At 33.6% G+C, this 57671-nt stretch carries 53 protein-coding genes, 12 tRNA genes and 1 riboswitch (1 of these 66 running past the window's edge); of the genes, 10 read left to right on the top strand and 55 right to left on the bottom strand.

Annotated features, from left to right (window positions below):
* Positions 1-97 precede the first annotated feature (97 nt).
* The 3 genes from ACFWM3_RS20880 to ACFWM3_RS20890 form a co-directional block, all read right to left on the bottom strand.
* Positions 98-171 (bottom strand) — tRNA-Gly (locus ACFWM3_RS20880).
* Positions 172-175: 4 nt separating this feature from the next.
* Positions 176-252 (bottom strand) — tRNA-Pro (locus ACFWM3_RS20885).
* A gap of 5 nt (positions 253-257) precedes the next feature.
* Positions 258-334, bottom strand: a tRNA-Arg gene (locus tag ACFWM3_RS20890).
* Positions 335-915: 581 nt separating this feature from the next.
* On the opposite strand from ACFWM3_RS20890, the gene cls reads away from it, so the two are divergent.
* Positions 916-2358, top strand: a complete 1443-nt coding sequence (gene cls / locus ACFWM3_RS20895) for a cardiolipin synthase (RefSeq protein WP_390312804.1) — start codon at positions 916-918, stop codon at positions 2356-2358.
* A 131-nt stretch (positions 2359-2489) separates the two neighbouring features.
* On the top strand, positions 2490-3308 hold the full coding sequence (locus ACFWM3_RS20900; protein ID WP_390312805.1) for a M15 family metallopeptidase: 819 nt from the start codon (positions 2490-2492) through the stop codon (positions 3306-3308).
* A 49-nt stretch (positions 3309-3357) separates the two neighbouring features.
* Here ACFWM3_RS20900 and ACFWM3_RS20905 read toward each other — a convergent pair whose 3' ends face one another.
* The 15 genes from ACFWM3_RS20905 to ACFWM3_RS20975 form a co-directional block, all read right to left on the bottom strand.
* Positions 3358-4086 (bottom strand): GntR family transcriptional regulator, encoded by a 729-nt coding sequence (locus ACFWM3_RS20905; RefSeq protein ID WP_056476024.1) that lies wholly within the window; start codon positions 4084-4086, stop codon positions 3358-3360.
* A gap of 60 nt (positions 4087-4146) precedes the next feature.
* Positions 4147-4929 (bottom strand): fructoselysine 6-kinase, encoded by a 783-nt coding sequence (frlD, locus tag ACFWM3_RS20910; protein WP_390312806.1) that lies wholly within the window; start codon positions 4927-4929, stop codon positions 4147-4149.
* A 64-nt stretch (positions 4930-4993) separates the two neighbouring features.
* Positions 4994-6007, bottom strand: a complete 1014-nt coding sequence (locus ACFWM3_RS20915; protein ID WP_390312807.1) for an SIS domain-containing protein — start codon at positions 6005-6007, stop codon at positions 4994-4996.
* 104 nt (positions 6008-6111) lie between these two features.
* Complete coding sequence (locus ACFWM3_RS20920) at positions 6112-7482, bottom strand: amino acid permease (protein WP_390312808.1); 1371 nt, start codon at positions 7480-7482, stop codon at positions 6112-6114.
* A 24-nt stretch (positions 7483-7506) separates the two neighbouring features.
* A complete protein-coding gene (locus ACFWM3_RS20925; RefSeq protein WP_390312809.1) occupies positions 7507-8265 on the bottom strand; it encodes a TIM barrel protein in 759 nt (252 codons plus the stop codon).
* Between the two features lie 343 nt (positions 8266-8608).
* Positions 8609-8691 (bottom strand) — tRNA-Leu (locus ACFWM3_RS20930).
* 13 nt (positions 8692-8704) lie between these two features.
* Positions 8705-8777: transfer RNA gene (locus tag ACFWM3_RS20935), tRNA-Lys, on the bottom strand.
* Positions 8778-9047: 270 nt separating this feature from the next.
* Positions 9048-9122, bottom strand: a tRNA-Gln gene (locus tag ACFWM3_RS20940).
* 247 nt (positions 9123-9369) lie between these two features.
* Positions 9370-9444, bottom strand: a tRNA-Gln gene (locus ACFWM3_RS20945).
* A gap of 262 nt (positions 9445-9706) precedes the next feature.
* Positions 9707-9782: transfer RNA gene (locus tag ACFWM3_RS20950), tRNA-Asp, on the bottom strand.
* A 12-nt stretch (positions 9783-9794) separates the two neighbouring features.
* Positions 9795-9870 (bottom strand) — tRNA-Val (locus ACFWM3_RS20955).
* A 10-nt stretch (positions 9871-9880) separates the two neighbouring features.
* Positions 9881-9955: transfer RNA gene (locus tag ACFWM3_RS20960), tRNA-Glu, on the bottom strand.
* 10 nt (positions 9956-9965) lie between these two features.
* Positions 9966-10056, bottom strand: a tRNA-Ser gene (locus tag ACFWM3_RS20965).
* Positions 10057-10063: 7 nt separating this feature from the next.
* Positions 10064-10138, bottom strand: a tRNA-Asn gene (locus ACFWM3_RS20970).
* Between the two features lie 83 nt (positions 10139-10221).
* A complete protein-coding gene (locus ACFWM3_RS20975; protein WP_390312810.1) occupies positions 10222-10674 on the bottom strand; it encodes a SprT family protein in 453 nt (150 codons plus the stop codon).
* A gap of 302 nt (positions 10675-10976) precedes the next feature.
* Here ACFWM3_RS20975 and cmpA point away from each other — a divergent pair, with 302 nt between their 5' ends.
* Positions 10977-11087, top strand: a complete 111-nt coding sequence (cmpA, locus tag ACFWM3_RS20980; protein ID WP_088044329.1) for a cortex morphogenetic protein CmpA — start codon at positions 10977-10979, stop codon at positions 11085-11087.
* Here the strand turns inward: cmpA and ACFWM3_RS20985 are convergent.
* From ACFWM3_RS20985 to msrA, 13 genes are all read right to left on the bottom strand, one after another.
* Entirely contained in the window at positions 11077-13275 is a 2199-nt protein-coding gene (locus ACFWM3_RS20985; protein ID WP_390312811.1) for a Tex family protein, read from the bottom strand. The two genes, cmpA and ACFWM3_RS20985, sit on opposite strands and share 11 nt — an antisense overlap.
* Before the next feature lie 116 nt (positions 13276-13391).
* Positions 13392-13742, bottom strand: coding sequence for a type II toxin-antitoxin system endoribonuclease NdoA (gene ndoA, locus ACFWM3_RS20990; protein WP_056476047.1), 351 nt, complete (start codon positions 13740-13742; stop codon positions 13392-13394).
* A 4-nt stretch (positions 13743-13746) separates the two neighbouring features.
* A complete protein-coding gene (locus ACFWM3_RS20995; protein WP_056476050.1) occupies positions 13747-14028 on the bottom strand; it encodes a CopG family ribbon-helix-helix protein in 282 nt (93 codons plus the stop codon).
* Between the two features lie 144 nt (positions 14029-14172).
* The gene (gene alr / locus ACFWM3_RS21000; protein ID WP_390312813.1) at positions 14173-15339 is read right to left on the bottom strand and encodes an alanine racemase; all 1167 of its coding nucleotides are present in this window, start codon (positions 15337-15339) and stop codon (positions 14173-14175) included.
* 169 nt (positions 15340-15508) lie between these two features.
* The gene (locus ACFWM3_RS21005; protein ID WP_390312814.1) at positions 15509-16528 is read right to left on the bottom strand and encodes a LolA family protein; all 1020 of its coding nucleotides are present in this window, start codon (positions 16526-16528) and stop codon (positions 15509-15511) included.
* A 527-nt stretch (positions 16529-17055) separates the two neighbouring features.
* The gene (gene acpS, locus ACFWM3_RS21010) at positions 17056-17409 is read right to left on the bottom strand and encodes a holo-ACP synthase (protein WP_056476057.1); all 354 of its coding nucleotides are present in this window, start codon (positions 17407-17409) and stop codon (positions 17056-17058) included.
* Between the two features lie 25 nt (positions 17410-17434).
* Positions 17435-18400, bottom strand: a complete 966-nt coding sequence (gene uvsE, locus ACFWM3_RS21015; RefSeq protein ID WP_390312836.1) for a UV DNA damage repair endonuclease UvsE — start codon at positions 18398-18400, stop codon at positions 17435-17437.
* Positions 18401-18525: 125 nt separating this feature from the next.
* Positions 18526-20076: a degradosome RNA helicase CshA gene (gene cshA / locus ACFWM3_RS21020; RefSeq protein ID WP_335407850.1), complete on the bottom strand. Its 1551-nt coding sequence runs from the start codon at positions 20074-20076 to the stop codon at positions 18526-18528.
* Between the two features lie 419 nt (positions 20077-20495).
* On the bottom strand, positions 20496-21878 hold the full coding sequence (locus tag ACFWM3_RS21025) for a UDP-N-acetylmuramoyl-tripeptide--D-alanyl-D-alanine ligase (RefSeq protein ID WP_390312815.1): 1383 nt from the start codon (positions 21876-21878) through the stop codon (positions 20496-20498).
* An 80-nt stretch (positions 21879-21958) separates the two neighbouring features.
* Positions 21959-23059, bottom strand: coding sequence for a D-alanine--D-alanine ligase (locus tag ACFWM3_RS21030; RefSeq protein ID WP_390312837.1), 1101 nt, complete (start codon positions 23057-23059; stop codon positions 21959-21961).
* 232 nt (positions 23060-23291) lie between these two features.
* A complete protein-coding gene (locus ACFWM3_RS21035) occupies positions 23292-24563 on the bottom strand; it encodes an MDR family MFS transporter (RefSeq protein WP_390312816.1) in 1272 nt (423 codons plus the stop codon).
* Positions 24564-24733: 170 nt separating this feature from the next.
* Positions 24734-24961, bottom strand: coding sequence for a hypothetical protein (locus ACFWM3_RS21040; protein ID WP_056476072.1), 228 nt, complete (start codon positions 24959-24961; stop codon positions 24734-24736).
* Between the two features lie 266 nt (positions 24962-25227).
* Positions 25228-26175, bottom strand: coding sequence for a peptide-methionine (S)-S-oxide reductase MsrA (msrA, locus tag ACFWM3_RS21045; RefSeq protein WP_286131775.1), 948 nt, complete (start codon positions 26173-26175; stop codon positions 25228-25230).
* Between the two features lie 150 nt (positions 26176-26325).
* Here msrA and mscL point away from each other — a divergent pair, with 150 nt between their 5' ends.
* Complete coding sequence (gene mscL, locus ACFWM3_RS21050; protein ID WP_390312817.1) at positions 26326-26715, top strand: large-conductance mechanosensitive channel protein MscL; 390 nt, start codon at positions 26326-26328, stop codon at positions 26713-26715.
* An 83-nt stretch (positions 26716-26798) separates the two neighbouring features.
* On the opposite strand, the gene ACFWM3_RS21055 is transcribed toward mscL, so the two are convergent.
* Positions 26799-28007: a C40 family peptidase gene (locus ACFWM3_RS21055; RefSeq protein ID WP_390312818.1), complete on the bottom strand. Its 1209-nt coding sequence runs from the start codon at positions 28005-28007 to the stop codon at positions 26799-26801.
* A 212-nt stretch (positions 28008-28219) separates the two neighbouring features.
* Positions 28220-29539 carry a diaminopimelate decarboxylase gene (lysA, locus tag ACFWM3_RS21060; RefSeq protein ID WP_390312819.1) on the bottom strand — a complete coding sequence of 440 codons (1320 nt, stop codon included), beginning with the start codon at positions 29537-29539 and terminating at the stop codon, positions 28220-28222.
* 133 nt (positions 29540-29672) lie between these two features.
* Positions 29673-29846: riboswitch (Lysine riboswitch) on the bottom strand.
* A 307-nt stretch (positions 29847-30153) separates the two neighbouring features.
* Here lysA and ACFWM3_RS21065 point away from each other — a divergent pair.
* Positions 30154-31092, top strand: a complete 939-nt coding sequence (locus ACFWM3_RS21065; protein ID WP_390312820.1) for a cation diffusion facilitator family transporter — start codon at positions 30154-30156, stop codon at positions 31090-31092.
* Positions 31093-31166: 74 nt separating this feature from the next.
* Here the strand turns inward: ACFWM3_RS21065 and ACFWM3_RS21070 are convergent, their stop codons facing one another.
* The 3 genes from ACFWM3_RS21070 to ACFWM3_RS21080 form a co-directional block, all read right to left on the bottom strand.
* Entirely contained in the window at positions 31167-31823 is a 657-nt protein-coding gene (locus tag ACFWM3_RS21070; RefSeq protein ID WP_056476087.1) for a VC0807 family protein, read from the bottom strand.
* A 226-nt stretch (positions 31824-32049) separates the two neighbouring features.
* On the bottom strand, positions 32050-32517 hold the full coding sequence (locus ACFWM3_RS21075; RefSeq protein WP_390312821.1) for a DinB family protein: 468 nt from the start codon (positions 32515-32517) through the stop codon (positions 32050-32052).
* A 174-nt stretch (positions 32518-32691) separates the two neighbouring features.
* Complete coding sequence (locus ACFWM3_RS21080; RefSeq protein ID WP_056476092.1) at positions 32692-33078, bottom strand: DoxX family protein; 387 nt, start codon at positions 33076-33078, stop codon at positions 32692-32694.
* Positions 33079-33253: 175 nt separating this feature from the next.
* On the opposite strand from ACFWM3_RS21080, the gene ACFWM3_RS21085 reads away from it, so the two are divergent.
* Together ACFWM3_RS21085 and ACFWM3_RS21090 are read left to right on the top strand one after the other, a co-directional pair.
* A complete protein-coding gene (locus ACFWM3_RS21085; protein WP_056476095.1) occupies positions 33254-33898 on the top strand; it encodes a TVP38/TMEM64 family protein in 645 nt (214 codons plus the stop codon).
* 112 nt (positions 33899-34010) lie between these two features.
* Complete coding sequence (locus ACFWM3_RS21090; RefSeq protein WP_056476098.1) at positions 34011-34319, top strand: magnetosome magnetite crystal formation protein family; 309 nt, start codon at positions 34011-34013, stop codon at positions 34317-34319.
* Positions 34320-34437: 118 nt separating this feature from the next.
* On the opposite strand, the gene ACFWM3_RS21095 is transcribed toward ACFWM3_RS21090, so the two are convergent.
* The 3 genes from ACFWM3_RS21095 to ACFWM3_RS21105 all read right to left on the bottom strand — a co-directional run bounded on the left by ACFWM3_RS21095 (position 34438) and on the right by ACFWM3_RS21105 (position 37685).
* The gene (locus ACFWM3_RS21095; protein ID WP_390312822.1) at positions 34438-35322 is read right to left on the bottom strand and encodes a TVP38/TMEM64 family protein; all 885 of its coding nucleotides are present in this window, start codon (positions 35320-35322) and stop codon (positions 34438-34440) included.
* Between the two features lie 288 nt (positions 35323-35610).
* The gene (locus ACFWM3_RS21100; protein WP_390312824.1) at positions 35611-36441 is read right to left on the bottom strand and encodes an aldo/keto reductase; all 831 of its coding nucleotides are present in this window, start codon (positions 36439-36441) and stop codon (positions 35611-35613) included.
* A gap of 41 nt (positions 36442-36482) precedes the next feature.
* Positions 36483-37685, bottom strand: coding sequence for an MFS transporter (locus ACFWM3_RS21105; RefSeq protein ID WP_390312825.1), 1203 nt, complete (start codon positions 37683-37685; stop codon positions 36483-36485).
* Positions 37686-38079: 394 nt separating this feature from the next.
* Here ACFWM3_RS21105 and ACFWM3_RS21110 point away from each other — a divergent pair, with 394 nt between their 5' ends.
* Entirely contained in the window at positions 38080-38445 is a 366-nt protein-coding gene (locus tag ACFWM3_RS21110; RefSeq protein WP_056476111.1) for a winged helix-turn-helix transcriptional regulator, read from the top strand.
* Between the two features lie 43 nt (positions 38446-38488).
* On the opposite strand, the gene ACFWM3_RS21115 is transcribed toward ACFWM3_RS21110, so the two are convergent.
* Together ACFWM3_RS21115 and ACFWM3_RS21120 are read right to left on the bottom strand one after the other, a co-directional pair.
* Positions 38489-39163 (bottom strand): META domain-containing protein, encoded by a 675-nt coding sequence (locus ACFWM3_RS21115; RefSeq protein ID WP_056476114.1) that lies wholly within the window; start codon positions 39161-39163, stop codon positions 38489-38491.
* A 65-nt stretch (positions 39164-39228) separates the two neighbouring features.
* A complete protein-coding gene (locus ACFWM3_RS21120) occupies positions 39229-40593 on the bottom strand; it encodes an alkaline phosphatase (protein ID WP_390312826.1) in 1365 nt (454 codons plus the stop codon).
* Between the two features lie 296 nt (positions 40594-40889).
* Here ACFWM3_RS21120 and ACFWM3_RS21125 point away from each other — a divergent pair, with 296 nt between their 5' ends.
* A complete protein-coding gene (locus ACFWM3_RS21125) occupies positions 40890-41414 on the top strand; it encodes a copper resistance CopC family protein (protein ID WP_390312827.1) in 525 nt (174 codons plus the stop codon).
* The gene (locus ACFWM3_RS21130) at positions 41411-42493 is read left to right on the top strand and encodes a copper resistance D family protein (RefSeq protein WP_390312828.1); all 1083 of its coding nucleotides are present in this window, start codon (positions 41411-41413) and stop codon (positions 42491-42493) included. Before ACFWM3_RS21125 ends, ACFWM3_RS21130 begins: the two co-directional genes overlap by 4 nt.
* Positions 42494-42547: 54 nt before the next feature.
* Here the strand turns inward: ACFWM3_RS21130 and ACFWM3_RS21135 are convergent, their stop codons facing one another.
* The 14 genes from ACFWM3_RS21135 to rocF all read right to left on the bottom strand — a co-directional run.
* Complete coding sequence (locus tag ACFWM3_RS21135; protein ID WP_156339746.1) at positions 42548-42712, bottom strand: hypothetical protein; 165 nt, start codon at positions 42710-42712, stop codon at positions 42548-42550.
* 88 nt (positions 42713-42800) lie between these two features.
* Positions 42801-43217 carry a methylglyoxal synthase gene (mgsA, locus tag ACFWM3_RS21140; protein WP_056476125.1) on the bottom strand — a complete coding sequence of 139 codons (417 nt, stop codon included), beginning with the start codon at positions 43215-43217 and terminating at the stop codon, positions 42801-42803.
* Positions 43218-43360: 143 nt separating this feature from the next.
* Positions 43361-44788 carry a sensor histidine kinase gene (locus tag ACFWM3_RS21145; RefSeq protein ID WP_390312829.1) on the bottom strand — a complete coding sequence of 476 codons (1428 nt, stop codon included), beginning with the start codon at positions 44786-44788 and terminating at the stop codon, positions 43361-43363.
* Complete coding sequence (locus ACFWM3_RS21150; RefSeq protein ID WP_390312830.1) at positions 44778-45452, bottom strand: response regulator transcription factor; 675 nt, start codon at positions 45450-45452, stop codon at positions 44778-44780. The genes ACFWM3_RS21145 and ACFWM3_RS21150 overlap by 11 nt, the downstream gene beginning before the upstream one ends.
* A 143-nt stretch (positions 45453-45595) precedes the next feature.
* Positions 45596-46264, bottom strand: coding sequence for a PspA/IM30 family protein (locus tag ACFWM3_RS21155; protein ID WP_390312831.1), 669 nt, complete (start codon positions 46262-46264; stop codon positions 45596-45598).
* A gap of 1 nt (position 46265) precedes the next feature.
* Positions 46266-46679 (bottom strand): hypothetical protein, encoded by a 414-nt coding sequence (locus ACFWM3_RS21160; protein WP_056476138.1) that lies wholly within the window; start codon positions 46677-46679, stop codon positions 46266-46268.
* A 158-nt stretch (positions 46680-46837) separates the two neighbouring features.
* Positions 46838-47908 (bottom strand): Ger(x)C family spore germination protein, encoded by a 1071-nt coding sequence (locus ACFWM3_RS21165; RefSeq protein ID WP_390312832.1) that lies wholly within the window; start codon positions 47906-47908, stop codon positions 46838-46840.
* A 14-nt stretch (positions 47909-47922) separates the two neighbouring features.
* Positions 47923-49008 carry a GerAB/ArcD/ProY family transporter gene (locus ACFWM3_RS21170; RefSeq protein WP_390312833.1) on the bottom strand — a complete coding sequence of 362 codons (1086 nt, stop codon included), beginning with the start codon at positions 49006-49008 and terminating at the stop codon, positions 47923-47925.
* Between the two features lie 17 nt (positions 49009-49025).
* On the bottom strand, positions 49026-50315 hold the full coding sequence (locus tag ACFWM3_RS21175) for a spore germination protein (protein ID WP_390312834.1): 1290 nt from the start codon (positions 50313-50315) through the stop codon (positions 49026-49028).
* 705 nt (positions 50316-51020) lie between these two features.
* Positions 51021-52823: a glutamine--fructose-6-phosphate transaminase (isomerizing) gene (glmS, locus tag ACFWM3_RS21180; RefSeq protein ID WP_056476150.1), complete on the bottom strand. Its 1803-nt coding sequence runs from the start codon at positions 52821-52823 to the stop codon at positions 51021-51023.
* Positions 52824-53358: 535 nt separating this feature from the next.
* Positions 53359-54702, bottom strand: coding sequence for a phosphoglucosamine mutase (gene glmM, locus ACFWM3_RS21185; RefSeq protein ID WP_390312835.1), 1344 nt, complete (start codon positions 54700-54702; stop codon positions 53359-53361).
* Positions 54703-54715: 13 nt separating this feature from the next.
* Positions 54716-56008, bottom strand: a complete 1293-nt coding sequence (locus ACFWM3_RS21190; protein WP_056476156.1) for a CdaR family protein — start codon at positions 56006-56008, stop codon at positions 54716-54718.
* A complete protein-coding gene (gene cdaA / locus ACFWM3_RS21195; protein ID WP_097978505.1) occupies positions 56001-56819 on the bottom strand; it encodes a diadenylate cyclase CdaA in 819 nt (272 codons plus the stop codon). The genes ACFWM3_RS21190 and cdaA overlap by 8 nt, the downstream gene beginning before the upstream one ends.
* Positions 56820-57593: 774 nt before the next feature.
* Positions 57594-57671, bottom strand: partial view of an arginase gene (gene rocF, locus ACFWM3_RS21200; RefSeq protein ID WP_088014518.1) — the final stretch only. Its footprint extends 822 nt past the window's final position; the window shows 78 of its 900 coding nt (coding positions 823-900); the start codon falls outside the window, past its right edge; it ends in the stop codon at positions 57594-57596.

Below are 57671 nucleotides of genomic sequence, written 5' to 3' on the forward strand. Positions count from 1 at the left end.
CAAACTCTCCATAAAAGTTAAGTTTAAATCTTGTATTGCTCAAAAAACTAATAATTGACGTTTACTTCATGTTTTGTTTAGTTTTCAAAGTTCATAATGGAGCGGGTGATGGGAATCGAACCCACGACCGAAGCTTGGAAGGCTTCTATTTTACCATTAAACTACACCCGCGAAATGGTCGGGAAGACAGGATTTGAACCTGCGACCCCCTGGTCCCAAACCAGGTGCTCTACCAAGCTGAGCCACTTCCCGTAATATGGCGCGCCCGAAAGGACTCGAACCCATAACCTTTTGATCCGTAGTCAAACGCTCTATCCAATTGAGCTACGGGCGCATATTGTAAAGTGTGTCGTCTTCGTTAGCGACTTTTACAGTTTATAACATCCAACTGTTTATGTCAACAACTTTTTTAAAAGTTTTTTTAAACTTTAAAAGCTTACTACGATAAGCTTTCGTTGACTTCGTTAACTTGTCTGACGTGACTTAAACTATATTAAAGCATAGGACAATCAATGTCAACACTTTTCAAATAAAAAAATGACTAGTTTATTTACTTAGTTGATTTAACTGTACTTATAGAGCTTTTATAAGTTAATAATTTAGCTTTAATCAATACATATTTATCATTTCTGACATAGTACTACGCAATAAGAACTGAATTCCTATAGTACAATTTAAGTACAGGCTCAGATAAAAGTAGAGTTTCTCCCTTTTCTATACAACAAACAATTCTTTATTTCAGTTTTCCATTATTTTAACGAGATGGATTTGGTATAAATAATATGTCTTTATTTTTGAGTAACTATGAAGAGCTTTTGAATACTTTGTTCTTTATAAATAAAAAATATTATAAATGAGCATTAAAAAAGATATTAAACTAAAATAAGGTAATCTAACTAATAGGAAGTGTGAAAAATGGATATTAATTTTCTTACAATCCTCCTTATCATCAATATACTTCTAGCGGGGGTTGTTGTATTTATTGAAAAAAGAGATGTTGTCGCCACATGGGCGTGGCTAATGATTTTATTTTTTATACCAATAGTAGGATTTTTACTATATTTATTTTTAGGTAGGCAACTAAAACAAAAGAATTTCTACCACCTATCGACTAAAGAAAAAACTTATCTTCAATTGGCGGTTACGGAACAAGCTAATAAAATTCATACAGATCAAAGTTTCCATCAAGATAAGCTACTATCAAAGCATTCACACTTAATTATGATGAATTTAAAGTCAGCTAACGCATTATTAACGACAAATAATGAGATCCAAACGTTTCGAGATGGACACGAGAAATTTAATTCACTATTCAAAGACATACAACTTGCCAAAAAGGAGATTAATATTCAGTACTACATCATTCAGCGTGATTCATTAGGAAAAAAACTTAGAGATGAACTTACAAAAAAAGCAGAAGAAGGTGTAAAAGTACGAGTCCTGTATGATGACATTGGTTCCAAAAGAATTACACCCTCTTTTTTCAAAGAACTTGTTAAACATGGTGGAGAGGTAAAAGCTTTCTTCCCTTCATTCTTAAGACTCATCAATTTTCGATTAAATAATAGGAATCACAGAAAACTATGTATTATTGATGGAAGAATTGCTTATATCGGAGGATTCAATATTGGAAATGAATATCTTGGTATTGATCAGAAATTTGGCTATTGGAGAGACACTCATTTTCGTATAAAGGGAGAATCAGTAAACCAAATTCAAGGTAGATTTATTTTAGACTGGCAACAAGCCACTAATCAGCCTGTACATAATATAGAAGAATTCTCATTTAATAATGAAAAGAATATCGGAAGCACCCCTATCCAAATAGTTGCAAGTGGCCCAAATTCAGAAACAGAGCACTTAAAAAACATGTACGTTAAGTTAATTATGTCTGCTAAAAAAAGTGTTTATATCCAAACACCGTATTTTATTCCAGATGCAAGTATTATGGACGCATGCAAAATCGCTATTTTATCCGGTATCGATGTAAGGATAATGATTCCAAGTAAACCTGATCACCCATTCGTGTATTGGGCATCTCTATCGTACGCTGGAGAACTTTTATCCTATGGCGCAAAAATATTACTTTATGAAAATGGTTTTTTACATGCTAAAACAATCGTTGTTGATCACGAAGTAGCTTCGGTAGGAACTACAAATATTGATACGCGTAGTTTTAAATTAAATTTTGAAATAAACGCGATTACCTATTCTGAAGAAAAAGCTTCTGAGCTACAAAATCTTTTTTTACTTGATAGTAATCATAGTAGTGAGCTTACAATTGAAAAATATCAAGAGCGATCAGTCATAATCAAGTTAAAAGAAGCGATCTCGCGCCTCTTATCTCCAATATTGTAAATAAAAAACATTACTTAACGGTAATGTTTTTTATTTTATCTTTATAGTTTCAAAATGAAAGGTAATGTGAACTTTTCTGTAGAATAATGGTTATAGTTAACAGATTATTAAAAAATCAAAGAAGGTGAAATATGAGTATTATTAAAAAGATATTTGTAGTTTTTTTAACTCTTTCATTACTATCGATAAGTTTCTTTACAAATCCAACTTCTACCTATGCAGCAGATAAAGTTTATACTGTATCTGCAAGTAAATTAAATGTCCGTAGTGGGCCTAGTACATCCTATAAGTTGATCGGTGCTGTTAAAAAAGGCCAATTTTTAACGATTATTAAAAAACAATCCAATGGATGGTATAAAATTAAATTTAAAAAAACAACTGGATTTATAAATGGAAAATATGTAACGGCGGAGTTCACTAACGTTAAATCATTAGATAAAAGTATTATTGTTGACTTGAAATATAACACTACCAATAACTTTACTGGCAAACGAATTTATAATTTTAGTCAAGCAATACTTAGGGCAAGTACAGCAAAAAAATTAGCAAAAGCAAACGCAATACTTAAAGAACAAGGATATACAATTAAAGTATGGGATGCTTATCGTCCTTTTTCTGCACAACAATCACTTTGGAACGCATATCCTAATTCGAATTATGTAGCTAAACCTGATTCAAAAAATATCCGTGGACACCAACTTGGCGCAACGGTGGATATTACACTATGTACTTTAGATGGAAAAGAAGTACAAATGCAATCTAAATTCGATGATTTTTCTTCACGTGCATCTCGAAGCTATAAACGAAGCAGTGAACAGGAAAATAGTTATCAAGTTATGGATAAGGCAATGAGAGAAGTTGGTTTTGTAGGCTACTCTAAAGAATGGTGGCATTACTCAGATAAAAATCAAAATTTTAAAGCTATACAGGTAAATCCTGCAAATTATTAATGCTAAAACTCACTTTTGAATAATAAAAGTGAGTTTTTTGTAATTATCTCTATTTTGTTCGATGTACGGTTAAGGTTACTTTACTTGTTTCACACATAAACGTTGAAAGGTGGACAGGTTCCTCATTTGAATCATAGGCGATTTTTAGTATTTTAAATAGATTTGCTCCTATATCGCATTCAAGGTAATTGGCATATATTTTTGTCGCACCGATTACGTCGATGATTTTATCGTTGCTTAAGATTTCTGTATGATATTCCTTTGAGAGAACTTTATATGTAGATTCATCTGTTGCAATTTTCTTTTCCAAATCTGGAAAACGAATTAGTGAGTAATGCGCAATATCATAAAAAAGCGGACGGTCGTTTACATACATAAGTCGCTCCAGCTCTAGTACGCGACTTCCTTCCTCAACTTTAAGATGTTCTGCAACATCCTTTGATGCCGGGATAACTTCACTTCTAAGGATTCGGGAATTTGGAATCATCCCTAGTTGGTGGCTAAACTCCGAGAATCCGCTTACAGATAACAGTTCATTATTAAACTTATTCGAAGCCACAAACGTCCCTCTGCGTGGTATGCGTGTCAATGCACCATCCTTCACTAATTCCTCAATGGCCTTTCGAATAGTGATTCGGCTGACATTATACGTTTCACAAAGCTCAGCTTCTGTGGGAATCTGTTGATCTGGTTTATATTTCCCTTGTTGAATATCATTCTGTAGCATTTGCCTTATCTGCATATAGAGTGGCTGTGGGGTTGAAGAATTTAGGTTCATAATTTTCATCCTATCCGTCAATGTTTTTCAACATTATTATACACTGCCGACTAGTCATCGTCACCATGCACCGAAATAGCCAATTGTTTTTGCAGCCGTTTTAGTCCCCAATTCCAAACACTGTTGGATCGAAAGACCCTGTAAAGTACCATAAAGAAAACCAGCTATGAAAGAATCTCCTGCTCCCATCGTATCTACAACATTATCTTCCAATACCCCAAATTGATAAAAATGTTTGCCGTCGAAAGCTAATGATCCATTTTCTCCAAGCGTAGCAACAGTCACCTTGGAACCTTGTGTTTTTACATCCTTTAAAAATCCTCTGATAAATTCATCATCCTTTTTATAAGAAAAAAAGGAATAGTCTACATAACCAGTTAATGTCTTTACTAAATCGTGCTCTAACTGGTCTGAAAAATCAAATGCAGTAAGCAACCCATTTTGTTTAAAAAGAGGATAATATCCCTCAACATGTCCCCATATCCCAGCGTGGACAAGTTGATGTGTTTGAATAAACTCCTGTTCTTCATTAGTTAAAGTAAACTGAGCCATTACTCCTTCATCGTAATCTCTAAAATGACGGTCATTATTAACTAATTCAACATGGGTAACTGCTGTTTTTCCTATCTTTTTAGAAATAAACGATGTATCAACACCCTTACTTTGAATCGACTTAATCATTTGATCACCGAAGGAATCACTTCCAACCCAGCCGATATACGAAGAGTCTGCTCCTAATTGCTTTAAGTAGACAGCAACATTTACCGGATTTCCTCCAGGATACACTTTCTCGTTTGCAAGATAGACATCCATACAGTTATCGCCGACTGTAACAATTCTCATCTAATCCCAACCTTCTTTTTAATCTAAGAAACGAGCACTACCATGTAGTGCTCACTAAATTTTTTTAATATTCTACTTTGCGGTAGTATCTTCTTAGGTCTAATGAGTGGTTTCTTTCCCTTTCAAGATAAACACTGATTCGACTTAAAACTGCCCAATTAATACTAACGGAGAAGTGTTTTCTAAATTCCTCACTAACGCCTAGTAATTCAAAGTCCTTTGTATCAATAACAGTTAATTGATTCGTAATTTTTTCAGCAAACCTTTCAACACGATCCATCAATGGTCTTGTTTCATCTTCACCTTTAAGTAAAATAACACTAGTATCTTCAACTACTAGCTCAAGCGTACCATGGAAAAACTCCGCTGCATGGATGGATTTTGCATGAATCCATTGCATTTCCTCCAAAATACACATTGCATATGAATAAGTGTTACCCCATAAGTTACCTGAGCCCACCATCATATGGTAATCTGTATCCTTATGTTTAATAGCAAATTCCTCAGCTTTTTTATCAAAGTCTTTTACGGCAGCTAATATCGCTTGTGGCAACAAGGAAACTTCTTTTGTGAAATGTTCATATTGCGGAAATTCATCATTATTATACATGAAGCGAAATACTACCATGTACAACAGCATAAAGAACGTATCAAAGGAATGTTTTTCCGAGCCGGTTGTAATACAGTAATTTACTACCTGCGTTAATGGAGTATTCGGCTCCGCTACTAAAGCAATTGTAGTAGCCCCTCTTTCTTTACAAAACTCTGCCGCTGCAACAGTTTCTTGTGTTGTCCCTGAAACTGAGGTGAAAATACATACGGAATCCTTTGAAAATTGCTTATTGTTCATGACCATAAACTCGGCAGCGATTTCAGCATGTACATTAATCGTTGAGTTTGATTCTAAAATATATTTATAAGGATACATCATTGCAATTGTTCCACCAGCACCAATCAGGAAAAGATTGCTGAAACCTTTTTGACAGATTGAATCGACGATATCCTCAATTTTACTTCTAAATGCAAGTCCTTCTTTTTCTACAAGTTTTAAAAATAACGCTTCATCAAATTTTAACATGGTTAGATCCCCCTAAACTATATTTGTTATGTCTTGTATTATAATTAAATATAACAATTAAAGCAATTGCTTTTTCAAAAAATTAAGAAGCTAGTAAAAGTTCACTAGCTTCCTGATATAATTGAATTCTTCTTTGTTACTAGTTTACCGTCATTTTTCTTATTCGGTCCGTATCGTTTTTCCCAGTAATAGTAAACAGGTAGTCCGGTAGCAATAACAATAAATGCAGCTACCATCCCTTGCCATGGAGCCCAAGTAAACGTACCCCAAGCAAGCCAAGAAGCTCCCATAATTGCTAAAACCGTCGTTAGTCTCCACATTGGCATCCTGTAAATGGGGTTATAGTCCTCCCTTTTACGGCATTTATAAACCGCTACAAAATCTAAAATATTAATCACTAATTGAATTAATGTAAAATAACCTAATAAAGTCGTTAAATTAGTTGCAAAAACTAGAATACATGCATAGGTAACTTGAACAATAATTGAAAAACTTGGTGTTTCATACTTTGGATGAACACGCCCAAAACGTTGAAAAAATAGCCCGTCCTTCGCCATCGCGTATTCTAACCTAGGCTGAAACATGATACAAGAACTTAATGATCCTAAAATAACGATAATTGCAGTAATCGCAACAAACGAAGAAGCAATATGAGATAGTCCTGGTATATACTTAACCGCATCAGACACAGCTGCACTAGAATTCATCAATTTGCTAAAAGGCATTAATCCAATTACGCAGACTGCTAGCAAAGTATATAAGATTAATACAATAAAGACAGAGCTAATTAGAGCACGAGGTAACGTTTTTCCGGGATTTTTAAATTCACCTGCCATAAAACAAATGGCGGCCATACCGGTATAAGCCCAGGTTGTGGCAGAGACACCACCGATTAGACTTGTTTTTACAACTTCCCCATGTGGCGTATAAGAGAAGTTCCCTGGGTGCATATACATTAAACCTAAAACAATAACAATAATGAACGGAATGATTTTCACGGCAGTAATAATCACTTGAAAAAGCCCGCCCTCTTTTACACTTCGATAATGAATTGAAGTTATGATTAAAATTATCGCAACCCCTAACAACTTGCCTGCAACTCCAGAGAAAAACGGGAAAAAGCTTGCCAAGTATGAAACTACTGCTAAAGCCATAATAGAAATAGATGGTGGATCAAGCGCCCAAAATGTTGCCCATCCATATAAAAAGGCTAATGGCCTCCAGCCTGCTTTATTCAAATATACGTAACCGCTTCCATTTTCAGGATAAGCAGTTGATAGCTCAGCAAGAACCATTACTTGCGGAATAGCGATAACCCCACCAATAATCCAAGCTAAAATAGAAATAGAAGGTGTTCCCGCTGCTTTCGCTACATCACCAGACGAGACAAAGATACCTGATCCTACGGTCGTACCAACAGCAATTGCTAATGCCGACCAAAATCCGAGCTTTCGTGTAAGCGTAGTATTACTCATAAAGGGCTCCTCCAAATTTTTAGATTATACAATTCCTAATTCATTTAGTTTATCTAAGGATTTTTTAACAGCATCTAATCGATTTTGATAGTAAGTTGACCCCATAATTTCAAGGGTACATGACCCATCGTACTGGTGCTTTTGCACACTCTTCACGTAATCTCTCCATTGTAAATTACCATCATCTAAAGCAAGATGAGAATCTGTTTTGCTATCACCATCTATTAAATGGAAATGACATAACTCAGGAAGCAATAAGAAAAAATCATCTGGTGTTTCACCCGCTAAATTCATTGCAACAGTATCAATCATCCCTTTTAAGGAAGGGGATTTTATTTCTTCAATCATTCTTTTTAATCCCCGTGTATTAATAATTAAGTTAGATTCGAATCTTGTTAAAGGTTCTAGTGCAAGTGTGATCCCCTCGTGCTCCGCCACCTTTGTAATTTGATATATTGATTCACTTGCATATTTCCACGATTCTTCTTTTGTTAGGGAGAAATCACCAATCCCTGAAGTAATTAGCATCTTATCCGTTTCCAATTCCACAGCGGAGTGAATATTTTCAATAAAATAATCAATACTCGTTTTTCGCCAATTCGAATCTGAAGCAGCAAGATTGTAAGGATAGATGCATTGTTCAGGAGTATAGCAGACTATTTCAATACTTCTAGCTTTAATTTCTTTCTTTATCTCTCTCAAATTGCAAAGCAAGTTTCTATAAACATAGAGGTGCGGTTCACCAGCCCATAACTCAATGCTACTGATGCCCAATTGATCCATACAATCCAAAAAATATTGGATAGGTTAATGCTTGAATGTGATATTCATTCCTGCTACTTTCATTAACTACCTCCTTTCTCTTAAAGTTATCTTATTTGTTATGCTTTGTATTATAATCAAGAATAACATAAAATACAATGAATTTTAAGAATTTTTAATATTCATTTTTAAATACTACAAAGTCCAGGTTCCCAATCAAACAATGATACAGAGAAACAGTTTTCCAATACTTCTAAAATTAAATACTGTGACCAACTAGCCTATAAAAGTCATACAAATTTTAAACACAAAAAAGGCCTCTACATTACGTAGAAGCCTTATTACTTATATATATATAAATTGATGCGGCCGAGAGGACTTGAACCTCCACAGAGAAACCTCCACTAGGCCCTCAACCTAGCGCGTCTGCCATTCCGCCACGACCGCGAATAAACAAAAGTGAGCCATGAAGGATTCGAACCTTCGACCCTCTGATTAAAAGTCAGATGCTCTACCTACTGAGCTAATGGCTCGTAATAATACAGTTTATAAAATATTGCCTGCTCTATAAGACGTCCTTGTCTCAGATAGAAATTCAAGGAGCGGTTCGACAAGTACGCTGAAGTAATCGCTTCGTAGCTTACTCGTTCGTGCTCTACCTACTGAGCTAATGGCTCATAATATAAAGATATTACAAGTATAACTAAATACCAAATATTTTTAAACCAACTTACTGTCTACACGATCGCGTCTAAGATAAAAGCAAATCCCCTTACCTTAAACATACTTATAAAAAACTAAAATGGCTGGGCTACCTGGATTCGAACCAGGGCATGACGGAATCAAAATCCGTTGCCTTACCGCTTGGCTATAGCCCATTGATGTAACATCATGAATCAACTTCTCCGAATAATCTTCATGAGCCCGCTCCGCAGGATTTTTTTTATGTTGTATTGCATTTACCTCTCAAGATAAAAAACAATCCGACACTTCAATATACTTCTTTACCTAAAGTTCGAGTAACCTTCAAGAACCCACACTATAGGATTTTTTGTGTTTTAATGTTTATCCTCCAGAAACTACTCCAAAGTAAAACAGTCTAACACCACAATCTTCTAAAACAAATGGCTGGGCTACCTGGATTCGAACCAGGGCATGACGGAATCAAAATCCGTTGCCTTACCGCTTGGCTATAGCCCATTGATGTAACATCATGGATCAACTTCTCCGAGTAATCTTCATGAACCCGCTCCGCAGGATTTTTTTTATGTTGTTTTGCTTCCACTTCTAGAATTAACTCCTCAAGATAAAAAACAATCCGACAATTTCGAAATTCATCTTTATCTAAAGTACGAGTAACCTACACGAGCCTACACCGCATAGAAACAATCTAACTCCAAAAACCCACTCTTACTATTTTTCTCCAAATAAAGAAAAAAATACTACAATTTGTAGTAATGAATGGCGGTCCCGACCGGGATCGAACCGGCGATCTCCTGCGTGACAGGCAGGCATGTTAACCGCTACACCACGGGACCATATGAAGTTAATGGTGGAGGATGACGGGCTCGAACCGCCGACCCCCTGCTTGTAAGGCAGGTGCTCTCCCAGCTGAGCTAATCCTCCAGGATAAAAATGGTGACCCGTACGGGACTCGAACCCGTGTTACCGCCGTGAAAGGGCGGTGTCTTAACCGCTTGACCAACGGGCCAAAAAAAATATGGCAGAGAAGAAGGGATTCGAACCCTCGCACCGCGTAAACGATCTACACCCTTAGCAGGGGCGCCCCTTGAGCCACTTGGGTACTTCTCTATAATAATGGCTCCGCAGGTAGGGTTCGAACCTACGACCACTCGGTTAACAGCCGAGTGCTCTACCACTGAGCTACTGCGGAAAAATACTAATCTTTTCATCAAGTTTTGTAACATGATGACAAGTATTAATATAAACTAAATGCATATTAGATGTCAACACTATTTATAATAGTTTTAATGGACTTTTGCACATTCCACATACATAGCGGCTAGTGTCCACTTTTCTTTTTCTTAAAAAAGCTTGCCCACACCCTGAACATCTATATTTATACTTATAGGAATGTGTTCGTTTTTTTATTGAATTTAGTGGTTTGCAATACCTAGGTGCACCTACCTTTTTTAATAGTTCTTTAAAGTCTCTATCCTCATGCTTATATCCTTTTTTCATAATATGAAGATGATAATGGCACAGCTCGTGTAATATGATCCCCTTTAGCTCTTCAATTCCGTGTTCTTCTAAATAAAATTTATTTAATTCGATATTACTTGTTTTTAATAAATACCTACCACCAGTTGTCCTTAATCTAGTATTGAAAGAAGCTTGGTGGAGAAATGGTCGCTCAAAATAAGTGATTGATAGTTCTTCAACCAGTTTTTGTATCTCCTCGTTATCCAATTATGAATCGCCATCCTTTTTTCTACTTTATTATAACTGAACAACTCACAAATTCTTGGGTATGCGCATACATTAAACTTACAAATGAGAATTTTAAAAGATCTTATTAGTACGATTTATGCTAAATGGGCTGCTCTTAGTAAACCTCTCTACAACGGCGTAATTTTTACTATCCAAAATGAACAATACAGTTATCCTTTTTATACAACGTATCGGAAGGTTACCCCTCACTCATTTATTTCATCGCCCATCCTCAAAAAAGATGGGCGAAGATTTTTAAGTTGGAGGTTTTCATCATGGTAATGCCTAGTTGGCTTAAAACTCAAATTCAAAAAGCATTTTATGAAAAAAACCGTTATCAAATTAAATTATTAAATCAATGTTGGTTTTATTATCAAAAAATTAAGCTTTGACGATTTCTTTCGATTCAATTGGTAGCATAGATAAACCTACTCTTTGTTTCTTTTGATCTACTTCAGCAATCCATACCTTAACTACTTGACCAACCGATACAACATCAAGCGGATGCTTAATAAATTTACTACTCATTCTAGAAATATGAACAAGGCCATCGTTCTTTAGCCCAATATCAACAAACGCACCAAAATCGACTACATTTCTTACTGTTCCTTCAAGTTCCATTCCTATGTTTAGGTCTTCAATTTGAAGAACATCTTGGCGAAGGATTGGTGCTGCTAATTCATCTCGTAGATCTCTTTCAGGTTGCATTAATGATGCTAAAATATCCTTTAGCGTAATTTCACCAATATCTAGTTGCTCTGATACTTCTTTTAAATTAATCGTCTTTAACTTTTCTTTCAATTCACTTGAACCAATTTGACTCGTTGAGAATTTTAATTGCTTTAATAATTTTTTTACTTGTACGTAGCTTTCCGGGTGGATACTTGTACGGTCTAAAGGCTCATCTCCTTCTAGAACACGTAAAAATCCAATACATTGCTCATATGTTTTAGCGCCTAATCTAGGTATTGTTTTAAGCTCTTTTCGGTTTGTAATTTTCCCTTTTTCGTCACGGTAATTAACAATATTTTTCGCTACTGTTTTGGACAAGCCCGATACGTATTGAAGTAGTGAAACTGAAGCTGTATTTACATTTACGCCAACTTGGTTAACAGATGTTTCAACGACGAATGATAATGATTCATTTAAGCTCTTTTGAGATACATCATGTTGATATAATCCTACCCCAACAGATTTAGGATCTATTTTCACAAGTTCTGCTAACGGATCTTGTAGGCGTCTTGCAATTGATACTGCGCTTCGTTCCTCAACTTGGAAATCAGGGAACTCTTCTCTTGCTAACTCAGATGCTGAGTAAACACTTGCACCAGCTTCATTTACGATTACATAATAAGTATTATTTTTCATTTCTTTTAAAATTCCAGAAATAAACAGCTCTGTTTCTCTCGAAGCTGTACCGTTTCCAATTGCGATCATTTCTATTTTATATTCGATAAGAATATCTTTAATTTTTGCAACTGCTTGTTCTCTTTTATTTCTTTGAACCTCTTCCCTTTCACCTTTGAAAGGATGAGGGTAAATCACACCTATTTTAAGAACTTTCCCCGTCTCATCTACTACTGCTAATTTACAACCTGTACGGAATGCAGGATCTACTCCTAGCACGATTTTCCCTTTTAATGGTGGTTGCAGTAATAATGAACGCAAGTTTTCTGAGAAAATATTAATCGCGTGTGAATCAGCTTTTTCGGATAATTCTTTACGAATCTCTCTTTCAATTGAAGGCTGAATTAATCTTTTATATGCATCTTCAACGACTTCCAATAGGATTGATCGTACAAAAGTGTCCTTTGTAATAACCCTTTTTTCTAAATATAAAATAATCTCTTCAAAAGGAGATTGAATTGCAACCTTTAATATATCTTCTTTTTCAGCACGATTCATTGCTAGTATTCTATGTGGAACAATCTTTGAAATTGGTTCAGAGTATTCGTAATACATTTCGTATACTTTTTTCTCGTCTTTTTCAGAGTCTTTTACAGTACTGTCAATCGTTCCCTTTTTGAAGGTAACTTCACGAATCCACTTTCGATACGTAGCATCGTCCGCAATCCATTCCGCAATAATATCTTTTCCACCTTGAATAACTTCATCAACTGTATTAACTTCCAGTTCAACATTTATGTATTTTAACGCTTCATCCGCAAGTGAACCTTCATTTGGCATTGAAAATAACCATTCTGCAAAAGGTTCTAACCCTTTATCTTTAGCAACTGTAGCGCGAGTTCTTCTTTTTTCTTTATATGGTCGGTATAAATCTTCAACTTCTTGTAGCTTTGTAGCTAATGTAATACTTTTACGTAATTCATCAGTCAGTTTCCCTTTTTCCTCAATTAAACGGATTACTTCATCTTTTCTCGTTTGAAGATTTACAGCATACTCATATTTTTCTAAAATGGAATGAATTTGCACCTCATCAAGAGATCCTGTTTTTTCTTTTCGATACCTAGCAATAAAGGGAATCGTATTTCCTTCTTCCTTCAATTCAATTACGGTAGCTACTTGTTTCGAAGTAATTGTTAAATCAGATGCAATTTTATTAATCAATTGTTGTGACAAAAATAACGCCTCCAATTTTTGGGAATTATATAAGACCTAAAATAACCCTTTCAAGACGAAAGGGTTACAAAACATTTATTATAATCTATGTAGGTAAAGCTGCTATAAAAGCAACTTTAAAAATCAACAAGTCCTAAACTGATTTGCAACGCTTCATCAACCTGATCCATCATCTCATCATCAAGATGTGTTATCTTATCGGTTAATCGTTGTTTGTCAATCGTTCGAATTTGTTCTAGTAGTATAACCGAATCACGTTCAAATCCATATTTTTTAGCATCGATTTCAACATGTGTTGGAAGCTTTGCTTTTTGGATTTGTGCTGTAATCGCAGCGACTATAACGGTAGGACTAAAACGATTACCGATATCATTTTGTATTATGAGAACCGGACGAACTCCACCTTGTTCTGAGCCAACTACAGGGGAAAGGTCTGCAAAATATACGTCGCCACGTTTTACTATCAAGTGATTACCCCCCGCTAACTAAGCGCTCCACTTTAGAATCCGCTTCAGACTCAGCATAGAATGACTCAGAAGATATTAATAAGTTGATTTTAGCCATTTCCATGTATCCACGTCGCATGTGTTCGCGACTTTGGCGTCTTTTACGATCTTTTAAAAACATCTTAGTCGCTTGATAAATATACTCATTTCGATTACCGTTTTCTTGCTTTACTAATCCATCTAGTTCGCTTACTACGTGTTTTGGTAAACGTACTGTTATTTCAGTTGTCGCATTTAGTTCGGACAAGTTTCAGCACCTCCAGAATCAACTATTACCCATATATCTCCCTATACTACATCATACCATTATTTTCAGTGATTGGAAAGACACATATCTTCGCTTATCTTAACCAAAATACAGTGTTTCATACTTTAATACATCAAATTACAATTAATCTGATACTAGATAATTACTTATGGACTTAATATTTCCATTCTTTTTATATACTCTTGGTACCCTATGATTTATAAGGCAAGTTACTTCATAATTGATTGTATTCATATGTGCAGCGACTTCCTCAGCCGTTACTGCTCCATCCTTACTTTCTCCTATTAAAGTCACTTTTGTACCAACAGGATAATGTTTAGAAAGCTTGATCATACACTGATCCATACAAACTCTACCAACTATTTCTGCCTTTTCACCTTCAACCAACACCGAAAATCCTTGCATATCTCTAAGCCAGCCATCCGCATAGCCAATTGGTAACGTCGCAATCCACTCTGAATCAGAAGTAAAATACGTTGCACCATAACTTACACCACTATTTGCTGGTAATTGCTTAATATGTGAGATTTTCGTATAAAGCGATAGTGCTGGCTTTAATGTAAATGGTAGCATTGGTTTTATTTCTAAAGATGGAGTTAAACCATACATGATAATACCAACACGTACAGTATTAAATAGGTTAGTTTCTAATGCAGCCGCTGCACTGTTTGCACAATGAATTAGCTCAGGAGCGAATCCACTGCCTTTAACCCATTCTATACATTCATAAAATTTGTCTACTTGCTCATTAAAATAAGATCTATTTAGCTCATCAGCAGTAGCGAAATGTGTAAACAAACCTTCCAGTATAATTGATGGATTTTTTCGTAAGATCGATGCAGCTTGCTCCCATTCAGATCTTGTTTTCAGGCCTAATCTACCCATCCCAGTATCAAATTTAATATGAATCATTGTACGATCTGTGCTTTTTAGATTTTTAGAAATACCTTCTAACCAATCAACATTATATGCCGTTAAAGTTAATTTATACTTGATTGCAACGTTAATATCCTCAGGTCTAGTTGCCCCCAACACTAAAATCGGCGCCTCTATTCCCGCGTTACGCAGAAAAATCCCTTCATCAATAAAAGCAACTAATAATCTTGTTGCTCCAGACTTTAATGCTTGTTTCGCTACTTCTACATAACCATGTCCATATGCATTCGCTTTTAAAGCTACATATATTTCTTGATGATTAGGGTAAAGCGATACAATATTTTTGATGTTTTCTTCAATAGCATCTAAATCTACTTCTACCCATGTGTCGCGATAAAATGATGTTTCTGTCATGAACTACACTTCCTTATCGATTTACCCATTACTCTTTATTTATATGTGTAAAATTATTTGCTTATTTTACTATAAATGTCAACCAATATACTACTCATTTTTAGTTTATTTAAAATTTAAAAGGGCGTGATAAAGCATCATCACGCCCTTTTAAGTTTGAAAAAAAATATTATTTTGTGCCTGTATCTCCGACTGATTGGGCAACTTGAATTAACTCACCTTGGGTTAAGTTTTTAGAAACAATCGTAAAGTCTGTTCCACCGTATGACCATGTAATCATCTTATCTGATAATGCTCCTACTGTTTTACCTAAATCGACTGGTTCACCAGTGATCTCCATCGTTGTTCCAGACTCTGAAATCCGTGCTTTTTGCTCTATTAAAGTAAACGATTTTTTATCGCCTTTATATGAAAGGATAACCTGAACACCATTTTCTGTTTTTACTTCTTGTTGATCATCTAACACTACACCCTTCATTAAATAATTAGGGTAAAGTGTAACTAATAAATCTGGATCATTTTCTGGATTTGTAGAAGTAGGTACACTTAAACGAGCGCTTGTCATATTTTTCTTCACATCAAAAGCATCATTATCAAATTTCGCATTGTATTGTACTTTATCGAATTTAACGTCCAACACAACATTTTTATCTGTATCTAATAGTTTTACTGATTCAGGTGTCAGACCTTTTTTATTAAAAGTAATTTCTTGTGTTGGGAGCAATTGTCTATTTGTGTAATTTGTTTTTGTTTCAAACACATATCCTTGCTTTGTTGTTTTAAACGTTGCATTCTTATCTTGTACTAGGTCATTAACCAATGATTCCGGTAAATATGGCTGACTGCTGTTTGATGGCCAATCACTTTGGAAGCGATAGCTTTTATTTAATGCTGGTGTTAAAACAAACACACCCTCTTTGTTTCTTAAAATAATTTGGTTTTGATCACTCTTAGCATTTTTTAGTTGTACACGGTAGTAAGAAGGCTTTTTATGCCAAATGACTACTTCATACTTTTGAGGATCATTCCCGTTATTAATTGTTAATGTTGCATCGGCCTTATAGCCATTCATTTTTTCCATCTGATTGCTAAGAGAACCTACAACATCATCTTTCGATTTCGTGCCACATGCAGCCAATGATAGTACTAACATGATTGTCAAAAGCATCGCTACAAGCTTTTTCTTCATCTCCCCAGCTCCTTTATTCCTCTTAAATTGTAAAAAAGAGAATTTTATGCAAAGGCTTATGAATAAATGTGCGCGAGTAGCTTAGAAGTAAAATCTAGATTTATTCATGCACGTTGCAACCTTGCTTCTTATATCCTCATGAAACTATATGAGGTCAAGCTCTAAAATATGCAGACTAGCATGACAAGCTAATTTAAAAAATTTAAAGAAAACTCTCTAATTGTTGAGCCTGTTAGTGAAGACAATGGTGTATTTACACATATTAATTAATCCTTAAAATTTAGCAACTACGTCGAATACAAAAAAAGAAAAGTCACTCAAATGAGTGACTTCAGCGTGTAGACAAAGTACAGATAACTTGAGTTTCAGACTGATTGCAAGCGCTTGTCTTTCGAGGCGCGAAGCCTGGTGAGGAGCGGAGTTACCTTAGACGGTAATGAGCACCGCAGACAGGTGAAGCAACGAAGAAAGCGAGCGTTTGGCAGGCAGTCTGAAGTCACTCAAATGAGTGACTGTTTAAAAGGGTATTATATTTGCTGTAAGACCACTTGAGCAGCAGCATAATGTTCAGTATGCGTAATTGATAAAAACGGTATAAACGGCAAATCAACGCTTAATACAGGCTTACCTTTTCCGTCATTTAAGATTTCAATATCATGAAATCCTAATTCTTTCCCAATTCCAGTGCCAAAAGCTTTTGAACATGCTTCTTTTGCGGCGAATCTTCCTGATAAAAATTCAAGTTTTCTTCGTTCTGATAAGTTTTCGTATATTTCATATTCTGCTTCAGTTAAAATCCTTTTCGCAAACCGGGGCTGCGAGCTAGTAATTTCTTTCATTCGTTCAATTTCTACTAAATCTAATCCAATACCTACGATCATATTTCCTCACCCTAACTTTCGAGTACTACGGTTTAAAATAAAAACTTGAATCATTAATCATTTCAATAGACGGATGATCTTTCAAATCACTCATTAATTGAAATAATGCATTATCTTTTTGTTTTGCTTCAATCATACAATCAATTTGTCTAACCGAGCCATAAATTTCATTTAAAAATGTAATAAACATGTTCGGGTCCACAAAATCAGCATGAGCACGTATGTCTTTCTCATCTCTAGGACTTGATATATGCATTTTCATTGGCAAGCTCGAAGCTTTCCATGTATCAACTGCATAACTCCAATTTTTAACCCAATCTTCATTTGTGTTGTTAACTAGATGATGATGATAGTCAAATACAAGCGGTACTCCTAATTTTTCACAGGCAAATAATGTTTCATCAAACGTAAAGGTAGTATCATCATTTTCAAACATTAGCATTTTTTGAATTTGCGCAGGAACAAGGCTGAAATTCTCTATTAATTGCTCCAATGATTTTTCCTTATCATCATACCCTCCACCAATATGTAGTACACATCGTTGTTCTGTATTAATCTTCATCGCTTTTAAAAGCTGATAATGCATTTTTAAGGTTTTTACTGATGTTTTTAATAACTCTTCATCAGTTGAGTTCAAGATAACAAAATGATCCGGATGAAAATCAATCCTCATTTCATTCTTAATCGCAAATTTACCTAACTCAAGCAAACTTTCCTTTAATGGCTTTATGTAATTCCAATCTGCTACTTCTTCATGATTTGCTAAAGGGACTAATTTACTACTCAGGCGAAAAAAAGATATATCATGTGCTTTGTTGTGCTTTAGTAGTCTTAGACAGTTATTTATATTAGTATTAGCAATTTGCTCTAGCTTACGAATAGCCGCATCTTTATCCTTTTGTTTTAAAAACTGAGCAACCGTCATTGTCTTTGATGGCGAGGCGTTTTGTAAATTCATACTCATTGCGACATATCCAAGTCTTACCAACATTATCATTCCAACTCTCATATGTTTTTAGTTAGTGTATGGAATCTGTCCAAATTCACGCATTACAAGAAAATAAAATTATAAACAAAAAAGGTACATGGATTTTACCATGTACCTTAACTAGTTACTTATTTACTGCTGTCTTGTGGTTTGCGTTGTCCACCACGGTTGTTATCACGAGAACCTTCGTTACGTTTGCCACGGAAGTTTCCTCCGCCGCGGTTATCACGGTCTCCACGACGACCATCTCCACGACGATTATCGCTACGACGTCCATCTCCACCGCCACGTCTATTTTCGCCACGACGGTATCCGCCGCCACCGCCACCGTTTCCTCCGCGTCCGCCACGGTCACGTTTGACCATTGGTGGCTCATCAGTTAAACGAATTGGTGTTTCATTTGGCTCTTTTGTTAGCATTTTTAAAGCTGCAGCTACAACACTTACAGAATCATGCTCTTCAAGTAATTCTTCTGCAATACGTTTGTAGAATGCTAAATTATCACTTTCCATAGTCGAAGTTAATTTTTCAGCAATGATACGTTGTTGACTTTCAATTGCTTCGTCTAATGTAGGTGCAGTCATACGTTCCATACGACGTTTAGTTGTACGTTCGATATTTTTTAATTGATTAAACTCACGAGGAGTAATAAATAACATCGCTATACCTGATTTTCCAGCACGTCCTGTACGTCCAATACGATGAACATAGCTTTCAGGATCTTGTGGAATATCAAAGTTGTATACGTGTGTAACTCCAGAAATATCTAATCCACGAGCTGCTACATCAGTTGCAACTAGAACATCAATTGAACCAGCTTTAAATTTACGAAGTACTTGCTCACGTTTCGCTTGTGATAAATCACCATGAATACCTTCTGCAGCATATCCACGTAAGTTTAATGCTTCTGATAATTCATCAACACGACGTTTTGTACGACCGAAAATAATCGCTAATTCTGGTGTTTGAATATCTAATAAACGTGTAAGAACGTCAAATTTTTTCTTTTCTTGAACTTCAATAAAATGTTGTTCAATGTTAGGCATTGTAACTTCTTTTGCTTTTACTTTTACGATTTGTGGATTTGTCATGAAAGTTTCTGCAATGCGACGAATTGGGTCAGGCATAGTTGCAGAGAAAAGAAGTGTTTGTTTGTTTTCTGGAACTTCTTTTAAGATCGCTTCAATATCTTCAATGAATCCCATGTTTAACATTTCATCCGCTTCATCTAATACAACTGTATTTACATTGTTTAGGCGAATTGTACGACGGTTAATATGGTCTTGAATACGACCAGGAGTTCCTACAATAATATGTGGGAATTTTTTTAAAGAACGCATTTGACGATTAATATCTTGTCCACCGTATATTGGAAGGATTTTTACACCTTTATTCATACCGATTTTGTGTAATTCTTCGCCAACCTGAATAGCTAGTTCTCGTGTAGGAGCGATAACAAGTCCTTGGACATTGTTACTATCTACATCAATTTTTTCTAGTAATGGAATACCAAAAGCGGCTGTTTTACCAGTACCAGTTTGCGCTTGACCAATTACATCATGGCCTTGTTTTGCTAATGGAATAGTCTGCGCTTGAATTGGTGTAGCTTCCTCGAAGCCTAATTTTTCAATCGCAAACAGGATTTTACTACTTAATCCTAATTCTTGAAATGTTGTCAATTTGGTTAATCTCCTTTGTATCTCAATTGATCTATAAAAATTTAAAAAATTATATGTTTCGTGCCTGTTTCATATGGAAGGTTCGTTTTTAGTGGAAAACAATAGTCCGAAGTTTCATGAAAAGGAAACAATATCTACCCATTATACGGACATTCTATCTAAAAAGCAAATGAAGTTATATTCTAACAATTTGGTTTCCAAACTATATTTTACCCTTAAATTATCGTTAAATTCGCCATAAAATCATGTTTATAGCCTTCTTCATCCCTTATATTACGAACAGTTTTCATTTGTTAAATTACGCGTATAAAATTTTCACTTCATATATTTTTACACGCTTTAAGCGAAGAGAAAAACTAAGCGAAAAAGGAATAATTCTATCCCTATTTCTCCCGCCTTCCCCTCTCTTGATTATATGCTTACCCCTGATTTACTAGTGCATTTACAACTTCTTCTAATTTCATTCCCCTAGAAGCTTTAACTAATACTAGGTCATTTGGTCCTACCTGTTGTAATAAATCTTCAATTAACTTATTTTTATCTTCAAAGCTTTTTACTTTTGAAGAGTTCATTTGTTCAAAAGCTGACTTTGCTGCAAATTTACTTAATGATCCAAAAGTATAAAGAAAATCGAAATGAAGATTTACGACTTCTTCTCCAATTTCTTCATGAAAAGCAATTTCTTGATCACCTAATTCTAGCATGTCGCCAAATACAACAAATTTTCGATTATAACCCTTTAGTTCTGAAGCAAATAAAAGAGCCGCTTTCATAGAGGTAACACTTGCATTATAGGCATCATTAATAATTGTTATTCCATTTTCATTCTTTACTAGTTCCATACGCATTTTTGTCATTTCTAAATTCTGCATACCAGAACTAATTTCATCCCATGTTAATGAAAACTTTCTCGCAACTGCAATAGCTGCTAATGTATTACTAATATTATGTTTGCCTAGTACACCCAATTTAAACCGGACATCGTTAGCTTTATTTATTTCAAATTCACTGCCAGATTCATTCATATCAATAAATGTTGGATATACATCATTACTTTCGCTAAAACCAAAAGTTTCGATTGTATAGATTAGGTTTTTGTCTTTTGTTCCTTCGATTAATAACGGTTCATCGCCATTAATCACAAGTAATCCATTTTTTGATAGTCCGCTAGCAATTTCAAGCTTCGCCTTTGCGATACCAGCTCTTGAGCCTAGTTCTTGCATATGAGATTCGCCAATGTTTGTAATTATTGCCGCGTCAGGCTCAGCTAAATTAGATAAAAATTCAATTTCTCCAAAATTGCTCATACCCATTTCTAAAACAGCAACCTCTGTATCTTCTGCCATCGCTAATACTGTTAATGGAAGTCCAATATGATTATTAAAGTTCCCTTGAGTTTTATGTACTTTATATTTTGCTGAAAGAATGCTAGTTAAAATATCTTTTGTCGATGTTTTCCCATTACTTCCTGTTATACCAACTATTTTACCATTCCACTCACTTAAATATGATTTAGACAGCTTTTGTAAAGCCTCTAATGTATCATCAACCAAGATGACAGATGCGTTTGTTGGTACAATTGAAAATTCTCTAGAACAAAGTACTGCGCTAGCACCGTTTTCAATTGCTTGAGGTAAAAATTGATGCGCATCGAATTTTTCACCGATCAGCGGTATAAATAATTTTCCATTTAAATCTACACGAGAGTCTGTTGAAACTCCGTTGATAGTTAAATCTTCACCTTTTAATTGGCTACCAGGGATCATATTAACGATTTGAGATAAAGTACGTACGATTGACATTGTCACCCACTCCTCTTCTATAGCATTTTTCTTCTATTCACATGAAAACACTATTCAACCATGAATAGTGTTTTCAATTGTTAAATATTATATTTAATTTGTTGTTTTTGTTCGTAACGTTCGATCGCTAGGTCTATTAATTTTTCAATTAATTTTGGATATGTTAATCCAGTAGCCTGCCATAATTGAGGATACATACTGAACGGAGTAAATCCAGGCATTGTATTAACTTCATTCATTAATACGCCACCATCTTCAGTTACGAAGAAATCAGCACGTGTTAAGCCAGAGCCATCGATTGCTTTGAACGCAACTTCTGCATAATGTTTAATTTTTTCATATGTTTCAGTTTCAACAGGAGCTGGGATAATTAGACCAGTATCGCCACTCTCATATTTTGCAGTATAATCATAAAATTCTACTGATGGTTTGATTTCCCCAACAACAGAACATTCAACTTGATCATTACCTAATACAGCAATTTCTATTTCACGTCCAACAATGTTTTCTTCAATAATTATTTTACGGTCAAATTGGAATGCTTCTTCAAATGAAGCCATTAATGCTTCACGATTTTTAGCTTTCGTAATACCAACACTTGAACCTAAGTTTGCAGGTTTAACAAATACAGGATAGCCTAATTCTTTCTCGACTGCTTCATAGCAAGTCTCTGCATTTGATTTCCACTCAGTTTTTAAGAAATGTACATATTTAGCTTGAGGGATTCCAGCTTGAGCAAACAAGTTTTTCATAATCACTTTATCCATACCAGCTGCTGATGCTAATACACCATTTCCTACATAAGGAATATTTAATAGTTCAAGTAAACCTTGAACTGTTCCATCTTCACCATTTGGTCCATGTAATAATGGGAAAATAACGTCAACTGGGCCAGTTGAATCTTGATTTGAAGCTGCAGGAATAATTGATGAAGTTAACGCGACAGGAGCGATTTCATTTACATGTTGATCCTCATTTGAGAATTTTAAAGCTGCAACACTTTCTACTTTCCCCTCAATTTGTTTCCCTTGTAACCATTCGCCTTGTTCTGTTATATAAATTGGATACACATCAAATTTTGTGTGATCTAAAGCAGAAATAACGGCAAAAGCTGTTTGTAATGATACTTTGTGTTCAGCAGATTTACCGCCATATAATAATCCTAACTTAATCTTCATGATGTTCCCCCTACTATTTTTTGCTCTCCCTATTGTACCACTTTATACAAATGTGTATAAGCTTTTATGGGTAGAAACCTATTTTTCTTTACAACATATGCAATGATAGCTGTTTTGTGATTTCTTTACAACTAAAAAAAGCATAGCTCTACATGAACTATACTTAGTGTGTGGACGAGAATAATAAGAATCACATTTGTTGACGAAGTAACAAAGAAAACAAGTGTCGCGAGAACTATTGCGCTATACCCTGTTGACTATCTCTAATCGCTACTTTTTCATCAAGTGAGCGATACATTATTCCTGATAATACAACTCCAGATCCAAGAATAACAAAAAGCCATATTCCTAATTTTAAATCAAATAAAAAGCCCCCAAGTAAAGGTCCAAGAAATCCACCAATCGTCCATTTCATACTACCAACCGCCATATAAGTCGCTCTTAAATCTTCAGGTGCAATATTCGCCACAAATGTCATTTGAACTGGCGACATCACCATTTCTCCAAAGGTATAGTATATAAAGATAATTGCCAATAAAAATAGAATCATCCACTTACCTAACCCAACTGAGAGGAAAAATGGTGGTGCAAGGCCGATCGATAAAATACCTAGGCCAAATAAGATGGTTCCATAAAACATCGTCTTTCCGATTGAACGCTTCGATAAATAACTTGAAATTGGAAATTGCAAAAGAACAACTAACAATCCATTAAGCGACATTAAAAATGGGTAAGGATTCCACATACCAAATTGCGATTGAAAGGTTTGTTTAAAATAAAGTGGTAGCATTCCTTCAATTTGTGAGAAACCCATTGAAATAATCACACCTGTTGCTACATAAAAAAGTAATAATTTATCAGATCCAATGATTTTCATAACCTTTTTAAATGGTATTTTCGTTACATCATTCTTTCCTTCATTATTCATATCTGCAGGAAGTGTTTCTTTTAATAGAATTAATTGTGCAATACTATAAAGTCCTAAAGCGATTGCTGCAATATAAAATAAACTGTCTTTAGAAAAGTAAACAACTGAACTTCCTAATAATGGACCGATCACAGTACCGACATTACTTCCAACCCTTAATAAACCATATGCTTCAGTTCTTTCTTCTGGTTCAGTTACATCAGCTACCATTGCAGAAGCTGCCGGGCTAAAAAACGAGTTACTAATACCTAGTAAAATCGATAAAATTAAAAATGCTGTATAACCTTCTGCTAAAGCAAAGGATACTAAAATAAGAGATGTTCCAAGCGTCGAAAAAACCATCATACGTTTTCGACCATATAAATCGGCGAGTCTACCACCTGCCATCGAACCAAATAAAGATGCTATAGGTGAAATAGACATAATAAATCCTACCTTTAGCATTGAATCAACTTTTCCTTCTAGGTATAGAGCAAAAAATGGCATAAGCATCATCATCGCACTACTTGTAATCGTTTCTCCAATTACTCGAACCCACACATTACGATCCATACCTTTTAACTTTTTAAAAAAATTCATCCTTAAGCTACACCTCCTAGTGCATCATAACTCCCATATTTAAATCGTATCGGAAGAATTTTAAGTTACAAATTACTTTATACACGTATCCGATAAAATATGTTATACAAAACAAAAGGGCGTTCAGATTGACTTTTTGTCATCTGAACACCCACTCTTTTTTTAAACTTTTAAACTTGTTCTTTTGAAGAAACTGAGAACATCAATCCCAAAAAAGTTCCTAATAGAAATAAGGTTGAACAAGAGCCCATCAATACTATGCTCACCGTTAGGCTTATGCCCGTATGTAAGAAACCGCTTCCAGTGAAATATAGTAAAAAAAGAATAAGACCGATAAAAAAGGCAATACCAGAATATTGAGTATATGTTTCAACGATTTCATTATCAGTGCGCTTCATAATGATTAACCTCCCGTTTCGTCTTTTTTGTGAATTGCAATACCTAATTTGTGACAACTTTGTGACACTTTTATATTAACACACTTATTTCGCAATTGTAAATATTTTCAGAAAACTTTTTTCGTAAATATTTAGGACAATCTTTTAAAACTAATAAGTAACATAAACAACCTCCCCTACTAAATTAACAAATATAAAAAACCGAGACGAATAGCCATCTCGGTTCAAATTTAATTTTTTTTAATTTAGTTAAATATCCTTAAAGTCTATTTAAGGAAGATACTCTTATAATTACCATAGCCCTCTTCATCCATTTTTTCATATGGAACAAATCTTAATGCAGCAGAGTTTATACAATAGCGCAGGCCCTCAGGCCCAGGTCCATCATCAAAAACATGCCCTAGATGCGAGTCAGCTTCAGAACTCCTGACTTCAATACGCAACATCCCATGGCTATAATCCTTCTTCTCTTCAATTTCACCTTTTAAAATTGGCTTTGTAAAACTTGGCCATCCACAGCCTGAATCAAATTTATCTAATGAACTAAATAAAGGAAGTCCTGAAACGATATCAACATATATTCCTTTTTCTTTATGATTCCAGAACTCATTTCTAAATGGTGGTTCAGTTGCATCTTCTTGAGTAACAGCATACTGAATTGGTGTTAGTTTTTTCTTTAACTCCTCTTGGCCCGTTTTCCAGTTTTCCTTTAAAAATTTTTGACGACCAGATCCTTTAAAGTAAAGCTGGTAACGAATCGGGTGCTTTTTATAATAATGCTGATGATATTCTTCTGCTTCATAAAATGGTTTTGCAGATAAAATTTCTGTCACAATTGGTTTCTTGAAAACGCCACTTTTCTCTAGTTTATCTTTAGATACATGAGCTTGCTCTTTTTGATTTTCATTATGATAAAAAATTGCAGTTTTGTATGAACTACCACGATCATTAAATTGCCCCCCTACATCTGTTGGGTCAATTTGTTGCCAAAATAAATCCAATAATTTTTCATACGGATAGACTTCTGGATCAAATGTAATTTGAACAGCTTCATAATGACCTGTTAAATGCGTGCATACCTCTTCATATGTTGGGTTTTCTTTCTCCCCACCTGTATAGCCTGACACAACTTTTATTATTCCGTCCTGTTGATCAAACGGTTTTACCATACACCAAAAACATCCACCAGCAAATGTAGCCAATTCTGTGCCCATAACTTTACTCCTCCTAAAAATTGTCATTAATTATATTTACCATATCTAAAAGACGATATAAATATTTTTGCTTAAAAAGACCAATTGCTAACTTGAAAGAATTAAGATTTGTATGTAAACTTATACGATAATTACACAGGAGGAAATTAGATGTTACAAGAATTTAAGAAGTTTGCTTTAAAAGGAAATGTACTAGATTTAGCAGTCGGGGTAATTATTGGTGGTGCATTTGGTAAAATCGTATCTTCTTTAGTTGGAGATATAATGATGCCAATTTTTGCACTGATCATAGGAAAACAAGACTTTACTGCTTGGCATTATCATCAGATTAAATACGGCTCATTCATCCAAACAGTAGTCGACTTCCTTATCATCTCAATCTCGGTATTTTTCTTTATTCGATTAATTAATAGACTTTCATTTAGAAAGAAAGAAGCAGAAGAAGCAAAACCAGTTGTACCTACTAAAGAAGAAGCTCTACTTATTGAAATACGTGATTTATTAAAAGAACAGGTTTCAAATCAAAAAGGTATAAGCTAAAAGCTTATACCTTTTTAATATTTCCGTAAGATAATATAAAAAACCTCGTACTATACTAATTATAATACGAGGTTAATAAACTATTAGAATTTTCCATAGCCTAAGAAGTGAGAACGAACCCAGCTATTACTTAAGCTGATTACGCTGATCCCTTTACTTCCAGCATGAACCATTTTATTTCCACCAATGTAAATACCCATATGTGAAGGACCATTAATATAAGTATTTTGTAAGAATACTAGGTCACCAGGTTGTGGAGAACTGATTTTTGTAGCATTGCTCCAATATGTTTTTACATTTCCACGAGAGATGCCATATCCATTATGTGAATATACATACCAGATGAAACCACTGCAATCGAAACCGCTTGGAGACGTTCCGCCAAATACATAAGGTACACCTTGGAATTGTAAAGCATAATCTACAAGTGAGCCAGTTGCTACTGGACCATCATCATTTGAATCTGATTTAGGTTTTGAATCTGAATTTGAATCTGAATTTGAACTAGAATTTGAACTTGATTTCGAATCTGAATTTGAACTAGATTTAGTAGCTGGAGTGCTAACGCTGTCATCTTCTTCATCATCGCTAGATAAAGCAGCTAGTTCAAGAGATTGTTGCTCAAGACGTTGAACTCTTTCATCTTCTTTTGCATTCTCTAGTTCTTTAACTGCTAACTTTAAGTTAGCTTCAGCTGTATTTAATGATTTTTGCTTTTCAGCTTGTGATTTAGAAAGATCACTTTGTTGCGCAACTAAATCTTCTTTTGCTGTTACTAAAGATTCTTTCTTCTGATCAACAAGTTGTTTTTCTTTTACTACTTCTGCTTGTTCAGACTTTTGTTCTTTAATGATATTTTCATCAGCTTGAAAAAGTGTTGAAATTGAGTTTACTCGATTAAAGAAATCTACGATTGAATCAGAATTAAATAAAACGTCTGTTACTAGATTAACTTTTGGTTGCTTTTGCATTGCAACTAAACGATCCTCTAATAAATCGTTACGTTTTTGAATTCTGTCTTCTAAATATGTAATTCTTGCTTTTTTATCTTTAATGATTTCTTCTGTTTCAGAAATTTCTGCTTTTTTTGCTTCTATGTTTTGCTTAGTTGTTTTAATTTGTTGATCTATTTTCTCTATCTCGTTGCTTAATTCTTTAAATTGTGATTGGAACTTATCTACTTCAGCTTGCTTTTTTTCAACTTTGCTATCAGCTAATACTGAAGCATTTGGCGCTAATGATAATACTATTGTACTTGCCATCGCCAGCACTGCTAGTTTTTTTCTTAACATTTCAGCGTTTCTCCTCTCGCTAATCTACGTAAATATTTATACCATAGATTCCCGAAGAGAGTCGCAATTGTTACAATATTGTAATATAAATGATAAATATGTCTTTATATGTCGATAAATTATCATCTTTTATTAAAGGAAACGAAATAAAACACTTCTATATTATATAGAAGTGTCAGTATTGATACAAATAACACAAAAACGTTAATTATCTATCTACGAGAGTTTTCGATGTAAACTCTGTCATTTCTAACTAAATCTTCATATGTTTCGCGACGAACTACTTCTCTTGAAACACCATCTTTCACAAACACTACTGCTGGACGACGGATACGGTTATAATTATTAGCCATTGAATACCCATAAGCACCCGTGCAAGATACAGCTAATAGATCATTGTTTTGTACAACTGGTAAGTTACAATCCCAAATTAGCATATCGCCACTTTCACAGCATTTACCAGCAATCGATACAACTTCTTTATTCTCATCATTTGCTCGATTTGCAAGCATCGCTTCGTATTTTGATCCGTATAGTGCAGGACGAATATTATCAGTCATTCCCCCATCAACAGATACATATTTACGAATTGAAGGAAGAGTTTTTGTTGAACCAATCGTATAAAGTGTTGTTCCAGCTTCACCTACAATACTACGTCCAGGTTCTAACCATAATTCTGGTAATTTGTAGTCTAGCTTTTCACATTGTTGTTTAATAATAGTAGTAATTTTTTCTATATGAATAGCAACAGCTAAAGGCTCATCTTCTGAAGTATAGCGAATACCAAAGCCTCCACCTACGTTTAATATTTCAGCTGTAAAACCTAAATCGTTTTTAAGTCCATTTAAAAAGTTCATTAATACATTGATTGCATGAACAAATCCGTCTGGTTCGAAAATTTGAGATCCTATATGTGAATGTACTCCTAATAATTTAAGGTTATTTGAATTTAATGAAACTCCCACTGCTTCATTAGCTTGACCAGACATAATATCGAATCCGAATTTAGAGTCTTCTTGGCCTGTCATTACATATTCATGTGTGTGTGCTTCAACACCTGGTGTAACACGTAATAATATTGATACTTCTTCATTACGTTGTTCAGCTAAGGCCTGTAATACTTCTAGTTCAAAGAAATTATCGACTACAAAACAACCGATTTTTGCATTTAAAGCTTCTTCAATTTCCTCAATTGTTTTGTTGTTTCCGTGAAAGTGAATTTTCTCAGCTGGATAACCTGCTTGCAAAGCTGTATATAACTCTCCACCAGAAACAACGTCTAGACAAAGACCTTCTTTTTCTATTAAGCGGGCTTGTTCAACACATAGGAACGCTTTACTCGCGTAAGCAACCTGATATTTCATTCCCGTTTCTCTTAAAGCTTCATGGAATTCCCTACATTTTGATTCAATTAATGCTTCGTCATAAATGTATAGAGGTGTACCGTAATTTTTTACTAAATCTACAGTATCACAACCTCCGATTTCTAAATGTCCTTCATTATTAATTCGACTATTACCATGTAAATACATTCGTATTCTCCCTTCAAATCAAATGTAAGATCATTCTAAGAAGCTAGCTTCAATGTATTAGTGTATTAAAAAAGACACATGAAGGATATGTTCATGTGCCTATCGCTTTTAAAAAGGACTTAGCCAATCACATCTCTTCAATAGCTCTTCACAAACACATGTGACAGTACTACATTTATTAAATGTAGTCCCAGAAATAAAATGTGTGGCAATTTATTTCTTCGGCATAGGATCCTTTCTCATTTCGTCATAGAACCCACAGTTCTCTAAAATGATACTCATATACAATGCAACCTCTACGAATAGACTGTTATTTTTTATATTAGTCTATGTATAACACAGTCTAAAAATAGATGTCAAACCATTTCTGAATAATATTGTCGATTTATATTCACTTCATACACACAGCTTTTCCTTTTCAAAATAATATCTATAATATAGAATATGTTTTATGCGAGAGAAAAGGTGATTCAAAAATGAAAAATCATTTAAATAAATATAAATTAAATCTAAAAAAAACAAACCACTAACAAACTGTTAGTGGTTTTTCTTTTTTGTTGCCTTATTACAACACTCTTAACTGAAGTAGAAAAAATTGGACAGGGGTGAATAGATTGCGTTCAAGCAAAATAGCAGTACTTTCAATATGTAGTAACACATTCATCGTTTTATTAAAATTAATAGTCGGGATTTTTACAGGTTCCGTAGCAATTATCTCGGAAGCAATTCATTCTTTATTGGACTTAGTTGCTTCAGTCATTGCCTTTTTCTCTGTAAGGATTTCAAACAGACCGCCCGATAAGGAGCATCCTTATGGTCATGGTAAGTTTGAAAATATTTCAGGTACAGTCGAAACAATCTTAATATTTGTAGCTGGTATTTGGATTATCATTGAATCTGTTGAAAAGTTACTTCATCCTACCCCAATAAAAATGCCAATTATCGGTGTAGTCGTCATGTTAATGGGAGCGTTAATCAATTGGAGAGTAGGAAAAATCGTTCAAAAAGTAGGAAATGAAACTCATTCTGTTGCAATGCAATCAAACGCTTTGCATTTATTAACAGACGTTTATTCATCACTCGGAGTTGCAGTAAGTTTAATTTTAGTAAGTCTTACTGGTTGGGAATTTCTCGATGCATTGATCGGAATTGGAATCGCAATTTATATAATGAAGGAATCAATCGAACTTGGACGTAAATCGTTTACTCCCCTACTTGATACTGGGCTTTCTACAGATGAGTTAAAACAAATCGAAAATGTATTAAATTCTTTTAAATCCCAATTTATCGAATACCATGACTTACGCACGAGACGTTCGGGTGCTGAGGAACATATAGATTTTCATTTAGTATTACCATCACACATGAGTATTGAAGAAGCCCATTTACTATGTGACAAAATAGAAGATGAAATAAAAAAGGTTTTAGTAGATCCTAAAATATTAATTCATGTCGAACCAGAAAATGAAAGAATACAAAAAATTGATTTCCTAAATACTTCTTCTAGAGAAGATCAGGAATTACAAGGAGTAGGAAATTCATTAAAAGGATAATTTGAAATCAGAAATTAAAAAACCCCACAAGGATTTTATACTTTGTGGGGTTCTTTCTATTGAAAGGACTTTTACTAAATAATAATTTCATCTGAAGGTTGCTCTGAGTCGTCTCCTTTTAGTTTTTGAGCTCTCATCGTAACCATTGCATAGCCGATTGCCATAATTATGCCAAAAACATATCCACCAACTGTAAAGATAATTGTACGTGAGTAATATGCTTTTAATCCATACGTATCAACCATCCACCATTGTGCAATAGCAAATAGTATATCTTTAATAATCCATGCGACAAACAAATACTGAAACACTTTAAATAGTGAAGGATGTTTATATAATTTTTTACTTTCTTCACGATCTTGCCCCTGTATTGCAGCAATATCAATCATAAAATAATATGGTAACGGCTTTCTCATAGCCATTAAAATTAAAAATACCACTACAACCCCAAAGTGATAATACACATTGTACAAAATTAAGTTTTTTGCAGAACCTAATGCCATTAAATCAACAGCAGTACTAACAGTTAATGTTGAGATAATAAAAATACCAGTAACATTAAACTGTTTAGTATACCAAAAACGAAATAAAGTATATAAAATCCCAGGAACCGTCGGTAAAAGCATCGCCCAATAGTCACTAAAATAGTGTTGTAATACTTTATATAAAACAAGCGGAAATACTAAATACAAAATTAGATCGTAAATAATTAAATTACTTTCTTTCTTCATTTATATAACCTCTTTTTTTAGGCTGTTTTCGTCATAATCGTTGCTATTTAATTGTATGATCAATGTTACTAAAAACAAAAATCAATTAGAAAGAGCCATATTTTATTTTGAATTACCACAATTTTCAAACTATCAAATTAACAAATTGTTAAACATGATTATAACAAAAAAATCTAAGAGCATAAACTCCTAGATTTAGTGTGTGGACAAAAGCGAAAAATTAACTCTATTGGCCAAGTGACTTTTTTAAACCATTAATTAATCCGGCATGTAGCCCTTCATGGAAAATGTTAAAGCTAATCATGTCTCGAACAGTCTTAATTTCAAAACTACCTAGCTTAATCTCTTTTAGAATACTTTCATCTAAACGTCCTTCATATGTAGAAATAACTTGTTCAACTTGTTGTTCTAATAATGTAACAATTTCCTCATATGATGGTGGCTCCTCTTGCCAGTCACTTGGTTTAGTCCCACCTTTGAAAAAGTCAATGAATTCCTTTGAAAGATGACCAGCATCACCAGTGTTAGCATAAAGTAATTGCTCATATGCCCCTAGTACATGACCAGCATTCCAAAGAATATTATTATTGAATCCTGCTGGTACTACATCTACAACTTCTTTTGAAACAGAACTAAGAACTTTCAAAGTATAAACCCTTGTAAACCTAAGTTGTTCAAAAATAGCATCTGCCATCTTGATCCCTCCAATTAATGTCATTATTAATAATATCGTACCATGAATGAGAGAGATTTTTCATGAAAAAGATTTTATCTCTCTATATACAGATAAGCGTTTTAGAGAAACAAGAAAGAAGCCTCAATAGATGAGACTTCCTCCATTCCTATTATATGCAAATCTATCAATCTCTTAAAATAAAACCATTGATCCTGGACCAGTGAGCAATAACCCTACTGCAGCTGCAATAATTAATAGATTAAACTCAAATCCGTTTGAAGTATTCCAGAATCCGTTCTTTATATGCACCTTTATTACCGCTACTGCCATTACTACAATTATTAACCATGCACCTATTTCTGTATATACACCAGCCGCTACAAAGAATCCACCTACAATTTCTGCCGCCCCCGTTATAAAAGCAAAAAATGCACCAGGTTTGATTCCAATCGACTCTAGCCATTGTCCAGTTCCTTTAATACCGTAACCACCAAACCAACCAAATACTTTCTGCACCCCGTGACCTAATAAAATAATACCTAAAACTAGTCTAATAACTAATAGGCCTTCATCAAGCATATCTCCACCTCAATTCTCTTTAATTTGAGATATTTAGTGCATAATTATTTTTATTCATTTTTTGACATGTTTATGACCTTTATTATTAATTTTTAAAAATGAATCAGTTTTCTTGTATTTGAGGAATAGAATACTATAACAGAAGATTTTCTAACTTAAAAGGAGAGCATAAATCATGAAAAAAGTCGTACCACTAACTATAATCGGCTTTTGGATTTTAATGCTACTACTCGCTATTCGATATCATTTATTTCATTTATCATTGCAAGATATAAAACATTTTATTGCTAATTCTTCTATCAATCCGATGCTATTATTTGTCGCTATTTTCTGTGCAAGAATCTTTCTATTCATTCCTAGCTCTGTATTAATTGTAGTAGGTAGCTTGTTTTTTCACCCGTTTGAAACCATTCTCTTATCATTAATCGGAATGGCCATCACAGAAACAATTATTTACCTATTAAGTAAAAGTATTTTAAGTGACTCGATCCAGCAATTCATGGAGAATAAATATCCATCTCTATTTGAAGAGATAATTTTGAACAGAAAGAGATACTTATTCTTAACAGTTGCAACTCCCCTAGCGCCGACAGATGGCGCATGCTTTATCGCAGCCTCAACTAATATGAAATACTTGTCCTATATAGCAATTGTTTTTGCTGGTAATATCCCGATTGCAGTTCTTTATACTTTATACGGAAATTTCTTGCTTGGCTCGCCATGGATTACAATCTGTATAACCGCTACTATCTTAGTTGGATTTTTCATTTACATTTCTTTAAAAAAGAGACAAAAAAAGGATACACATTACTCAGCCTAAACTTTTTCAATTTAAATATTTTCAAAAATTATTAATAAATAAATCGATTTTTATATATAAATTAAACTATACTAAGATTAATTAAAATTCTTTAAGAAATCGAGGTAAAAAGATGGAAACAAATAAGATTTTGTCCTCATTATGTTATTTCAGTGTATTCTTCGCACCTTTCTTATTCCCTATAATTGTTTATTTTGTCGCAAAGGATCACCATCTAAAATCGCATTCTAAACGAGCTCTTTTTTCACATATACTCCCATTTCTAACAATTATTATTTTGGCGGTTATTTCTCTTTTCACTTTTAATACTTTTGGTGATGGTGCAGGCTTTGCTCTTATTGGTGGATTTGTTTTAGCATTCATTGTTAATTTAATTGTCTTTATATGGAATATTGTTCAAGGTATTAAAGTTTTAATGTAATTCGTCTTTTTTTCTACATTATTTCTCAGGAAATTTTTAATTTCGACAAAAGCAATTTAATACTTACTTAATGAGTAAAAAGGCAATGTAAGGTTTAACCATTACATTGCCTTTTTTATTATTCAGTTTGAGCTACGTAAACTTCTTTTGAATTTGTTCGTTTAATTGATTTCTTAATCATAAATGATAAAGATAAGATGCAGGCAATTAAAATGGAGCTAGTTAAAGCTATTTGCGATGTTGTTAAAGAGAAAAATTTAGCCAAATAGACAGAGTATGATAGGAGAGATGATGTAATTAATTTTGACATCGAAGCAATTAATAGAAACTTTTTGAAAGATACTTTGCTAATCCCTGCCCCTACACAAATAATTTCATCTGGTAAAATCGGAATGATAAACATTAAAGTTAAAATAATTGTTTCATTTTTTTGGACATATTCTTGATATTTTTTTAACTGTCTTTCTTTTACAAACTTAGAAACTAATTTAAGTCCACCTATTCTTGCTAAGAAATACATAATGACAATACCTAAAGTTGAACCTAAAAATCCGATTAACGCTCCTGAAAACGTTCCGATTACAGCACTGCCTGCAGGAATAGTAAGTGCTTCTGGTAAAGGTAAAAAAATTGGTTGAAATAAACAGATTAAGAAAAATAATAACTTTGCAGTTGTAATATGATTGGTTAATATTCGCTCAACTCCGTACTTATCTACGAATACTAGAAATTGACTGGCATAAAATAGAATTCCCACTACCGATATACAAAGTAGTAAACTAATTAGCGCTATTTTTGTAACCTTTAAAAACTTTTTATGATTCGATACAATCAAATAGAAATCTAGCAACAGAATTCCCATGATTGCCAAAATAAATGATATTTTATAGATCGTCACGACAGTAGGTAAACTAATGACTAATATTAAGATCGATATTGTAGCTAATATGATGTGTATCGTAAGTTCTTTCATCGTATTAAACTGTTTTTTCTCTTTCTTCAAAGTAAACAACTCCTCTACTACAGCTTGACCGTTCTCCAATATTTTTTTCGCTACTATGTTTATAGTAATGAAACGGTAAATAATTTGAAACGAACTTAAGTATTAAACTTAGTAAGTCTTAAGTCTTACGGTGAGGAAGTTTTTTGTAAATGAAAATTGTTATATTCGAATATTCGACTCTTAATACAAAATGCCTCTATGAATTAGATAGAATTTATTATTTTTTTGTATGATTAGAAATAAAAACGACTGTCAAAGATTTGACAGTCGTTTACTTTTTTTATTTAATTAAAAATCAAAGTTGTCAGGGTCTGGACCAACTCGGTGGTTTTGGTTTAGGGAGTTGATTTGGCTCATATCTTCTTCTGTTAGTTCAAAGTCGAAAATATTTGCGTTTTCTTGAATGCGATGTTCTTTGATTGATTTTGGTATGATTACAATACCATTTTGTAAATGCCAACGTAATACAACTTGAGCAATTGATTTATTATGTTTGTTTGCTATTTGTGATAGTGTTTCGTTTTCAAATAATTGTCCTTGCATTAATGGAGCCCATGCTTCTACTTGAATTGAATTTTCTTTTAAAAATTCTCTTAATTCAACTTGGCTTAGCATTGGGTGTAATTCAACTTGATTGATCATAGGCATTATTTCAGCATTCGCCATTACTTCTTTCAGGTGATGAATTTGGAAGTTACTCATTCCGATTGCTTTTACTTTACCGTCTTTGTATAGTGTTTCAAGTGCTTTCCATGATTCAACATATTTACCTTCTACTGGCCAGTGGATTAAATATAGGTCTAAATAATCAAGACCTAGTTTTTTCAAACTTAATTCGAAAGCATCAATAGTTGATTGGTAGCCTAAATCAGCATTCCATACTTTTGATGTAATAAATAAGTCTTCACGTTTAAGTCCATTTTCTTCAAGAGCTTCTCTAATTCCTTGTCCTACGCCTTCTTCGTTTTGGTAGATTGCTGCAGTGTCGATACTACGGTAACCATTTCGTATTGCCGCTTTTACAGAATCAATTACGACTTGTCCATCTTCTACTTGGAAAACTCCTAACCCAATTACTGGCATTTCTAAACCATTATTTAATTTAACTAATTTATTCATTTTTTATTTCTCCTTTTATTTATATAATATTTTTTTAAAATTTACTTTTTCTTTTCTAAAGTAGCGCTCCAGATACTTAGCAGAACCGCTCCAAAGACCATGATTCCACCAATCCACGGTGTATGAATCAAGCCGATTGTATCTACAACTAAACCACCAATAAATGCTCCTATTGCAATACCTACGTTGAATGCTGCTATATTTAGCGCTGATGCAATATCTACAGCTGATGGGACATGCTTCTCTGCTAATTTCACAACATAAATTTGAAGACCAGGTACATTCATAAAAGCAAGTAAGCCTAGGAAGAAAATCGTTACAATTCCTACTAGTTTAAATGGTGCTGTAAACGATAGAATGATGAGCACAATTGCTTGAATAGCAAACATCCATGTTAATGCTTTTAAAGGATTTTTATTAGCAGCCTTCCCACCGATCGTATTACCAAGTGCTACTGCAACTCCATAAACAAGTAAGATAATACTTACAGAGTTTGGAGCAAAGCCTGTAATTTTTTCAAGGATTGGTGACAAGTAAGTGAATGCTACAAACGTACCTCCATATCCTAATGCTGTAATGGCAAAAGCCAAAAGTAATGGTCCATTTTTTAGAACTTTCAGGTTATCACTTAATTTTGATGCTGGCGGTTGTTTAATTGATTTCGGAACTAATATTGCAATAGCAATGATTGCAATTACACCTAATAATGCCACAGCTCCAAAAGTAGATCTCCAACCAAAATGCTGACCAATAAATGTACCTAATGGAACACCAGTTACAGTTGCAACGGTTAAGCCAGTAAACATAAATGCAATCGCACTTGCACGTTTGTTTTCAGGAACTACATCTGCTGCAATTGTTGAACCGATTGAAAAGAACACTCCATGTGAAAATGAAGTAATGATTCGAGCAACTAACAACAGTCCAAAACTAGTCGAAAAAGCAGCAACGCTATTACCTACTATAAAAATAATCATTAAAAGCATTAATAACGATTTTCGACCAATCTTATTTGTTAGTGCCGTTAAAATTGGTGCTCCAAAAGCAACACCCATAGCATATCCAGAAATTAATAATCCTGCTAATGTAATTGAAATTTTTAAATCACCAGCTAGAGTTGATAATAAACCAACGGGAACAAATTCAGTTGTTCCGATACCAAATGCACTAATGGCAAGAGCCATTAAAGCAGGTGTGCCACTTTTTTTCTCTTGTATTTTAATCGAAGTAGCAGTCGAACTCATATAACTCCTCCTTGTGTTATCGTTATTTTTATTATTAGTTTGAATACAAAGAGATATGGCGCCTGAATAAAGTCTCTTCGTCATTCAAAACATAAATGAAATGAAATAGTAAAAGATTAACATCTTCATCTGTACGTTTACTTTTTATAAATGTTTGTTAATCAATTAACTATTGTCATTATGCGCGATAGGATTGATTAAAAGAAGTATGTACTTTGAAGTGATATAGTTACTTTTTAGTAACATTTAAGTGAATAAAGGATTAAAACAGAGAAAATTTATAAAAAAATTTTTAACCAGACTTGAAACTACACAGTTTACGAAGAGAATGTTATGATATTTTAATCATTAAAAATATGTTGCGTAAGTAAATATGAAAGAAGGAGAGGCGAAAATGAAAAAATACAATATCCCAGTTGAGGCTTCCTTAGATGTAATCGGTGGCAAATGGAAGGTTGTGATTCTTTGTCATTTAACAAAAGGTACAAAAAGGACTTCTCAATTAAAAAAATTAATGCCGAACATTACTCAAAAAATGTTAACTCAGCAGCTAAAGGAATTACAGGAAGATAATATTGTTCACCGAAAAGTATTTAATCAGGTTCCGCCAAAAGTGGAATATTCCTTAACTGATTACGGATGGTCTTTAAAAGAAGTATTAGACTTACTGTGCTCTTGGGGAGAAAATCATATTGAATGTATGTACCCTGACAAAAATGACGTACTTCTTCCACCAGTTGAGGATGAGATAACCCTATAAAATAAAAAAACTCCTTTTTCAGAAAGGAGTTTTTTTCTGCAATCTATTTAAAATCTACTTTTACTTTTTGTGCTTTCGCAATTACTTTATGTTGATCATCTAATACATCACTAGTTGTTAACTCGATCCATTTTAGACTAGGATCAGTATGTTCTACTATAAATCCCATTGCACCTTGCTTTGAACCATTAGGATTGATTTCCCCACCTAAATATTCAATATAGAAGTCATCTTTAAATTCTTTTACTTCATTATTACTTGTCATCAAATGGGCAACTGGACCAAAGTGTAATTGTTTATCGGAGTGGTTAATGATTTCTACCTCTACCTTAATGAATCGAAAGCTTTCATAGCTTTCAGTATAATAATGAAAATAATCCATTAAAGAATACGTCGGTAAGTTTTTGATCAGTTTAATCTGTTTAATTTTCATTTCAATCGGCCCAATTGAGTAAGACTTATTTAATGAAGCAATACCCTCTAAAGTTACTTCACCCTTCTCATCTTTGAGTGTTTGACCTTTAAGGCGTAAGCTTGTATCATCTGAAACCTGTGGGTTTGGCACATATATATCGTTTAAAGACTTTGCTTTGCTTTTGGTTATTGTAGAGACCTTTTTTATGTTTTCTGCTGAAGCAGTAGTTGTTTTCTCCTTCTGAACTAAGCTACATCCTGAAAGCATTAAAGATAGTAAAATAAATGGAATCAATTTTTTCATTTAAATCCCCTTTCATCCTTAAATCCCGTTAAATAAAGGTCATTTAACGGGATCTGATTTTTTACTTATTTACCATTCTTTAAAATTCTAAAGATGTTTTTAGCTTGGTCAGTATTATCAATTTTTCCTGCAAATAATTGGCTACCAGGACCATACGCATAAACATTTACGTCTTCACCCGTGTGACCACCTGTAGTCCAACCAGTTACTGAACGGTTATCAAAGATTGCTTCGATTGCATTATCAATCTCTAACATATTTTTTGAATCTGCCGCTTTTTTAACAGATTGAATTTCTTCAGGCTTCAATTCTAAGTTAATATTCGCTTTTAATGTTTTTTCTACATCTGCACCTTTACTAATTTGTTCAGCCATGAAATCAGGAGTACGTTTAGCAGCAGCAATCGGTGCTCCGTACCAATTGTAATCACCTCTTGCCCCAATTGAATAGCCACCTGTTGAGTGGTCTGCTGTTGCAACGACTAATGTATGCTTGTCCTTTTTAGCAAATGCGATTGCAGCTTTAAATGCTTTTTCAAAATCCTCCATTTCACTCATTGCCGCAACGATATCGTTATCATGTCCAGCCCAATCAATTTGACTACCTTCTACCATTAAAAAGAATCCATCTTTATCTCTGTTTAATTTTTCAATTGCTGTATTTGTCATATCGCTTAATGATGGCATCGAATCATCACGGTCGATCATCTTCGGCATTCCACCAGAAGCAAATAAACCTAATACTTTATTGTTTTTATCCTTTAACATTTGGTTTTTATTCGTTACATAAGAGTAGCCATCTTTTTTAAATAACTTTGTTAAATCACGATCTTCTCGTACAAAGTTACTTAATCCACCTCCAAGCATGACATCAATTTTATGTCCACCTTTAATTAGTTCATCGTAATAATCATCCGCAATTGCATTCATATTTTTACGACTTACATCATGAGCACCATAAGATGCTGGTGTAGCATGTGTAATTTCTGAAGTTGCAACAAGTCCTGTAGCTTTACCTTTTTCTTTTGCTGCCTCTAGCACTGTTTTTACTCTTGAGCCATCATTATCTACGCCAATTGCTGCATTATATGTTTTAACTCCCGCTGACATGGCTGTTGCCGCTGCCGCAGAGTCAGTAATATTTTGCATTGGATCCTCAGGATATGTCATTTGTTGCCCTACTAAGTAATGATCGAATTCTGTTTGTTCAACTTCTTTTGTTTTTGGATCATCTTTTAAATAACGATAAGCAGTCGTGTATGAAACACCCATTCCATCACCAATTAAAAAGATCACATTTCTAATTTCATTCTTGTTTGGTTCCTTAGCTTGTACTGTATGATTAGCAAATGAACCAATCAACGAACCAAATGCTATCGTTGAAAGTACAGCCACTGGAATTAACTTTTTCTTAAAATTGTTTCTAAACATAAAAAAACCTCCCATAAATTAAAATTTCATTAGATTTCATCTCTTAATTTTAATGAAATTTTATTAATTTACTTTGGAGGTTATGTAAATAAAGTATAAAGAATTGTTTTAAAAAAACTAATTTTCTTAATTAAACTGAGTAGTTACGACAACTTCACAAATATCTCACAATTTTATACTAAAATGTCTAATGGAATAGAGTGCCTAATTTAACTAAGATAATAATAGTTCATAATTACAAGCTTTTACCTTATATTAAATTAAGCACAAATATTTACATAAAGAAGGAGATTTATATGAAAAAAGGTTTATCAATCATTATTTTACTGCTATTTTTATTCCCAACTATGGCGAGTGCGCATACGAAGCTTGTTTCTTCTAATCCATCAAATGGGCAAGTAATCACTGAACCAATTAAACAAATTACGCTTGAATTCGAAGAGGCTCTTGAGCAATTAGGTACAATCAAATTATTTAAAGCTGGAACTACTACAGCTGTTACAAATGTTTCTATTAAAGGTAATAAACTAATTGCTGATCTACCAAACGGTATAGAAAATGGTGATTATAAGGTCGAGTGGAAAGTAGTAAGTGAAGATGGTCATCCGGTAACAGGTCAAATTCCTTTCAAAGTGCAATTAAAGCAAGTTGAAAATAAAACAACTGACAAGTCAGTTAAGGATCAAACGCCTACTAAAGAAAAACAAAAAGAGGCTACTCCTAAAAAAGAAAGATCTAAATATCTTATTCCATTAATTGCAATCGGGCTATTTGGAATTGCATTAATGGTTGGTGGAGTTGTTCTTTGGAATAGAAAATGAGTTATATCGTTCCAATCACTGAGTTTATAACCTATATCCTTTATTCGATATTGGCAGGAAAGTTTGTATTAGATTTTGTACCGTCAGATAAAAAACCAACAATCAGCATTTCGAAAGGTACTGTTTATTTGGTTATTGTCGGTATATTGTTCTTTTCACTATTTCCTGCTCTACGAATTATTACTTTTTTCCTAGATGATGTTCAACTTAAAACAGCCATTTATTCAGTTTTCATAAAAACAGCTATAGGTAATGCATGGATCTACTCGAGTATGTTTGCCATTATGCTTGTCATTAATATTTATAGCGATGGGAAAAAGTTATTTAATTTCTTTTGGTTATTCATGATGATTTTAAGTATCGGTTATGCAGGTCATATTACCTCTATGCATTTTTGGACGGGTTTTATTTTTCAAAGTAGTCATTTTCTAATGGTTTCTATTTGGAGTGGAATTCTATTTAATGTCACTTGGCTAGCTAAAGATCCAAATAATTATGGTAAATTCTTAAAATGGTTTACACCTTTAGCCATCAGCTGCGTGTTAATTATTTTTATTAGTGGCGTAGTCTTAATGCTAGAAGTCGTTAATTTAAAAGATTATACGAATGCTTGGTTACTGCCATATGGACAAATGTTAGTATTGAAGCACATTAGTATCATTCCTGTATTGTTTTTTGCTTTTTTTAATGGCGTACTAATGAGAAAATCCGTTGAAGATTCTTCAAATGGCATTCGTAACTGGTTAAAGGCAGAGTATATTACCATCACACTTTTGTTCTTTTTTACGGCTATAATGGGTACTAAGTCACCGCCACATAATATTAATTTGACTTTGCAAAATGAAGGGCCATCTAAATGGATTGAATGGATTATGGGGATTGATATTACTTTACCTATTAGAATAGCTTTTACTTTTTCAGTAGAAGGTACAATGTTAATGAGTATGTCGATCATTTTCCTAGTGTTATTAGTCATCAGCTATATGAAAAAGACAACAATCATGCTATCGATTGCATTTAGTCTTTGCTTTGTGATTACAATGTATCTTGGTCTAATGTATAACGTATCAGTTCAATAAAAAAAGATTGTACTATGTATTTAAAGTACAATCTTTTTTCTTTTGTATCTAGTTTTAACGTCCGTGTCTCCATTTAGTTGGCTTTCCTGATGAAGGGCAGTTAGGGAACTTTTGTCCTGCTTGTAATTCAATATGCTCTCCGTCTTTATCAGTATAATAGCCCGAAATCTTTACTGTTTCACCTGTATCATGTGTATGTCCAAATTCTTGATTATCCATCATAAACCTCCTTTTCAACTGAACTAGAATTACTTTTTCCTTCATCATAGTTAATTATTCGATTACTTTATCTTTTTTAAGCTTTTGTTTATCTTTCACGAATTTGTTTATCATGTACGATGTTTCTCCACTTTAGGTCCCCACGCTCTAGACCATGTATTAAAATTTCTGCTGTACCCATATTCGTTGCTAAAGGAATTGAGTAAACATCACATAAACGAATTAAAGCCAAAATATCCGGTTCATGCGGTTGCGCTGTTAGTGGATCGCGAAAGAAGATAACAATATCCATTAAATTCTTAGCTATTAAGGCACCGATTTCCTGATCTCCTCCAAGTGGTCCGGAATTAAATCGATGTATTTTTAAATTTGTATTTTCCATTATTTTTGTTCCAGTTGTTCCTGTTGAATATAATTCATGTTTAGATAAAATAGATTCATATGCCATTGCAAAATTTACTAAATCTTTTTTCTTTTGATCGTGTGCAATGAAAGCAATTTTCAACGTCAACATTCCTCTCTTTTAGGAAAAATGGATTTCCAATTTCAGCAATTGTTTCGTATTAAACAATAGGAAACGACTCCATTCAAAAAATTAACCTTTTATATTTTTTACTTCTTTGTATCGGTTATTCTACTCTTAAAAGCTTATGCCTTTTTACTATTCATATTAGAAGTTGGAATCCCAATAGTAAACGTACTTCCTTTTCCAACTTCACTATTTACTTGAATAGTTCCATTATGAATTTCCACGATCCATTTTGCAATTGCCAAACCTAAACCATGGCTTCCAATTTGTCTAGATCTTGATTTGTCAGATCGATAAAAACGGTCAAATATTCGGGCATGGTCTTCCGGTTTAATCCCAATACCAGTATCTGTTACTTGGATGCATAGTTCATTTTCTTTATCCGAGAGAACTAACCGGACCTCTCCCCCAATAGGTGTATACTTAATCCCATTATCTATTAATATATATAAGAGCTGTGATAATTTTTCAGAGTCTCCCTGGGCGATTACATTCTCTGGAGCAGTTAAGTTTAAATTGATTTGTTTTGATGCTGCTAACGGTTGTAGAGATACAATCGCCTTTTCTGCAATGGAGCGAAACTCAAACTTTTCTAATTTAATTTCAACTTTATCTGAGTCTGAACGAGCTAATGTTAATAATCCGCTGACTAAGTTTGTCATCCTTTTTACTTCGTCTTTCATATTAAATAAAAGCTTTCGAGAAAAATCATCTTTCTCTGTATCGATTGTCATTTCCATTGCATCGATTGACGATAACAAAACGCTTAATGGTGTTCTTAATTCATGAGATGCATCTGCAACAAATTCGCGCTGTCGATTAAATGATTTAAAGATTGGGATCATTGCTTTTTTTGACATAAAAAAACTAATATATAGTGCAACTCCAGAAAATACGATTGTTAAGCCAACTAGTATGATGACAACAAATTTGAATAAATGATAAACATCCGAAATATCTTTTCCAACATAGATTGTACCGATAAAATCTCCTTTATAAAATAATGGTTTACCTGATACCATCAAACTAATCTCTTTTCGATCTGAAGGAACATGTATTTCATGATCATGAAATTTTCTCATGTCCTTTTCAAACTCTTCATGCTCTATTTTAATTTTTACCTTTCGGGTTTCATTCCCTTTAGGAATCCAACTTTTTATTTGCCCAAACAATCTAGTCCTTATTTGAGGGATATCCTCCTGTCCCATTATTAATTCGCCATTTGGATTAACTACATAATAAAAAAATTGGTCCACACCTGCTAAAACTACTTCTTGGTTATCGTCCCTTAGGTTTCCTTGTTGATTTTGAATCATATAATTTTCGATAATTTTTGATTCTTGGCTAGCCAATGATTCAACTGTACGGATTTGATCATTCATTATGACTACATATAACACTGCAAAGACTATAATGATGAATATAATTAGAAAAAGCATGACAAGGCCGCTATATAGTACTGTTAAGCGATTTTGCGTACGCTTAAAAACATCCTTTCCTCCGCGATTTCGAAAATCACGTAAATAAGATATAAGATTAGTGATCAAATTTATATCCTACCCCTCTAATGCTTTGTAGCAAATCTTGTTTACCAAGCAAATCTAGTTTCTTTCGAAGAAGTTTAACAGTGGCATCAATCGTTTTCATTGCAACATCTGAATCAAAGCCCCATACACGCTCCAAAATAATTTCACGAGGTAATACTTGCCCTTTATTCTGTATTAAAAAATCAACTAATTGAAATTCGCGTGGGCTTAATTGTATTTCAGTATCTCCATCTCTGATTGATTGGCTTGTACGATTTAGAATCATATCACTAATAAGAATTTCTTCCTCTAGTATAGGAGCATAATTACGCCTAGAAAGTGCTCTTAATCGAGCAAGTAGCTCATCAATTTCAAAAGGTTTAACTAAATAATCATCAGCTCCTGAGTCCAGTCCTACAATGCGATCCTCTAAGGCGTCTTTAGCTGTAAGGATTAGAATCGCTCCTGAATATCCTTCTTTTCGTAACCTACGACATACTTCTATTCCTGTTCCACCTGGCATCATCCAATCTAATATTAATACATCATAATGGGTGTTCGTAGCGTAATAGTAAGCTTCTTCTCCTTCTGTAACCCACTCCACTTTATAACCTGCTTTTTTCTTTAACATATAAATGATTAGCTCACCAAGTTTCAAATCATCTTCAGCTAGTAGTATATTCATTATCAAAAATACTCCCTCGTTTTATATCTCTATATTTTTCGCTTGTCTTCTTCATCTTTTCCATTTTCAAATCAATTATAAAATAAAAGGAAGCACCCGTTAATTAATACGGTGCTCCCCGATATTTCTTTTAAATCATGACCTTAGGCAGTTTCCACAGCATGCTGTTTTAGCTTTTGTAGTTCTTCTTCTATTTCTTCACTCATTACATTATCTTTATATCCATTAGATAGGTTACTATGATATGCAAATTTATTTTGAGCTTGTACTTCTGCCTCCATCATAAGTATTCGATCTTCTGCACGTGCGATTCCATTTGCGATTGTTTCTGAATTAAATGAAACAGATGTTTGTTGAATTTGTTTAATTGATTTTGCTATATTTGCTCTGGATACTAGTAATAGTCTTTTATGCAGATACTCATTATATTTACCTTTCAGTTCATCTAATTTTTCATATAGTGACTGAGTTTGATTTTGAATTGTATTAAGCTGCTCTGTATAGAGGCTTAATTGTTTTTCATGAACAAGTTTTTCCTGTATAGCCAGTTTTGCAATGGAATCTTCTCCATTTTCAACTGCTAGCTTAGCTTGTCCACTTCTTTTGTTTACCAGTCCTTCTGTCTCCAAGATCAATGCTTTTTGCTTATTCTCTAGATAGATTTGACGAGAGAGTGCTTCCTGACCTTTCAAAAGATCTTCTTCCATTTCTCTAATATATTGATTCAACATTGAAATTGGATCTTCTAAACCATCCAGTGCTCCATTCACTTTAGCCAACGATATTGATTTCATTCTTTTAAAAATGCCCATTTTATTTATTCTCCTTTTTTGATAGTAGATTTTTTTCCCATTTATCCAATAAATCTGCGTTTGTTCTGTTTACAGGTGTGTTAAAACTAGTTGTATCTAATGAAATTTGATTAACCGGGCTAGCTTGTCCCTTTTTAACTAACTTTTTAAAGATAAAAGTCACAACCGCAAATGCGATTAAAAGGAATAATACTAAACCAATCCAAGAAAAATCATGAAAATGGTGTGGACCATGCATCATCTGATGTGACCTAAATTCGTTTCGACCGTCTCGATCCATGAACATGGAATGTTGATAATCAGCAAAACGTCTTTCATGAAAACCACCTAGAAATCTAAGAAAAAACTGTACCCCTAAAACAAAAACTGCTGTTATAGAGACCCATGTAAATATTCTCTTTACTCTTTTATTCATGTTATTTCCCTCCTCTCATTTCTTAATAAATTGAATTCTAATAGAGGATGGTGAAATTATGGTGAAAACAAAAAATTAATTTTGTTCATCAAAAAAAGATAGGTAACAGGTTTTCATCTGCTTTCCTATCTCTTTTTACGTATATTTATTTATAGGCCTCAATTAATTAATCCGGTCCCTTTAATTTTCACTTCAGACTTAATCTTAAATGCTAGGTTAGCGTATTTTTTGTTCCATAATGATAAATTTCTATTCTCACTATGCCTAGATAAGTATCTTAAACCAAAACCAATTGGATCAATGTCTTTTTCTTTTATTTTATTAAGTAAAGCTTTCGTCTCTGCATTAATTTTATCTTCCATATGCTTATTCAATTCTGATATGTCACTTTCTTTAATCGTATCAAGGTCATCAATCTTTTCTTCTATAACCGCTCTCACCTTAATCGTATAATAAGCAACTATATTTTTATTTTGATGTTTTAGTTTGTAATTTGCCTTACCTTTTTCTAAATTCATTACAAACATAACTTTCTTGTTTTTGACCTTTAAGCTTTCATCGTAGATTCCAGTTGTTAAAAGGCGATAGGTTTCTGATTCACTTGGACTGAGTTCCATAATCATTTTACTCTTATCAAATAATGCGATTCGATCTACTAATAAATCTTTTTTATTTGATTCAATTATAGGCATGACGATATCTATACCGTCTTCTGTTTCTCTCCTATATGCGTCGAATAGACAAACTTGATCTATGTATGGCGATTCGGTTCTACTAAAATCAAAATATGATTTCAAAACACCGCCTGATACTTGTTCTTGTATCGGTTTAAAATTAAGCACTTCAAATGCATTAGGTTTACCAACACTTAAATAAGAAGTCATTTGAATATCTGGTCTTCTTACAAAAAACTCCAATAACGGCTGTATATTACTTTTGGCTAATTTTTCTCCAATTACAATCGTACTACTATGTCCATATACTAATTCTTTATCAATCTGTGACTTCATTATGTTAAGAGCTTCTGACACCGAGTCAGTATTTGCTGTGAGAATAAGAAATTCTGATTTCGGTATTTTCGGATCTCCATTAGGAATTGCTACTTTAATCATCACTTTATATTTTTTATCAGGCTTCTCTGATTGATCAATTCCAATAGAAGTTACGAATGCTCTCTTATCAATATCTTTAAAGGTGCATCCAGATAATAGGAGCGTTGCACCAATCACTAAAAAACTAAGACTTAAATAACGTGCTTTTTTTTTATTGACGCATACAATAACGAAATGATTAATAAGAAGTTTGAGAAGGCATTTAAATTGAAAAACATAGTAAAATATTTTACTAAGTCTGTTTCTCTTATCAGTAGTTGAATAACTGTGGTTGCACAAATAAAGAAGGAAATTAATATCCATTTATAAGTTCCTCCATAGCTTAAATTGAGTGTTTTAAAAAGCTCTAATGATGTATGCCAGCTAAGTATAATGTATATTAATGAGATGAAGATTTGGCCAAATAGTACAATATAAATAACTCTCTCTACAATCAAATAGTCGAAATGCATACTATCAACCGTCGTTAACCAAACAAATACTTCTTTTCTAACACCCTTTATGCCTAAGTATCCAATTGGAATTAAATAATTGCTACAGATTATAAACATCCCACATAGAAAGATCCAGAGAAGAAATTTTTTGTTTATAAAATTTAAATTTACTTTTTCATTAAAAATAATTAAATTAGAGAAGCCCGTAAAGACAAATAGAGCAGCAGTGAACGCACTGATTTTCGGTAAATGTTTAAAATAGTTAACAGATTGGTATAGGGAATCAACTATAACAAAACGATCAGTCAAAAATCTTATGAGGACAAATAAAACAATTGGAATATGAAGTATGACGAGTATTTCTGTAACATATAACAATGATTCAGTTTTTAGTAAAATCGCAAAAATTATGACTAAGAGAAATACAATATAAGTTATTAAGATAGGGGTATTTGGATTGATAAAAATATTTACAACGTGAATTAATGCAATAATAAATAAAGCACCCGTCAAATACCAAAAAATTAAGTTATATATTATGTAGCATTTTCGACACCAGTCAGGTACTACATTTTTTATGATTTGACTAATATTTTGTTCAGGAAATCTTCTAAATAAATTTTGTAAAATATAAATAAAAAAGCCACCTACTATAATGGCCAAGCCAATACTTGTGATACTTCCATTTAAACTATTCCTATACAATATTTGTGGCCCGAATGCAGTTATGCTAATAACCGTATTTAAATAAAATAGGTATGTAATATATCTTTTCCCTAGCAAAAAATACACCCCATTATTTAATTTTTATTAAAAAGAGTCAAATATGGTTTTCCTAAGCTTCTTAAATTACATAAATGACAAAGAATAGCTAGCGTCCCTACTATAACTCCGATCATCCCAAACAATGAGGCAAATAGTATAATCGGGTATCGAACAATTCTAATTGCTTGATGCATCGCATTAATTGGAATACTAAATAAAGAGATGGCAACTAATGAAACAACGATAATCATGATGTCTGCTACTAGACCTGCTTGTGATGCAGTTTGTCCTAAAATTAATCCCCCTACAGTAGTAGCTGTCGAACTAATTGATTTAGGTAGTCTCAAACTTGCTTCTATTAAAAATTCTGCCATTAACATTAGAAAAAGAATTTCTATATAAGAAGGAAACGGAACTGACATTCTACTTCCGGCAACAAGTAAAGCGAATTGGACTTGTAAAACTTCTGGAGAATAGGAAATAACTGCGACATAAATAGCTGGTAAAAACACCGTAATCATTAAAGCTATATAACGGATTGAAAGAAAAAACTTTGACACTACCGTTAGTTCCACTGTATCATCCATCGATTTAAAAAAATCGGAAAAAGTCGCAGGACCAATTAGCGCCCATGGCGTTCCCTCAACAAGTAAAATTATTTTTCCAGTCGATAGATTAAATACCACTCGATCTGGCCGTTCAGTCGTTAGAAAAAGAGGAAATAAACTCCACTTATTATTCATTAGTAATTTTTGAAGTTGACCGCAGGATTGCATTACATCAATATTTATGCTCTTAACTTTTTCAATGAGATGATTGTATACATTACTATCTATTAAGTTCTCATCATATAACACAAGTACTTTTGTTTTTGATAGATTTCCTACAATGTAGTTTTCAACCTTTAAAGTACTCTTTCTATACCGATTGCGAATCAAGTTTAAAGATACATCAATTTTTTCATTTAATCCGTCCTTTGGTCCTTGTAGAACATTTTCTTCGGTTGACACTCCAACAGAACTTGCACTAAATTCGCTAATCGTAATTGAGTAGTTTATTTCATCTAAATTTATAATAATATTACCGTTTAGAATCTTTTCAATCATGTCTGATTCTTCTGAAACGATCTCCCAATCATTTAATGTTTTAAGATAGTTTTTATATAAAACAAACGATTCAAATTCATAAAAAGGTGTAATAAGAAGTTCAGTAATTTTATTCCCATTACATACTGAATTTAAATAGAAAAGAGTGATCGTTTTATTTAATTTTTTTAGGCTACGTTTTTGAAAATCAATATTATCTTGAATTGATTTAAACTTCATATACATCACCTCTCTACTAATTTGTACGAATATCATGTGGATATTCGTAAATAATTTGCATTAAGTAAAACTATGTATGGAAATCAAATTTATAAATATCATCATTTGGTCAGATAACGGAACTATGTTTAGCATAAGAATGTCCAGATTTAAGAAGATAAATGAAGCGAATAAGAATGCAACAAAAAAGAGGCTACTGTAAATTTTTAGTAGCCTCTTTTGTTATTAAAATTCAACCTGATTTGGTTTTTTTATTACAACACGCTCATCATCTTCACTAACATGAAAGTCATCTTTTGTTGGAATGAAGTTTTCATCGTAAATTTTTATCATCGTTTTCACTCCTGCTCATTATTTAATAGCAAATTTTTTCCATATCCTTAAGTTGGCTTGCTTAGAATAGGTTTATTCTTAGTTTTAGAAAATTTTTGCTTTGGCTAACTTCAGAAGTGGAGAAGCCTGGATGTGTCGTCAAGTTCAAATAAAAAAAGGACTAATGGTCAGCACCACTAGTCCCCTGTATTTTATATTTAAAGTTATTTAATTGGTTTTCTTATTACAACACGCTCATCAACTTCACTAACGTGAAAGTCGTCTTTTGTAGGAATGATATTTTCATCGTTAAACTTGATCATCATTTTACACTCCCTGCTCAGTTTTATGTTCAAATCTGTTTTTTAATAAACTTTAAGATTACTAATTTGATTATTCAACTGTAACTGATTTTGCAAGATTACGTGGTTTATCAACATCACAACCACGATGTAAAGCAGCATAGTAAGAGATTAATTGTAATGGTACGACTGAAAGGATTGGAGATAATTCTTCTTGTACTTTAGGTAAAATGAAGCGATCGCCTTCCATATTTAATCCTTCCATTGAAATGATACAAGGGTTAGCACCACGAGCAACAACCTCTTTTACATTTCCACGAATGTTTAAGTTTACTGATTCTTGTGTTGCTAATGCGAAGATTGGAGTTCCTTCTTCGATTAGAGCAATTGTACCGTGTTTTAACTCTCCACCAGCAAATCCTTCTGCTTGGATGTAAGAAATTTCTTTTAGTTTTAATGCGCCTTCTAAGCAAACGAAGTAATCTACGTTACGACCAATGAAGAATGCATTACGAGTTGTAGCTAAATATTCTGTAGCAATTTTTTCAAACTCTTCTTTTTGGTTTGTAATTGATTCCATTGCATTTGCTACAATTCCAAGTTCTTTAACTAGGTTAAAGTTAACCGTTTTTCCTTTTTCTTTCGCAAGAGCATTTGCAACAATAGCAAGTACTGCTAATTGTGCAGTGTAAGCTTTCGTTGATGCAACAGCGATTTCAGGACCTGCGTGTAAAGGAAGAGTGAAATCAGCCTCACGTGATAATGTTGATCCTGGAACGTTTGTAAGTGTAATTGCTTTATGACCTAATTTATTTGTTTGTACTAGACATGCTCTACTATCAGCAGTTTCACCGCTTTGTGAAATATAAATGAATAATGGTTTTTCTGAAAGCAGTGGCATATTGTAAGAGAATTCACTTGCAACATGTACTTCTACAGGCACTCCCGCCATTTTTTCAATAAATTGCTTTCCAACCAGTCCTGCATGATAACTAGTTCCACAAGCAACAATATATAATCTATCAGCTTCTGCTAAAGCCGCTTTAATTTCTGAGTTAATTACAAGCTCACCGTTTTCATCTTGGTACTTTTGGATAATATTACGGATTACTAATGGTTGCTCATCTGTTTCTTTTAACATGAAATGAGGGTAAGTTCCTTTTTCGATATCACTAGCATCAATTTCTGCAGTATATGGAGAACGTTCTTTAACATTTCCGTTAAGATCCATTAATTGAACCTGATCTTTAGTAAGTATAATTACCTCTTTATCCATTAATTCAATAAATTGATCAGTGATTTGTAACATTGCCATCGCATCAGATGCAATAACATTAAATTCTTCTCCAACACCAACTAGTAATGGACTTTTGTTTTTTGCTACATAAATCACATCATCGTTTTGTTTATCTAATAATGCAATTGCATATGAACCTTTAAGAAGCTTAAGTGTTTCTCTAAAAGCATCAAGAACTGATAAACCTTTTTTAATATGAAGCTCTACTAACTGAACAATTACTTCAGTATCTGTATCACTTGTAAATTCAATATCATTTAAATAATCGTTTTTTAATTGTACATCGTTCTCGATAACGCCGTTATGAACAAGTGTAAAACGTTCAGTAGAGCTTTGGTGAGGATGCGCATTACGTTTACTTGGAGCACCATGTGTTGCCCATCTTGTGTGACCAATTCCAACGTTTCCGTCCGTTTTTGTAGGGATTGATTTACGTAATACTGCAATTCTACCTTTTTCTTTATAAACTTCTACACCATTATCAGTTAAAAGAGATATCCCAGCAGAATCGTATCCACGATACTCTAACTTCTCTAAACCTTTTAATAAAATTTCTTTCGCATTATCATTTCCAATATATCCAACGATTCCACACATAATAACTATTGCTTAGTAAGTCCTAAAACAAGACATACAAAAATGTATAGGAATGGAACGCTGTTTTCCTAACCGTTTAACTATTTAATTTTCTATTCCCTCGTCATGTTTAATAATGGTAGAGGACTTACAAGCAATATCCACCTACCTTTCATATTCCGCTCATTAGCGAGTTCATTTTTTTGTTTTAAACGGTGTATCAGATTATTTACGTTTGTGCACACAGTCACCTATGTGTTTTACATAAATAATTTCGGTTGTGATACAGCAACCGGGAGTCATCCGCCGAAACTTCGATAAAACTCCACCTCGTCAACTACACATTCTCGTCTAGTGTAGTTCTGGCGCTTTTTTAATACTTTTTTATTTCTATACTCCTTCCCCGTTAGGAAAACAATAAAACAACTATACTATACCGTGTTAAAAATGGTCAACAAAAATATGTTGAAAAAAAGTTATAGAATAGCTGTATATAATAAAAATATGCATAGACTTACACAAAAGTGCTCATCAATGCATATTTTTTAAATTTATATTATTCTCCAACTTCCTCTTTTACAACAGCAACAATGCGTTCTACATATTGTTTACATTCTGCTTCAGAAGGAGCCTCAGCCATTACACGAATAAGTGGCTCAGTACCAGAAGGACGAACTAAAATACGACCATTGCCGTTCATTTCTTCTTCTACCTCTGAAATGATTGATTTAATACGCTCATTATTAAGTGCTTCATTTTTATCTGTAACTCGAACATTAATTAATAATTGAGGATACTTTTTCATTTCTCCAGCTAATTGTGATAAAGTTTTACCTGTTTCTTTAACAATACTTACGAGCTGAATCGCACTTAACATACCATCACCAGTCGTAATATGATCTAAAAAGATGATGTGTCCAGATTGCTCACCGCCAAGATTAAAGCCATTCTTTCTCATCTCTTCCATGACATAGCGGTCACCAACACCTGTAACTGCACTTTTCATCCCATTCATTTCTACTGCTTTGTAGAAACCTAAGTTACTCATAACAGTTGATACGATTGTGTTTTGTTTTAGACGACCTTTTTCATTTAAATATTTTGCACAAATGTACATTATTTGGTCACCATCAACGATTTCACCATTTTCATCGATAGCAATTAGACGATCTCCATCTCCATCAAATGATAAACCGATGTCAGCACCTTTTTCCTTTACAAGAGCTGCTAAAGCTTCAGGATGTGTAGAACCTACGCCATCATTTATATTAAATCCATTAGGATTCGTTCCCATTGTAACAATATCTGCTTCTAAATCTGCGAATAAATATGGCGCTAATGAAGAAGTAGCACCATGTGCACAATCTAGAGCAACTAATAGACCTGAGAAATCTTCATCGATTGTGTTTTTAAGGAATTGTAAGTATTTTTGACCACCTTCAAAGTAATCACTAACTTGACATAAATCATTTCCAGTTGGTCTTGGTAAACGGTCAACTTCTGCATCCATTAGTTCTTCAATTTCAGCTTCTTGCTCATCCAACAATTTAAAACCGTCTGGACCAAAAAACTTAATCCCATTATCTGCAACAGGATTATGCGAAGCTGAAATCATAACACCAGCTTGTGCACCAAGTGCTTTTGTTAAATAGGCAACACCTGGAGTTGAAATAACTCCTAATCTCATAACTTCAGCACCAATTGATAATAAACCTGCAACTAGTGCTCCTTCAAGCATATGTCCTGATACACGTGTGTCACGCCCAACAATAATTTTAGGTTTGACATTATTTTTTGTTAAAACATAACCGCCACAGCGTCCAATTTTATATGCTAATTCAGGAGTTAACTCTTTATTTGCAACTCCTCGTACACCATCAGTACCAAAATATTTACCCATTTTAACTCTCCTTCTAATTCGATGACTGTCCTACATCGCCTGAATTCTCATTTTCATCAGTTTGAGCAGATGATTTTTTATCAGTAATTTCAATCGTTATTGTATCAAAATCTAAACTATATATAGCTCCTTTTGGGCCTGTAATAGTAAGCGCTACATCTCTAGTTCCTGGATCTAGTCCATTAACTTTTGCTGTAATATTTAAATCGCTTGGATTAATTGCATCCAAGTCTTCCTTAAATCCCTTAGCAGTAACTACTACTTTTCCTAAAGGAGGCTTAGTAAACTTATATTCAAATTGATTATTTTCACCCACTAAATTAATTGGGATATTACTAAATTTCTTTTCCATTTCTTGATCAAAATTAACGTTTACGTTAATAGTGCTTGAGTCAACTCTAAATGCTCCATTTGGAGTAGGTACATTAACTTCATATGTGCCACTTTGATCAAATGAAGATATGTCTACTGGCACTTGTATTGGTCCATTAAACTTGTCCAACCAATCTTTTGACGCATAAATTCTTACTGCATTAACATCACTAGCAAGACTACTTAGTTTTAAACCATCTTTAAGTGTTCCTGTTTGCACTAATTTGATCGGGAAGCTAGCACTTTCAGAAACAATAGGGACAGTTACTTCAACTTTTCTTGGACTTGTAATGAACGGAAGTTGAACACCCTTTTTATTGTATAATCGAACAGGTAGCACCTGACTAAATGTCTGATTCGCATCAGTAACATCCACACCAACACTTGCATATGCCACTTGTGATACATCATATCTTGATCCTACTATTGTAACTAAACCTGGTTTAACAATTGCATTTTCAGCCTTATAGCCATGTTTAATCCTTTTTTCATTTAGATAAACAACTTTAACTGAAACATTTTTTTCAATTTTTTCATTAATTGTTACTCTAACTGTTCTTGGTTTAATAGTTGCTTTTATTTTATCTGAAATATTTCTAATTTTTAAAGGAACTTCATATGTACCTAAAGCATAAGAAGTTAAATCCAAATATACTTCAAAATCCTTCTTCATCTCAGCTGTTTTTACAATACTATTGGGTCCATCTAATTGCACTGAAACATTCTTTGGAATTCCAGTTACAATTAGATTGTGCTGATCATAAATAGGTGTTACTGGTACATCTCGCACTAATTCTTTATTATTAACAAACGGTATGTCTCCTAAGCCCGATGAACTTGATTGTGGGACTAGATTGACAGACATAAAAAGTAATAATGTTACTAATAAAGCGATTCCTCTTAATATCCAACGATTATCCATAAAATTATCCATTACGTTTCACCTTCCAATTCCATTTAGATGTAGTGGACTCTTCTGGTGATTTTAGTTCAGTATTTAATAAATTTATAAGCTCGTCTTTTGATAATTCTCTGTATAGATTTCCGTTCCTTGCAACTGAAACTGCACCTGTTTCCTCGGAAACTACAATCGTAATACTGTCAGTAACTTCACTGATCCCAACTGCAGCTCGATGTCTCGTTCCCAATTCCTTTGAAATAAATGCACTCTCAGACAAAGGTAAGTAACAGGCTGCTGCTGTAATCTTTTCACCTTGTATAATTACCGCTCCGTCATGTAGAGGTGTATTTGGTATAAAGATATTAATCAGTAATTCTGATGATAAATTAGCATTCATTCGAATACCAGACTCTATATAGTCACCCATACCTGTTTGTCTCTCAAATGATATAAGTGCACCTATTCTTCGTTTAGCCATGTATTCAGTGGCTTTTGCAATGTTCTCAACAATATCATTTCGGTCATTAATCCCACTACCTGTCGTCCTAGAGAAGAAACGTCCACGTCCGAGCTGTTCTAGTGCTCTCCTTAACTCTGGTTGGAAGATAATAATAACCGCCAAGAATCCCCATGTTAATGCTTGATCCATTAAAAATTGTAAAGTATGCAAGCCGAATAGGCTGCTTAATACTTTTACGACAATAATGATTGTTACACCTTTTAAGAGTTGGACTGCCTTTGTCCCTTGAATAATGATAATTAATCTATAAATAACAAACCAAACTATTAGTATGTCTAATCCATTCTGTAAGTACTGTAAAAAATTTATATGTAAAGAAGGCATCTTTTACCCTCCAAATTCTATAGAATAAAACTGTATCTTGAGTATTATACCATATTTTTGCAATACACAAAATTTGTGAGTTATGAATTATATTAACAATACTTTAACGACTATTTTAGTTATATTAAACAAAATTACAGAATTATATATATTAGTTGTCTAAATTCGTAGAAGAATAGACAACAATTAATTCTTTTTTGAAAGACAGTTCTTCAGAGTGTTGAAATATAAAATGGTCAATAGGGAAAACGGACATTAATTGAACATTTATTAATGATGAAATTATCATTTTTTGGATGGTCTATTAATGATTTTAAATTTTAATATGTTTGAGCAATTCTATGATTCCAATAACACTAGTAAGTTTTTTTAGAAGTTAAAAATATTATGAGCTAATTTTTAGAAAAGCAAATTCAATTGATTAGCTTATTAATTAATGTTCGATATTAATTGACCTCCAAACTGATTAATAAACAACTGTTTGGAAACTCTAAGTAAAGGCAATTTGAATAGGTTTTATTGCACACTTTTTTTGATGAATATGTTGATTGGAACGAAAGGGGTGCTCGACTCCTATGGGATATGCGGGAAGGCTGAGACCCCGCAGGCTCGCCGAGGAGGCTAAAGAATCTCGCCCCATGGAAAGCGAGCATCCTGTAGTGGAAATCAACGCCACTCTACTCCTTCTACGAAAATTTGGTAATTTAATTGACAAGGTTATTTTTCTACAACGTAAAAAAGCTAGCGAATGCTAGCTTTTTATTTTTGAAATAATTATAGTAACTTTTCACCTAATAATGAGCCTATTAATGCAACGGCTACGATTGCTGTTCGATTTCTTTCGTCTAATAT

Origin of the sequence: Gottfriedia sp. NPDC058432 (assembly GCF_042721555.1) — a bacterium.
Lineage (GTDB): Bacteria > Bacillota > Bacilli > Bacillales > Bacillaceae_G > Gottfriedia.

Bases quoted from the DNA above. Each gene is read 5' to 3' on its own strand.
- cls (WP_390312804.1), top strand. From the start codon at position 916: ATGGATATTAATTTTCTTACAATCCTCCTTATCATCAATATACTTCTA.
- ACFWM3_RS20900 (WP_390312805.1), top strand. From the start codon at position 2,490: ATGAGTATTATTAAAAAGATATTTGTAGTTTTTTTAACTCTTTCATTA.
- ACFWM3_RS20905 (WP_056476024.1), bottom strand. From the start codon at position 4,086: ATGAACCTAAATTCTTCAACCCCACAGCCACTCTATATGCAGATAAGG.
- frlD (WP_390312806.1), bottom strand. From the start codon at position 4,929: ATGAGAATTGTTACAGTCGGCGATAACTGTATGGATGTCTATCTTGCA.
- ACFWM3_RS20915 (WP_390312807.1), bottom strand. From the start codon at position 6,007: ATGTTAAAATTTGATGAAGCGTTATTTTTAAAACTTGTAGAAAAAGAA.
- ACFWM3_RS20920 (WP_390312808.1), bottom strand. From the start codon at position 7,482: ATGAGTAATACTACGCTTACACGAAAGCTCGGATTTTGGTCGGCATTA.
- ACFWM3_RS20925 (WP_390312809.1), bottom strand. From the start codon at position 8,265: ATGGATCAATTGGGCATCAGTAGCATTGAGTTATGGGCTGGTGAACCG.
- cmpA (WP_088044329.1), top strand. From the start codon at position 10,977: ATGCCTAGTTGGCTTAAAACTCAAATTCAAAAAGCATTTTATGAAAAA.
- alr (WP_390312813.1), bottom strand. From the start codon at position 15,339: ATGACAGAAACATCATTTTATCGCGACACATGGGTAGAAGTAGATTTA.
- ACFWM3_RS21005 (WP_390312814.1), bottom strand. From the start codon at position 16,528: ATGAAGAAAAAGCTTGTAGCGATGCTTTTGACAATCATGTTAGTACTA.
- acpS (WP_056476057.1), bottom strand. From the start codon at position 17,409: ATGATCGTAGGTATTGGATTAGATTTAGTAGAAATTGAACGAATGAAA.
- uvsE (WP_390312836.1), bottom strand. From the start codon at position 18,400: ATGTTGGTAAGACTTGGATATGTCGCAATGAGTATGAATTTACAAAAC.
- ACFWM3_RS21025 (WP_390312815.1), bottom strand. From the start codon at position 21,878: ATGTCAATCGTACGTACTTTATCTCAAATCGTTAATATGATCCCTGGT.
- ACFWM3_RS21035 (WP_390312816.1), bottom strand. From the start codon at position 24,563: ATGAATTTTTTTAAAAAGTTAAAAGGTATGGATCGTAATGTGTGGGTT.
- ACFWM3_RS21040 (WP_056476072.1), bottom strand. From the start codon at position 24,961: ATGAAGCGCACTGATAATGAAATCGTTGAAACATATACTCAATATTCT.
- msrA (WP_286131775.1), bottom strand. From the start codon at position 26,175: ATGGGCACAGAATTGGCTACATTTGCTGGTGGATGTTTTTGGTGTATG.
- mscL (WP_390312817.1), top strand. From the start codon at position 26,326: ATGTTACAAGAATTTAAGAAGTTTGCTTTAAAAGGAAATGTACTAGAT.
- ACFWM3_RS21055 (WP_390312818.1), bottom strand. From the start codon at position 28,007: ATGTTAAGAAAAAAACTAGCAGTGCTGGCGATGGCAAGTACAATAGTA.
- lysA (WP_390312819.1), bottom strand. From the start codon at position 29,539: ATGTATTTACATGGTAATAGTCGAATTAATAATGAAGGACATTTAGAA.
- ACFWM3_RS21070 (WP_056476087.1), bottom strand. From the start codon at position 31,823: ATGAAGAAAGAAAGTAATTTAATTATTTACGATCTAATTTTGTATTTA.
- ACFWM3_RS21075 (WP_390312821.1), bottom strand. From the start codon at position 32,517: ATGGCAGATGCTATTTTTGAACAACTTAGGTTTACAAGGGTTTATACT.
- ACFWM3_RS21080 (WP_056476092.1), bottom strand. From the start codon at position 33,078: ATGCTTGATGAAGGCCTATTAGTTATTAGACTAGTTTTAGGTATTATT.
- ACFWM3_RS21085 (WP_056476095.1), top strand. From the start codon at position 33,254: ATGAAAAAAGTCGTACCACTAACTATAATCGGCTTTTGGATTTTAATG.
- ACFWM3_RS21090 (WP_056476098.1), top strand. From the start codon at position 34,011: ATGGAAACAAATAAGATTTTGTCCTCATTATGTTATTTCAGTGTATTC.
- ACFWM3_RS21100 (WP_390312824.1), bottom strand. From the start codon at position 36,441: ATGAATAAATTAGTTAAATTAAATAATGGTTTAGAAATGCCAGTAATT.
- ACFWM3_RS21105 (WP_390312825.1), bottom strand. From the start codon at position 37,685: ATGAGTTCGACTGCTACTTCGATTAAAATACAAGAGAAAAAAAGTGGC.
- ACFWM3_RS21110 (WP_056476111.1), top strand. From the start codon at position 38,080: ATGAAAAAATACAATATCCCAGTTGAGGCTTCCTTAGATGTAATCGGT.
- ACFWM3_RS21115 (WP_056476114.1), bottom strand. From the start codon at position 39,163: ATGAAAAAATTGATTCCATTTATTTTACTATCTTTAATGCTTTCAGGA.
- ACFWM3_RS21120 (WP_390312826.1), bottom strand. From the start codon at position 40,593: ATGTTTAGAAACAATTTTAAGAAAAAGTTAATTCCAGTGGCTGTACTT.
- ACFWM3_RS21125 (WP_390312827.1), top strand. From the start codon at position 40,890: ATGAAAAAAGGTTTATCAATCATTATTTTACTGCTATTTTTATTCCCA.
- ACFWM3_RS21130 (WP_390312828.1), top strand. From the start codon at position 41,411: ATGAGTTATATCGTTCCAATCACTGAGTTTATAACCTATATCCTTTAT.
- ACFWM3_RS21135 (WP_156339746.1), bottom strand. From the start codon at position 42,712: ATGGATAATCAAGAATTTGGACATACACATGATACAGGTGAAACAGTA.
- ACFWM3_RS21150 (WP_390312830.1), bottom strand. From the start codon at position 45,452: ATGAATATACTACTAGCTGAAGATGATTTGAAACTTGGTGAGCTAATC.
- ACFWM3_RS21155 (WP_390312831.1), bottom strand. From the start codon at position 46,264: ATGGGCATTTTTAAAAGAATGAAATCAATATCGTTGGCTAAAGTGAAT.
- ACFWM3_RS21160 (WP_056476138.1), bottom strand. From the start codon at position 46,679: ATGAATAAAAGAGTAAAGAGAATATTTACATGGGTCTCTATAACAGCA.
- ACFWM3_RS21175 (WP_390312834.1), bottom strand. From the start codon at position 50,315: ATGAAGTTTAAATCAATTCAAGATAATATTGATTTTCAAAAACGTAGC.
- glmS (WP_056476150.1), bottom strand. From the start codon at position 52,823: ATGTGTGGAATCGTTGGATATATTGGAAATGATAATGCGAAAGAAATT.
- glmM (WP_390312835.1), bottom strand. From the start codon at position 54,702: ATGGGTAAATATTTTGGTACTGATGGTGTACGAGGAGTTGCAAATAAA.
- ACFWM3_RS21190 (WP_056476156.1), bottom strand. From the start codon at position 56,008: ATGGATAATTTTATGGATAATCGTTGGATATTAAGAGGAATCGCTTTA.
- cdaA (WP_097978505.1), bottom strand. From the start codon at position 56,819: ATGCCTTCTTTACATATAAATTTTTTACAGTACTTACAGAATGGATTA.